Raw genomic sequence first — 51832 nt, forward strand, 5'->3', positions numbered from 1 at the left:
ACAACCAAGCCCTGCAGTATGCTGCTCAGCAGGCTAACCTGGGCCAGCGGACTTCGGCCGTTACGATAACCATTCCGGTGGTCGTACACGTGCTCTACAACACCACGGCCCAGAACGTTACCGATGCTCAGATTGCCTCCCAGATTGACGTTCTCAACGAAGACTTCCAGAAGCTGAACGCGGACGTTACGAAAACCCCCTCTGCTTTTGCCGGCTCGGTGGCCGATGTAGGTATTGCTTTTACTCTGGCCAAGCGCGACCCCAATGGCAATGCTACCACTGGCATTACCCGCAAGCAGGTAACCCAGACTTCCTGGGGCACCGACGACAAGATGAAGAGCAGCACCACGGGCGGCACCAACGCCTGGAACACCAGCCAGTACCTCAACATCTGGGTGTGTAACCTGAGCGGCGGCGTACTCGGCTACGCGCAGTTCCCCGGCGGCGCGGCCGCTACCGATGGCGTAGTAATTCTGACCACCGGCTTCGGCCGCTACGGCTCGGCTGCTGCCCCCTTCAACCTGGGCCGCACGGCCACGCACGAAGTAGGCCACTGGCTGAACCTGCGCCACATCTGGGGCGATGCTTCCTGCGGCAACGACTATGTGAGCGACACGCCCACCCAGCAGACCAGCAATACCGGCTGCCCCACCTTCCCCAAGCGCACCTGCGGCAACACCACCAACGGCGACATGTTCATGAACTACATGGACTACACCGACGACGCCTGCATGTACATGTTCTCAAACGGGCAGAGCAGCCGCATGAATGCCCTGTTTGCCACCGGTGGCGCCCGCGAGTCTTTGAAAACCTCCCTCGGCGGAACGCCTCCCTCCACCAGCACCTGCGCCACCCCCACCGGGTTGGCAGCCAGCAGCATCGGCAGCACTTCGGCTACGGTATCATGGGCCGCTGCTTCGGGCGCTGCGTCCTACAACCTGCAGTACCGCGTATCGGGTGCTTCTACCTGGACCACGGTCAACCAGACCGGCACCAGCCGGACCCTGTCGGGCCTGACGGCCAGCACCACCTACCAGTACCAGGTGCAGACGGTGTGCAGCGGCAGCAGCAGCGCCTACAGCGCGGCGGCTTCGTTTACTACTACCAGCGGCACGGTGGCTTATTGCGCCAGCAAGGGTAGCAGCGTAACCTATGAGTGGATTGACCTGGTGCAGCTGGGCTCCATCAACCGCAGCTCGGGTGCTGATGCCGGCTATTACAACGGCACGGCGCTGAGCACTGGTCTGACTGCCGGAACCACCAACACCATTTACTTCTCGGCCGGCTTCTCGGGCACAGCTTACACCGAGTACTTCAAAGTATACATCGATTACAACAAGGACGGCGACTTTATTGACGCTGGCGAGCTGGTGGTATCGGCAGCCGGCAGCACCTCGGCCAGCACCCGCTCGGCCAGCTTCACGGTGCCAACCACGGCCCGCAACGGCTCGACGCGCATGCGGGTGGTGATGAGCGACAACTCGGCCACCACCAGCTGCAACAGCTACAGCTACGGCGAAACGGAAGATTATACCGTCAGCATCAGCGGCGGCGCGGCTCGCACTTCGGTGGCTATTGCAGCCGGTGAGTCCAATACCTACTCGCTGTATCCCAACCCCGCCAGCGATGTGCTCAACATCGTGCGCCCGCTGAATGCTGCCAGCCAGGAAACGGCGCTGACCGTGCGCGTGTACGACCTGCGCGGCTCGGAAGTACGGGGCCTGTCGTTCGACGGCAGCAAGCTCAACGTCGCTTCGCTCAACAAAGGCATCTACATGCTCACGGTGAGCGATGGAACTACTACCTCGCACCAGCGTTTTGTGAAAGAGTAGTTTTAACTCATACTGTTACGGAAAAGGTCTGCCGGTTTCGGCAGGCCTTTTTTATTTTACCCCACGGGGCCGGGCTCCTCTGGCCAGCACTGCCGCCCCGGCTTTTCCTGAAAAACCTTTCCTTCGCTCAATAGTAAAACCAGCCAACGCTTTACCATCCGCATGAAAACCCTGTACCTACTCCGCCACGCCAAATCCAGCTGGAACTTCGATGAGCTCAGCGACCAGGAGCGCCCCCTGAACGACCGCGGCCGCGACGACGCCCCGCGCATGGGCCAGGCCCTGGCCAAGCGGGATATCAAGCCCGACTTGATGGTGAGCTCGCCGGCTGTGCGGGCCCTGAGCACTGCGGTGCTGGTAGCCCGCGAGCTCGATTACCCGCACAACAAGATTGTGGTGGAGCCTAGCATCTACCAGGCCGAAGTCGACGACATCATCGACATCATTCACAAGCTGCCCGACTCGGCCAGCTCGGCTATTCTGGTGGGCCACAACCCCACTTTTACCGATACGGTGAATGAGCTTTCGCCTTCTTCCATCAATGAGATGCCCACCGCCGCGGTGGTGTGCCTGCGCTTCGACTGCAAGCGCTGGGAAGACGTAAGCCGGGCCAATGCCGAGTTCTACTTTTACGACTACCCCCGGAATGTTAATTAAAAATTAAAAATTAAGAATTAAAAATTGTTTCTGTAGTAGAAGCCGACTTTGCTGGCTTGGCTGCGTAAATGCCCACGGGGCTGCTCCCGCGTGGGTTTAGCTGGCTCATGGCCGGTGCTATCCATTTTTAATTTTTAATTCATAAATTTTAATTGACTTGAAAACGCTTTCCCGTGACTTAAGCTGGCTGCGCTTTAATGCGCGGGTGCTGCAGGAGGCCCAGTGTGCGGAAGTGCCCCTGCTGGAGCGCCTTAAGTTTCTGGCCATCTTCTCCAGCAACCTCGATGAGTTTTTCAAGGTGCGGGTGGCCACCATCCGCCGGCTTACCAAGCTGAAAAAGAAAACCCGGGCCCAGCTCGATGAGCGACCCAAGCGCCTGTTGCGGGCCGTGCTGGCCGAAGTAGACCGGCAGCAGGAAGCCTTTGGCGCCACGTTTCGGGAAATGCTGCTGCCGGCCCTGAATCAGGAGCGCATTCACCTCCTCAACGAATCGGAGCTCAGCGACCCGCAGCGGCAGTGGGTGCTGGAGTATTTCCGCAGCCAGGTGCGCGACCTGCTCTCGCCCATTGTGCTCGATGAAACCCTGCACCACCTGTTCTTGAAGGACCAGGCGGTGTATATGGCCTTTTTCCTGGCGGGCGCCCGAGGCAAAAAGGGCAAGCCCAATGCCGAGCGCGTGCTGCTGATGGAGCTGCCCACCAAGCGCCACGGGGGCCGCTTCGTGCGCCTGCCCGATGAAGGAGCAGCGCGCAACGTCATTTTCCTCGACGATGTAATTCGCGTGGGTGCAGCCGAGCTGTTTCCGGAGTACGAGCAGGTGCAGGCCCACACGCTCAAGCTCTCCCGCGACGCCGAGCTCGACATCGAGGAAGAAGTGTCGGGCAACCTGATGGCCAAAATCCGCAGCAGCCTGGGCAAGCGCGAAACCGGCTACCCCGCCCGCCTGCTCTACGACCCCGAGCTGCCCCAGGAAGTGCTGCAGGCTATCAAAGACAAAACGGGCATCGGCGACGAAGAGCTGGTGCAGGGCGGGCGCTACCACAACTTCCGCGACTTTTTTGGCTTTCCCGACTTTGACGAAGCAACGTTTAGCTACCCCGAATGGCCGGCCTTGCCGCACCCCACGCTGCCCCGCACGGGCAGCCTGCTCGATGCCATTGCCCGGCGCGACCACCTGCTGCACCCGCCTTACCAGTCGTTCGACTACGTAACCCGCCTGCTGCGCGAAGCGGCCGACGACCCGGCCGTGACCGAAGTGCACATCACCCTGTACCGCGTAGCCAAGAAGAGTGCCGTTACCAAAGCCCTGCTGAAAGCCGCCAAGAAGGGCAAGCAGGTGACCGCCGTAGTGGAGCTAAAGGCCCGGTTCGACGAGGAGTCGAACCTGTACTGGGCCGAGAAGCTGCAGCGGGCCGGGGTGCGCGTAATGTTTTCGCCCCCCGAGCTGAAGGTGCACAGCAAGCTGCTGCTCATTACGCGCCGTGAAGAAAGCCAGGCCCCCCGCCACTACGCCTACCTCAGCACCGGCAACTTCAACGAAGCCACCGCCACGCTTTACACCGACCACGGCCTGTTCACGGCCCACGAAGGACTGACGCAGGAAGTGGCGGCCGTATTCGACTACCTGCTCGACCTGCGCCGGCAGCCCACGCTGGAGCACCTGCTGGTGGCGCCGTTTGGCTTGCGCAACGGGCTGTATAAGCTGATTGAGCGCGAAATGCGGCAGGCCCGCAAGGGCAAGGAGGCCTACATCCTGGCCAAGATGAACTCCCTGCAGGACCTGGACATGATTGCCAAGCTCTACGAAGCCAGCCAGGCCGGCGTGCGCATCGAGCTCATTGTGCGGGGCATAGCCTGCCTGCTGCCCGGCCAGCCCGGCCTGAGCGAGAACATCAGCCAGCGCGGCATTGTAGACCGCTACCTGGAGCATGCCCGGGTATATGTATTTGCCAACGGCGGCGAGGAAAAAGTTTACGTCTCGTCGGCCGACTGGATGACGCGCAACCTGGACCGGCGCATAGAAGTGGCCTTTCCGTTGCTCGACGAGCACATCCGCGCCGAAGTGCGCCACCTGCTCGACCTGCAGCGGCAGGACAACGTGAAGGCCCGCGACTTCGACAACAACTACCTGCTGCCCCAGGCCGGGCAGCCCCGCATCAGAGCCCAGGAGGCCACTTACAAGTGGCTGAAAGGTCTGAAAAGGCAGGCGGCCCCACGTAAGGCGGCCACCCGGCCCAAGAAGGCGGAGTAGCAAGCCGCCGCAGCTGGCGCCTTGTACTGCGCAGAAATACCTAGCGGCGAACGCCGGATTTCTCCAGCAGCTTGCGGGGCGGGGTAATAAACAGCTCCAGGCTGGCGTAGGGAATGCTGCCCAGATGGGAGTCGATGATTTTTTCGCGGTCGGCGTTGATGCGGTCAAAGGCATCGAAGGCGTAGTTGTAGCGGTAGCCCGCTTCGGCGCCCAGCCACAGAAAGCTCAGCAGCTCGCGCTCCCAGCGCAGGCGGAAGCGCACCTCGGTTTCGCGCAGCTCCAGCGAGTTCAGCGCTACCTTGTCGGGCTGCCCGGAGCGCACCAGCGGCGTGCGCAGGCGAATGATATAGCTCAGGCCCTCCACGGAGTAGCCGGTATAAAAGATGGAGTTGGGCGAGGCGTTGTAGCGCAGGGTGACGCGAGCCGGAAACAGGGCTTCCACCCCCCAACGGTCGTTGAAAGTGCGGTTGTAGAGCAGGGCCGGATACAAGCTGAGGCGGCCAAAGGTATAGCCGTACTGAAAGCCCAGGCCCCAGGAAAAGCGTGGGCTGCGCTTCCAGCCATAAATGCCTTCGGCCGAGTAGCGCAGGTAGTCGGAGCGGCTCAGCTCGTCGGAGGTGTAGTCGCCGCTGAGCTCGCCTTTCACCCGCAGCAGGTACCAGTGCACCTCGTCGACGGGGCGCAGCACCACCAGCTGCGTGGCCAGGCTTTTGAGCCCCTTGTTTTCGATGTTGTCGTAGAGCTCGTAGTTGGCCGGTCGGCTGGCAAACTGAAACTCTTCCCGCTCGTAGCTCACCCCAACCACCATCTTAAGGTGGGGGCGGTTCCAGGCCGGAATGTAGCCCTTAATGGAAAGGCGGGCATTTTTGGTGGCGTCGGTGGAGAAGTCATTCAGCCCATCGACCTTGGCCGTCGACGATACATTGAACCGAGGCATGCGCTCGTAGCGCACAATCAGGCCCTTGCTGGGGCCCATGCCCAGCACCGAGGGATTGGCAAACCGCTGGGCGTTGGGGTCTGAGACTGTATCGGCTGGGGCCGGGGCGGGGGGCGGAAACACGCGGGGCTGCTGGGCCCACGCAGCCGGGCTTAAACCCAGGATTAAGAGAAAGAAAAGCAGGTGGCGGAAAGGCATAAAGAAAGGGTCTGCTCGCTATTGAGCAGACCCCGTTCCATACGCGAAACGCAGCTGAATGGCTACGCGCACTTTCTTATTGCATGTTCAGGGCAAGCAGCCTCTAAGCCCCGCTGTTTTCCTGGGATGCGTAAGGAAAGCGCTGCTCGTTGAGCGCCGTTACCCGCTTTACTATCAATTCGCGCAGCTCGTCGATGTTGCTGCGCTGCTGGGCCGATACAAACACCACCGGGTCGTGCAGCTTGGCCATGTAGGTGGCCTGCAGCTGGGCCAGGGGCGGGCGCGGGGCGCTGTCGTCGTCCTCGGCCTCCCGCACTTCGCCAAACGGGTCTTCCTGTTGGTCGTCGGGGGTGTACTGGTCGATTTTGTTGAATACCAGCAGCGTGGGCTTGTCGGCTGCGCCGATGTCGGAGAGCGTATCGTTCACCACCTGAATCTGCTCCTCGAAGCCGGGGTGGGAGATGTCCACTACGTGCAGCAGCAGGTCGGCCTCGCGAATCTCGTCGAGCGTGCTTTTGAAGCTCTCAATGAGGCGGGTGGGCAGCTTGCGGATAAACCCGACGGTGTCGGACAGCAGGAAGGGCGTCTGGCCCAGCACAATCTTGCGGGTGGTGGCGTCGACCGTAGCAAAGAGCTTGTTTTCGGCAAACACGTCGGCCTTGCCCAGCAGGTTCATCAGCGTGCTTTTGCCCACGTTGGTGTAGCCCACCAGGGCCACGCGCACCAGCCCGCCCCGGGCTTTGCGCTGGGTCTGGCTTTGCTTGTCGAGGTCTTCGAGCTTGTCTTTGAGGAAGGCAATCCGGTCGCGCACCACGCGGCGGTCGGTTTCGATTTCGGTTTCCCCCGGGCCCTTCATGCCCACGCCCCCGCGCTGCTTGTCCAGGTGAGTCCAGAGACCGGTGAGGCGGGGCAGCAGGTACTGGTACTGGGCCAGCTCTACCTGGGTGCGGGCCGTGGCCGACTTGGCGCGCAGGGCAAAGATGTCGAGAATGAGCAGGGAGCGGTCTACAATCTTCACCAGCAGCTCGGCTTCGAGGTTGCGCAGCTGGGAGGGCGAGAGGTCGTCGTCGAACACCACCATGCTGATGCCCTCGTGCTGCACGTAGGCCTTGATTTCGGCCAGCTTGCCCTCGCCCACGTAGGTGCGGATATCGGGCTTTTCGAGTCGCTGGATGAAGCGCCTGGTAGCGGTGGCGCCGGCGGTTTCAATCAGAAAAGCCAGCTCGTCGAGGTACTCGTTGGTTTGGGCGTCGCTTTGCCGGCGGGGCGGTACGCTCACCAGCACGGCAGTTTCCTGCTCCTGGCCGGTTTGGTAGGTGCCGGTGTTGGGGTCGCGGGCCAGCGGCTTGCCGGCGCGGGGGTTGTCGTTGCCGTAGTGCCGGGTGCTGCCGCCGGGCTGGCGGCCGCCCGAGGATGGTTTTTTTGCCATGGGAAGAACAGAAGGGTGTAAGGGCCACCGCAGCCAGGGCAGCCCGGAAAGGTGCAAGGTATGAAAACTGTTAGTCGACGAAGCGCCTCGTCGGGCTGGTGTTGTCAATACGAATGCGGCGCAAAAGCGGCCAGACGCAAAAGCAGGGCGGCATTCTCCGGACAACAAAAAAAGCTGCTGAATCCATTCAGCAGCTTTTTAAAGGGCTACAGCAGCGAAAGCTAGGGCGTAGCGCCGCCGCTGCTGCTGCCGATGCTACCACCAAACTGCGGGCGGGCAGGGTCGGTAAAGCCACCACCTGAGGTGCCAACGCTGCCGCCAAACATGGGGCGGCTGGGGTCCTGGCTCGTCGCGGGCGGGTCGGTGCTGTTCGGGCAGCAGGTTGCTGCTGTGGCGGGGCTGGCGGCAAAAGCAGCAGTCAGCCAAGCCAGGGCGCCCAGGCATAACAACTGGCGGAAATGATTCATACAGAAAGGAAAAAGTGAGAAGCATGCCCAATGTTATTCAAAATTCTGAATCTGGCAATTCTTATTCTCTGCTTGTTCCTTAGCGTAGGGTAAGCGAATACGCTACTATCTGTTGAATCTGCACTTCCGAGAGGGTTTTCTTGAAGGAAGGCATCTTGCCAAATCCGTTGGTTACCAGGTAAGCGCGGCCGTAGGCATTGAGGTTGCTCTTGGTCAGGTCGTGGGCGCTGCTGAGGCCTTTGCGGCCGTTGGCACCATGGCAGGGGGCGCAGTTTTTCTGGTACAGCACCTGGCCGGCGGGTGGCCCGGCCCAGGCCGCGGCGCCCGGAGTCAGGGAGAAGAAGAGCAGCAGGGTAGGAAGGCAAAAACGCATAGTAGTCAATAAGGTTAACAGCTGTTATGCGGTAGCTGCTGCAGTACCGGTTTTAGTTTCTGGTTTCTAGTTGCTGGTTTCTGGTTGTCGTTCTAACATGAAGCCAGAAACCAGCAACCGCCCGCTACAGCGCGCATTGCATCAGCTCGTGCGTAACAGCAGGTATTAAATCGGCCGCAAAGTTCCGCGTTTGTGCAGGAATAGCGAAGCCGGGGCATAAGCGGCCAACTGCTATGCCCAACCGGCCGTAATGCCGACCTTTGTCGTTCTTCTCAACCTTCTTCCTTTTCCCTTGCGCGTCGCCATTGTAATTAATACCAGCTGGAACATCTGGAACTTTCGGGCCAGTTTGGTGCGGGCCCTGCAGGCCGCCGGCCACGAAGTGCTGGCCATTGCGCCACCCGATGACTATTCCAGCCGGCTGGAAACCGAGCTCGGCTGCCGCTACGTGCCCATTCTGATGGAAAACAAGGGCACCAACCCGGTGAAGGATGCCCTGCTTACCCGGCGCTTCTACCAGATTTACAAGCGCGAAAAGCCCGATGTGGTGCTGCACTACACCATCAAGCCCAATATCTACGGCAGCCTGGCGGCCCGGCTGGCCGGCATTCCCAGCATCAACAACGTGAGTGGCCTGGGCACGGTGTTTATCGTGAAAAACTTCGTGAGCAAGGTGGCGCTGGGTTTGTACCGCTTTGCCTTCCGTTTCCCCCACAAGGTGTTTTTTCAGAACAACGACGACCGGCAGCTCTTCCTCGAGCACGGCCTGCTGCAGCCCCGCATTGCCGACCTGCTGCCGGGCTCCGGCGTCGACACCCACAAGTTCAGCCCGGCTGCCGGTTTCACCCGCCAGCAGCCCTTTGTATTTCTGATGGTGGCGCGGGTGCTCTACGAAAAAGGCATCACCGAGTACTTTGAGGCGGCCCGCCTGGTGCGGGAGGCGGTGCCCGGCACCCGCGTGCAGCTGCTTGGCGGCCTCGACGAAGCCGGGGGCGTGGGCGTACCCCGCGCCACCTTCGAGGAGTGGCTCAAGGGCGGCGACATCGAATACCTGGGCCGCTCCGACGATGTGGCCAGCCACCTGCACCGGGCCGACTGCGTGGTGCTGCCCTCGTACCGCGAAGGCACGCCCAAAACCCTGCTCGAAGCCGCCGCCGTGGGCAAGCCCATTGTCACCACCGATGTGCCCGGCTGCCGCGACACCGTAGTGGATGGCCAGAACGGCTACCTCTGCCAGGTGCGCAGCGGCACCGACCTGGCCGCCAAGATGCTGCAGGTGCTGCGCCTGCCCGAGCCCGAGCTGCAGCGCATGGCCCAGGCCAGCCGCCAGCTGGCCGTAAGCCGCTTTGATGAGCAGATTGTGCTCAACAAGTACCTGCAGGCCATTGCCGAGATTAAGTAGCGAGTAAAAAGTACACAGCAGTGAGTGTTGCTTTACGTTCACTTGCGTATTGAACGACAGTCCGTGTTGCTCACTGCTCTCGGCTTACTACTCACTACTAAAAATTATTTTACGTAGCTGGCCAATTGGGCTAAGCCTACATTCTTTACCCCCTATGGAAGTTAAACACCACGCCCTGCCCGGGCTGATTGAGTTTGTGCCCCGCGTATTTGCCGACGAGCGCGGCGTGTTCTTCGAGTCGTTCAGCGCCCGCCTGATGGAGCAGGCCGGCGCGGTAGCCAACTGGGTGCAGGACAACCAGTCGCGCTCTAAAAAAGGCGTGCTGCGCGGCCTGCACTTTCAGCGCCCGCCTCATGCCCAGGCCAAGATGGTACGCGTAGCCCAGGGCCGGGCCCTGGATGTAGTAGTAGACCTGCGCCGCGACTCGCCCACCTACGGGCAGCACGCCAAAGTGGAGCTCAGCACTGAGAAAAGCAATGTGCTGTTTGTGCCCGCCGGCTTTGCCCACGGCTTCGTGGCCCTCGAAGACGACACCTTGTTTCTCTACAAGTGCAGCGACTACTACGCCCCAGCCGCCGAAGGCGGCCTGCACTGGAACGACCCGGACCTGGGCATAGACTGGGGCATTGAAAGCCCCCTGGTATCCGGCAAAGACGAGGAGCTGCCGGGCATCCGGGGCTTTGAAAGCCCTTTTTGAGACAATTTTCAATGAGCAATGAAAACGTGTCATTGCGAGGCGCAGCCGTAGCAATCCTTCCTCTCTGAGCGACCAACCAGGTAATATGAAAAGCTCCAACACCAGTACTGGCATTGGAGCTTTTTTACGTCTGGGTTTACCTGGTTTCTGAGTGCTAGAGGACGGATTGCCGCGCTCCACTGCGTTCCACTCGCAATGACACGTATCTTCTGCTCATTGCTCATTGCTCATTGAAAATAGCCTACAGCAGTGGCAGCAGCGTTTCCAGGGCCATGCCGCGGGAGCCTTTCACCAGTACCTGCTGGTTTTGTACCGGGTGCGTGCGCAGCCAGTCGGCGGCTTCCTCTTTGGTGGGGAAGTGGTGGAAAGGACCTTCGCTGGCCGCATCGCGCATAAAGGGGCCGATAAGCAGCGCCGTGGGCAGGGGCAAAGAGGCCAGCAGCTGGCCCAGCGCGCGGTGCTCGGCTACGGTTTCCTCGCCCAGCTCAAACATGTCGGCCAGCACCACCAGCTTGGCTTGGCCGGCGGCTACGGGGCGGGCGGCAAAGCTGCGCAGGGCGGCGGCCATGGAGCTGGGGTTGGCGTTGTAGGCGTCCAGTACCAGCTCGTTGCCTTTGTCGGTGCGCAGCAGCTGGGAGCGGTTGTTCTGCGGGTTGTAGGAAGCCAGGGCCGCGGCAATATCCGCGGTGGGCACGCCAAAGTGCTGGCCCACGGCGGCGGCGGCGGCCAGGTTGGGGAAGTTGTAGTCGCCGGTAAGCTGGGCGGCTACCTCGGTGCCATCGGCCAGGCGCAGGGCCAGGGCGGGGTCGGCGGCCAGCAGCGTGGCCGGGTAGGTGTCGGTGGGGCCGGGGAAGGTGATGCGCTGGGCCACGGGCTCGGCCAGCCCGGGCAGGCGTGGGTCCAGGGTGTTGACGAAGGCCGTGCCGCCGGTGCGGGCCAGAAAGCGGAACAGCTCGCCCTTGCCCTTGGTAATGCCTTCCTGCCCGCCAAAGCCCTCCAGGTGGGCCTTGCCGATGTTGGTGATGAAGCCGTGCGTAGGCTCGGCCCACTCGCAGTAGGCGGCAATTTCGCCCTGGTGGTTGGCGCCCATCTCAATCACGGCCAGCTCGTGCTCGGCAGGACGAAGGCGCAGCAGGGTGAGCGGCACGCCGATGTGGTTGTTGAGGTTGCCGATGGTAGCCAGCACCCGGAAGCGCTTGGCCAGCACGGCCGTGAGCAGCTCCTTGGTGGTGGTTTTGCCGTTGGAGCCGGTAATGGCCAGCACGGGAATGTGCAGCTGGCGGCGGTGGTGCCGGGCCAGCTCCTGCAGGGCCAGCAGGGTGTCGGCGGCGTAGGTGTAGCGGGCCGGGTCGCTGGCGGCCAGCTCGGCATCGTCGACCACGGCGTGGCGGGCGCCTTTGGCCAGGGCCTGGGGCGCAAAGGCAGCACCCCGGAAGCTGGGGCCGTTCAGGGCAAAGAACAGGGTGCCCGGCTGGGGCTGGCGCGAGTCGGTGCTGACCTGGCCTTCAGCAGCCAGGAAATGAGCGTAGAGCAACATGAGGGGCAGGCTGGGAAAGTAAGTGGAGGCGTAAATTGCTGCGAAGTAAGGCTTGATTTTTGCGTGCTGCGGCCGGCTTATGCTGTGTTCTCCGTGAAACCAGTTCCGAGAGCCTGAGGTTAATGCATCGGGCTGGCTATTGCACCAGCCTTCACCTTATCTATTGCACTTGTATATGCTTCGTCGCTACGCTGTTCTGTTGGGCCTGCTGGGCGCTGGGCTGGCCGCCCAGGCCCAGCCCGGAACCGAGTTTGGATTTGAGTTTCGACCGGCCGCAAAAGTAGTGCAGGGTGCCGACACCCTGCGCCACGCCTGGGCCGGCGGCATGAACACGCCCCAGTTCAGCAACATCGACCTGAACAACGACGGGCAGAGCGACCTGTTCGTGTTCGAGCGCGAAAGCTCCCGCATCTACACCTTCCTCAACCAGCCTGGGGCGGGGGGCAGTGGGCGCCGCTGGGTGTATGCCCCGCAGTACGCCAGCCTCTTCCCCAGGGACCTGAACAGCTGGGCGCTGCTGCGCGACTACGACTGCGACGGCCGCCCCGACCTGTTCACCGACAACCAGAGCGACGTGCGCGTATTCCGCAACGTGCCCGGCCCCAACGGGCTGCCGTCGTTCACGCTGGCGTCGAACCAGATTCGGTTTACCTACGGCACGGGCAGCGCCAACCTGGTGGTGGGGGGCTACAACATGCCGGCCCTGGCCGATGTGAACGGCGACGGCAAGCTCGACATCGTCACCTACGACTTCTTTGGCTCCACCGTGATGGAGCTTTACTTCAACACTTCTCCCGGCACCTGCGGCGGGGCCCTCACCTTTACCCAGGCTTCCAGCTACTGGGGAATGATTGAGGCCTGCGGCGGCTGCGCCTCCTACCGCGAGAATGGCCAGCCCTGCGTGACTGTGCCGCGCAGGCCCCTGCACACGCCGGGCCACAACATCCTGCTGCTGGACCTGGACGGCGACGGCGACCAGGACGTAATTGATGGGCTCGATGGCTGCCCCGAGCTGGTGCGCCTGCTCAACCAGGGCAACAGCCAGACGGCCAGCTTCCGCACGGCGGCTGCTACGGCCTCTTTTCCCGCCGCCAGCCCCGTGCGCATCAATACGTTCCCGGCGGCTTATTCCGTCGACGTGAACTTCGACGGCCGCGCCGACCTACTGGCCGCCCCCAACATGCTCGACAACCTGGCCGACCGGGCCAGCCTGCGCAGCAACGTGCTGCAGTATACCAACACGGCCAGCAGCGGCCCGCCCGTGTTCAGTGCCGCCGGCGTCTTTCTGCAGCCCGACATGCTTGACGTGAGCGAGGGCGCGGCCCCCGCATTTGGCGACCTCAGCGGCGACGGCCTGCCCGACATGCTGATTGGCAACCTCGGCGACAACGCCGGGGGCGTGTACCGCGCCAGCCTGGCGTACTACCGCAACGTGGGCACCCGCACCCAGCCCATCTTCAGCCTGGTTACCAACGACTACCTGTCGATTCACGGCCTGGGCTACGAGGGTCTGAAGCCGGCAATAGTCGACCTGAACCGCGACGGACGCCCGGACCTGGCTTTTTCGGGCTGGTACGCCGGCGGCAACGAGATTTTCTACCTGCTCAACACCGCGGCGGCCGGGCAGCCCGCTGCCTTCAACCTGGCTTCCATCAACACCTTTAAAGGGCGCGGGCCAGCGGGCTCGGGCATTCTGCCCTATGCCCGCAACGACAAGCCCTGCTTTACCGATGTCGACAACGACGGCTACGTCGACCTGCTCATCGGCACCAACGAGGTGCGGGAGCCAGGCATGTCGCTGCGCTACTTCCGCAACCGGGGGCGGGGGCCGCTCGACAGCGTTTTTGTGCTGGCCGACAACGACTTCGGCCGTATTCGGGCCAATGGCGCCCGGCCCTTCAACCTCAGCCCCACGGTGGCCGACTTTGATGGCGACGGCCACCCCGACCTGCTGACCACCGACAACACCGGTATCCTGCGCATGTTCGCTAACTTCCGCAGCCAGTCCAACGTGTTTCTGGAGCGCACCGACCTGCTCTACAGCAGCGTCACGGCCCAGTACGAGGCGACGGCCCTGGGCCGGGGCTTTTCCATTCATACCAACCTGGCCGCGGCCGACGTAAACGGCGACGGTGCCCCCGAGCTGTTTCTGGGCCTGCAAACCGGCGGGGTGCTCAGCTATGCCACCCGCAACCGCTCGGCCACCGGCACCCGCACCGAGGCTGCCCGTGCCCTGGCCCTGAGCGTATACCCCAACCCTGCGGCCGAAGCGGCCACTGTCGAAACCGCCGCGCCCACGCGCATCAGCCTGCTCGACCTTACGGGCCGGGTGCTGCGCGCTGCCGGGCCGGCCCAGCGCCGCCATACGCTGGCCCTGAGCGGGCTGGCGCCGGGCATCTACCTGGTGCGCGCCGAAGGCAGCGACGGTGCCGTGGCCGTCCAGCGCCTGATGGTGCGTTAAAGGCCGCAGGAAAACAGCAAGGCCGGTATTGTCTTTTCAGGAAGACAATGCCGGCCTTGTTGTGTAGCAGGCGCAGGCCTTAGGTCGTTTGTGGGTGCAGGGTGTCGACCCCCGTCAGCTCGTACTCGTCGGCATCGTTCAGGGCGGCAAACTTGCTGCGGAAGTCCTCCAGCTCGGCCCGGCGCAGGGTGCGGGTGATGCACGACTGCAGGTTGCCGGCTTGCAGCAGGTAGTCGCCGCGCATGTCAATCAGGGCCGAGTCGCCGGAATATTCCTGGCCGTGCCCGTCGCGGCCGATGCGGTTCACGCCCAGCGTGTAGCACACGTTTTCGATGGCCCGGGCGCGCAGCAGGCAAGTCCAGGCATTGCGGCGCACGGTGGGCCAGTTGGCCACGTACAGCAGCAGGTCGTAGGGTTGGGTGGCCTGGTTGCGGCTCCACACCGGGAAGCGCAGGTCGTAGCACACCAGCGGGAAGATGCGCCAGCCGCGCCACTCTTCCACCAGCCGCAGGCTGCCGGGCGTGTACACCCGCTGCTCGCCGGCCAGGGTGAACAGGTGGCGCTTGTCGTAGTAGCTCAGGCTGCCATCGGGCCGCACCCACAGCAGGCGGTTGTAGAAGGCCCCGCCTTCCTCAATGATAATGCTGCCGGTGAGCACAGCCTGCTGCCGGGCAGCATGGGCCTGCATCCACTGCACGGTGGGGCCATCCATGGTCTCGGCCAGGGCGGCGGCATCCATGGTGAAGCCGGTGGTAAACATCTCGGGCAGCACGATGATGTCGCTGGGAATAGATAGCTGCTCCAGGCGGCGGTCGATAGCCAGCCGGTTCGCGGCGGCGTCGTGCCAGTGGAGGTCGGTTTGTATCAATGAGACGGTTAAGTCATTCATTAGCAAGGATGAGTTATAAATAAATACGATGAGAGTATAACTATTTCCGGTAAAGGTCCAACATAATCCCGACTTTACCAAGCTCAGCTCCGCAGCCGGCTGGCCGCCGCCGCCAGGGTAGCCGGCTGCTTGGCAAAGCAGAAGCGAATAATTCCCTCGTCGTAGCCATCGTGGTAGAATGCCGAAACCGGTACCACGGCCACGCCTTTTTCCCGGGCCAGGTACTGGGCAAACTCCAGGTCGGCGGCCCGGGAAAATGCCTGGTAGCGGGCCAGCTGAAAGTAGCCGCCCGGTACGGCAAGCAGGTCCCAGCCCGCATCCGCCAGCAGCTCCCGGAACTGGTCGCGCTTGGCCTGGTAAAACGCGGCCAGGCCCAGGGCATGGGCATCGGTGGGGTCGGCTTCGAGGGCATCGGCCAGGGCGTGCTGCGTGGGCGTGCTCACGCTGAACGTCAGGAACTGATGCACGCGCCGCACCTCGGCCGACAGGGCCGGCGGGGCAAGGCAGTAGCCGGCTTTCCAGCCGGTGGCGTGGTAGGTTTTGCCAAAGGAGGAAATAACAAAGCTGCGCTCCCGCAGGCCCTCGTGCTGCCGGGCGCTGAGGTGCCGCAGGCCGTCGAACACCAGGTGCTCGTACACCTCGTCGCTGAGCAGAAAGGCATCGGTGCGGGCCAGCAGGCGGTAGAGCTCGGCCCAGTCCTCGGCTGAGAAAACCGCGCCGCTGGGGTTGTGGGGCGTGTTCACGATGACCAGGCGGGTGCGGGTGGAAAGCACCCGGCGCAGGGCATCCCAGTCGGGGCGGAAGTGCGGAGCCGGCAGGCGCACGTAGCGCGGCACTCCGCCCTGCAGGCGAATGGCCGGGCCGTACAGGTCGTAGGCCGGCTCCAGCACCACCACCTCGTCGCCGGGGCGCACCACGGCCGCCAGCACCGCGTACAGGCCTTCGGTGGCACCCGCCGTAATGGTTATTTCCGTGGCCGGGTCGGGCGCCGGAGCGTCGGCGTGGAGGCGGGCTACCTGGGCGGCAATGGCTTCGCGCAGCCGGGGCAGGCCGGGCATGGGCGCATACTGGTGCTGGCCGGGCATGCAGGCGCGGCGGGCCAGGGCCTGCAGCAGCTCCTGGGGCGGGTCGTAGTCGGGAAAGCCCTGGGCCAGGTTGATGGCCCCGGTTTCCTGGGCCAGCAGGGTCATCTGGGAAAAGATGCTGACGCCGACATCGGGCAGCTTGGACAGTAGCAGCGAGGCTGGGGCGGGCGAGACACTCATATGGGAGGGAATAGTAGAGGCGGCAAAGGAAATCGGTAGCCGGCAATCACCCACGAAGGAGCTTGTAAGCGCCACGGCTTCGCCAGTCTGAAGAGGGGAGACGCCTACAGAAACAGCCGGAAGGTGCTGCCTTCGCCCACCGTGCTCTCCACTTCGAGCCGGCCGCCGTGGTTCTGCACCATACGGTTTACCAGGTAGAGGCCCATGCCCGAGCCTTCTACGTGGGTATGAAAGCGGCGGAACAGCTGAAACAGCTGGGGGCCGAAGCGCTCCATGTCGATGCCCAGGCCGTTGTCCGTCACGGTTAGTACGGGCCGGCCGGTGGCCGCATCGGGCCGGCAGGCTATCTGAATATGGGGCGGCCGGCCGGGAACGGCGTACTTAAGCGAGTTGCTGATGAGGTTGTACAGCAGGCTTTGCAGGTTGGGCCGCACCATGCGCAGGTTAGGAAAGGTGTCGAAGTCGAGCTCGAAGGTGGCGCCGAGCTGCTTCACCTGGTCGTGCACCGAGTTGATAACCTCGGCGGTAAGCGCTGCCAGCGGTACTTCTACGGCTTCCACTTCGCCCTGCTGGCGCTGGGCCTGCACAATGGCGCTCAGGTCTGCAATGGTGCCGTAAATCTGCTTCAGGGCCCGCTCGAAGTAGGTGATGAGCTTGATGGCGTCGGGGTCGCGGAAGTACGCCGTGCGGGTCAGCTCCTCGAAAATGCCGGCCATGTTGTTGATGGGCTGCTTGAGGTCGTGCGAGGCTGTGTACACGAAGTTGTCCAGGTCCTGGTTGGTGCGCAGCAGGGCAGCATTTTGCTGCTCCAGGCGCAGCTGCAGCTCGCGCATGGCGTGCACGTTGGTGTTGGTGCCAAACCAGCGAATAATCCGGCCGCTGTCGTCGCGGATGGGAATGGCCCGGGTCAGAAACCACTCGTACTCGCCGGTGTGCTTACGCAAGGGGGACGTCATTTCCCAGGGAATGCCACTTTCCAGGCATTGCTTCCAGCTGGCTACCACATGGCCCACATGGTCGATGTGGTGGACTTTTTCCCAGCCCCAGCCGTGCACTTCCTCCGGCGTGGTGCCCGTGTAGTCGTACCACCCCTGGTTGAACCAGGTGATAAAGCCGGTTTGGTCGGTCATCCAGGCCAGCTGCGGAATGGCGTTGGCCAACACCCGGAACTGGGCTTCGCTTTCGCGCAGGCGCTCCTGCAGCCCGTGCTGCTCGTGTACATCGGTGCTGGTGCCAAACCAGCGCAGCAGCTCGCCCTGCTCGTTGAAAAGGGGCACGCCCCGGTGCAAAAACCAGCGGTACTGTCCGTCGGCGCGGTTACGCATGCGGTTTTCAATGCCGAAAGGCTGGCCCGACGCCAGGCTCTCGGTGAAGCGCGCCACGGTGTAATCCCGGTCTTCGGGGAAGAGCACATCGCCCCAGCCCAGGTCCTGGGTTTGGGCCAGGTCCTGCCCTGTGTAGTCGACCCAGCGCTGGTTGACGAAGGCGACCTTGCCATCAGCTTCCACCGTCCACACCAGCTGGGGAATGCTTTCGGCCAGGAAGCGGAATTCTTCTTCGCGCCGCGCTAGCTGGCTGGTCAGCTCGTACTGCTCGTGAATTTCTACCGTGGCACCGCTGTAGCCGTCTACCTGCCCGTCGGTGCCCAGGGATGGCTGCACCTTGGTCTGGCACCAGCGGTACTCGCCATCGGCCCGGCGGATGCGGTAGAGCGCTTCCCAGGCGCTGCCCTCTGCCAGCGACTGCTGGAAGCGGACACCGGCCGGCAGGGCATCCTCGGGGTGCACGCTGGCCCACACTTGTTCCAGCGGCCCCTTCGGGTCGAGGCCGGTGTATTCGTAGAAGTAGGGGTTGAGGTAGGTAAGCTGCCCGGCGGTGGAATAGCTGAAAATAAACACCGGCACGGTGCGCGTCAGGGTGCGCAGCTGCTCATCGCGCCAGCGGAAGCCAGCCTGCAGCTCGGCGGCATGCTGCCGGGCCAGTACCTGCTCGGTTACGTCAACCATAAAGGCCAGCACCCCCGTTGTCTCGCCGTCGTTGCTGCGCAGGGGCTGATAGGTAAAGTCCAGGTAGGAGACCTGCCGCTGCTGGGTAGCCGGGTCAAGCAGCGCGATGGATATTTCTCGGCCTACAAACGGCTCGCCGCTGCGGTACACCTGGTCTAACAGCTTCAGAAATCCCTGCTCGGCTACTTCGGGCAGGCACTCGGCTACCGGGCTGCCCAGGCGGGCGCGCTGCCCCACCAGGGCATCGTAGCGGGAGTTGGTAAAGGCGTAGCGGTGTTCGGGCCCCTCCAAAGTCGCAATAAGGGCCGGGCTTTGGTTGAGAATCTGGCTGAGCTGCCGGTCTTTCTCTTCGAGCTGGTAGCGGGCTTCGCGCAGCTCATGAATGTCGGTGGTAGAGCCGTACCAGCGCAGCAGCTCCCCGGTGGCGGCATCTACTTCGGGCACGGAGCGCGTCAGGTGCCAGCGGTACTGGCCGTCGTGGCGGCGCAGGCGCAGCTCGCCCATCCAGGGGCGCTGGGCTTGTATGGCCGGGCCAAACGATTCCACCAGCCCGGGCAGGTCGTCGGGATGGATGGCGCGGGCCCACTCCGACAAATAGTCCACCCTGGCCGGGTCGGTTCCGGTGTAGTCGAACCACTGCGGCGACAGGTATTCGGTACGGGTCCCATCGGCCGCGCTGATGTAGCTGATAAGGGGTAGGCTTTCGGTCATGAGGCGGATGCGGCTGTCGCGGCGCTGCACCTGCTCCTGCAGCTCGGCTGTTCGCTGCCGGGCCTGCACTTGCGCGGTCATGTCCACGGCCACGCTCATCACCCCGTAGATAGTGCCGGCCCCATCGCGCAGGGCCTGGAAGGTAAAAGAAACAAACAGCTCGTGTACGCCAGCCGGGTCGTCGGCGCTGGTCAGCAGCACGGGCGCTTCCTGGGCGCTGTAGGTCTGGCCCGTGCGGTACACGTTGTCGAGCAGGGCCACAAAGCCCTGGCTTACTAATTCGGGCAGGCAGGCCGCCAGGGGCTGGCCCAGGCAGGCACGCTGGCCGGCCAGCTCATTGTAGCGGGCATTGAAGTAGGAAAAGCGGTGGTCTGGCCCAACCAGGGTAGCCACGCTCACCGGCATAAGGCCCAGAATCTGGCTGAGCTGCTGGTCTTTCTGCTCCAGCTGCAGCTGGGTTTCCTTGAAAGCCTGCACATCCAGGTTGGAGGCAAACCACTGCCGCAGGCGGCCGCTGGCCTGCGCATCAGCCTCCGGCTCGGGTATGCCTACGCTTACAAACCAGCAGTACTGCCCATCGTGGCGGCGCATGCGCAGCTCGTAGCGCCAGGGCAGCCCGGCGGCCAGGGCTGCGTTGTACTGGGCCTGCACGTGGGGCCGGTCGTCGGGGTGCACCAGCTCCGGCCAGCGGCCAACAACGTCGTCGGCGGGCGTAAGGCCGGTAAAGGCGTACCACTGCGGGCTCAGGTAAAGCAGGCTGCCGGTTTGGTCGATGATGAAGGTGTGGTTGGGCAGGCTTTCCGTCATGTGGCGCAGGCGCAGGTCGGCCGTGCGGGCCTCGGCCTGCAGGGCTTCGGCCTGGCGGTGCGCCTGTACCTGGCTGGTCACGTCGTGCGCAAAGGCCAGAATACCGGTGGGCTGGCCTTCGTCGCCATACAGCGGGTAATAGCCGAAGTTGAGAAAGCGCCGCTGCCGCTGCCCGGTGCCGGGCATGGCAAACTCCAGCTCCTGCTCGAAAGCCAGATGGGGCTGGCCGGTTTCATATACCCGGCGCAGCAGCGCTTCCAGGCCCTGCTCGGCCAGCTCGGGAGCGGCTTCGCGCAGGGTCTGGCCCACCTCGGCCCGGGGGCCGCCCAGCAGCTCGGCATGGTTGGGCGAGAGGTAGGAGAGGCGCAGCTCGGGCCCTTCGTAGGTGGCAATGTAGGTAGGCAGCTGGTCGAGAATGCGCCGCTGCTGGGCTTCTTTGGTTTGCAGCTGGCGCTGGCTTTCGGCGGTTACCTCGGCCATCTGCTTTTCAAACGACAGCCGGTCGGTTACATCAATGCCGGCCATGAGTACGCCCTCCACGCTGCCATCGGGTGCCCGCAGGGGTAGGGCCGTTGCATCGATGTACTGCGGCAGCGCATTGGCGGGCGCGGCCAGGGGCGTGGCCGGCACCCGGCCCAGGGGGCGGGTTTCGCCCGTGCGGTACACTTCATCGAACGCGGCCAGTGAATCAGGCGGGGGCGGGGGATTCAGCGAGGCGGCTTCGTGGCCAACGGCATTGGGGCCCAGGAAGTCGCGGGCGCTGGCCGACACGTAGCTGACCTCGTGGCGGGGGCCCCGCATCAGCACCAAGTGCAGGGGCAGCTGGTCGAGCTGGGCCAGCAGGCGGCTGTCGTGGTGGCGGCGCTGCTGCGTGCGGCGGGCTTCCTCGTGCTGGGCGTGGATGTCGGTGAAGGAGCCCAGCCACTGCGGCTCGCCGCTGCTGGCCTGGCGCTGGGGCAGGGCCCGGGCCAGGTGCCAGCGGTATTGCCCGCTCTGGCCCTGGCAGAGACGGAAGGTGCTTTCCCAATGGGTGCCGGTGCTCAGGCAGTGCTGCCACTGGGACGTCACGCTCTCCCGGTCGTGGGGGTGTATGGCGGAAAGCCAGCCGTGGCCATAGGTGGCAATAGGAGAAAGCCCCGTGTACTCGTACCACGACTGGTTGGCGTAGTTGACCAGCCCCTTGGCATTGGCCGTCCATAGCAGCTGGGGCAGGTCCTCGGTTAGCGTCACGAGCTGCTGTTGCTGGGCACTGGCCGCTACTGCCTGCACCCGCTCACTCACATCGAGCAGGTGCAGCAGCACGTAGCGCGGCTTAGACACAGAGTCAGGGTCGGCCGAGGCGCCGTGCACGGGCTGCAGCGTCACCTGCCAGAACCGGCGGGCGGGGCTGGCCACGCGTCCTGCCGGGGGCCGGGGCTGCAGCACCTGTAGCTTGCCGGCAAGGGCCTCGGCCAGCCCGGCAACGCAGCTCCGGGTGCCAGGCAGCACTGCGCCGGTAGCCAATGCCGTCTTGCGCAGTGCTTCTACTGGCTGCCCGGTCAGGTTGGCGGCATTGGGCAGCAGCACTGCCATTGCCTGGTTGAGCGCCAGCACCGTGCCTTGGGCATCTAGTACCGCACACGGAGCCGGCAGCACGCTGAAAAGCAGCTCATAGTCGGAAGCAGCAAGGGCGGGGGCAGGCATACGCGAGGTTAGCCAGACGGTGCGGGCTCGTGCTTTCAAAGATAGGCGCAGCAGCTTCACTATACTGGCCCCTCGCACAAAGCCCCGGCTGGGTGGGCCGGGGCTCTGGGCAGGAAGTAGCAGCACAATGCTTAAATAAGCGGCAGGGCAAGCCTTACAGCGGGTTTTTGAGCTCCTTGGCGAACAGCTTGCGTACGTGGTCGACCTTGCGCTGCGACACGTGGGCGATGTACGGCTCGTTGGGGTGCAGGCGCATGTAGCCCTGGTGGTAGTCTTCGGCGGGCCAGAATTCCTTGAATGGCGCCACCTGCGTCACCACCTTGCCGTTCCACTCGTTCGAGGCATTTACGCGGGCAATGGTGGCTTCCAGAATCTGCTTTTCCTCGGGGGTGCGGTAAAAAGCCGCCGAGCGGTACTCCGGCCCCACGTCGTTGCCCTGGCGGTTCAGCTGGGTAGGGTCGTGCGAAGCGCGGAAAAAGATGTCGGCCAGGGTCTGGTAGCTTACCACTTTGGGGTCGTAGTAGATGTTGACCGTCTCGGTGTGGCCCGTTTTCTGGCCGCACACCTGCTCGTAGGTGGGCCGGGGCACGGTGCCGCCGGCGTAGCCGCTCACCACCTGCTTCACGCCCCGTATTTCCTCGAAGGCTTCTTCCTGGGCCCAGAAGCAGCCCCCGGCAAAGGTGGCCTGGGCCAGGCCCGTAAGGTCGGCAGGGGCATAGCCGGCCGTGGAGCGTGGGTTAGTTTGCGCTTCTACGGGCTGGGGCGAGCCGCAGCCTACCAGCAAGGAGGCGAGCAGAAGCAGCCCGGCAGTGGAGTGCATGATGTTTTTCATGAGAGGTAAACAACTTAAGAACAACATTGATTCGGTCAGACAGACGCTGCCGGCTTATTTCCTTACATTGTCCATAACGCATTGGTTCGTAAGCGGCAGGCGCGTAAAGCGTACGAAAAAGGCAGGGGTGCGGACTTCGTCCAGTCACTGGGCGGGTAAATAATGAGCGACCAAAGCCAAAAATTATGAGCTCTTGTGCAACATTCTCTACGGGCTTCCCGTAGGCCCGGCATCTTCCCCCACGCTGCCCGGCATGTCGCTGCAAACCTTACTCGAAGAGCCTCACATTACCATCTCCTACGACCACCTCGACGAATGGATTTTTGCGGACTGGCACGGCGAACAGAACCTGGCCAGTGTGCAGCACGGCGCCCTGGAGATGCTGCGCCACCTGCGCCTGCAGCATTGCCGCAAAATCCTGAACGACAATACCAAGGTGACCAGCCTGTGGAGTGAGGCCGCGGAGTGGGGCGGCAAGGTGTGGTTTCCGATGGTGGCCGCCGCGGGGCTGGAATACTTTGCCTGGGTGTACTCGCCCAATCACTACAGCCGCCTCTCTACCGACCTGACCATACAGTACACGGCAGGAACCCCGGTGATAGCCACCTTCGATGACCTTTCTACCGCCATGGCCTGGCTGCGGCAGATGTAACTATTTCAGCCTGCTCCAGCCCTTATGCGCTTGGCAGCAGTCGTTTTTTAATTCCCCATGGCTCAACGCATTCTTCACGAGGACCCTACCATTCAGATTGCCTACGACTATACTCACGACTGGCTGTACGTAGACTGGATAGGCGACCAGAACTTCGACTCCGTGAAGACCGGCTGCCTGCGCATGCTGGATTTTCTGCAGCAGGAGCGCTGCACCAAGGTGTTGAACGACAACCGCCGGGTTACCAGCTTGTGGAGCGACGCCTCGGAGTGGGGCGGCAAGGTGTGGTTTCCGATGATGGCCACTGCGGGGCTGGAATACTTTGCCTGGGTGTACTCGCCCAATCATTACAGCCGCCTCTCTACCGACCTGATGGTAGAGCACACCATGCGCCCCCTGGTCATCACCTTCGACAATATTGATACGGCCAAGGCCTGGCTTGGGCAGATGTAGCCCCGAAACCGGCCGAAGCCCGGCTGCGCAGCGTGCAGTAAGCCGCCGCGCAGCCGGGCTTCTTATTTACTCTTGGGAGCCTGCCCGCAGCCGGTGGTGGAAACGTTGCTCAGCAGCAGGTGCGGAATATTGGTTTTCACGCCGTCGTTGGCAAAGCAGCACAGGCCGTTCCACTGGCGGTCGGGGTCGTTTACGTAGGTGAAGTACAGGCGCTGGCCCACGGCGGGGTAAGGCAGGCTAGCCAGGGCGTCGCCGTTGACGACGGCAATTACGTTGCGGCCGAGTAGGGTGTCGGGGCGCCCGTGGCGGGGCAGCACGGCATTGCCACCAATGCGGTAGCGCGGGTCTACGTCAATCAGCAGGCCATCCATGCAGGTGCTGCCTACCACGGTGCCGGACAGGCATTCCGGCGTGGGGTCGCAGCCAGACTCGCAGCCCGGCAGGGTGCAGGCCGCCAGCAGCAGAGCGGCGGGAAGAAGCTTGCGCATCATCTTGGAAAGGAGAAAAAAGGTGTAACCATCGGTGTATTCAGCGCCTTGACCGGCAGCCGAGACCTGTGGTTGCACCATGTTCGCCCTGGCGCGGCCGGGCTGGCTTTTTCCTTCGGGCAGGAGGAAAGCTGGCGGCCTGGCGCCCAACAATCAGTCTACACAATGGCCTTGTCCTCTTTGTCGGCCACTTCCAGGGGCTTGCGAATCCGGCCGATGATGTAGCGCAGGCCCTTTTCGTGGCTGAGGTAAGTCCAGGCCCAGTTCAGCAGCACCATGATGCGGTTGCGGAAGCCCACCAGCGACAGCACGTGCACCACGCCCCAGGCAAACCAGGCCGGGAAGCCCTGCAGGCGCAGTTCGCGGCCCAGCAGCTTCACGTCGGCCACGGCGTGGTTGCGGCCGATGGTGGCCATGGCGCCTTTGTCGTGGTACACAAACGGCTGGGGAGGCTGCCCGGCCAGCAGGCGCTGCAGGTTGCGGCCCAGCAGCTGGCCCTGCTGCAGGGCCGGCTGCGCCACCATGGGGTGGCCGTCGGGGTGCTCGGGGCTGCGCATGGCGGCAATGTCGCCGATGGCAAAGATGTTGGCGTAGCCCTGCACGCGGTTTATCTCGTCGACGGCGTAGCGCCTGCCGGGCAGCAGGCACTCGGGAGCCAGCCCGGCAATGGGGGCCCCCGTCACGCCTGCGGCCCAGATTAAGGTACGGGTGATAAGCTGCTGCCCGGTGCTGAGCGTCACGGTGTAGCCGTCGTACGACTTCACCCGGGCATCGAGCCACACCTGCACGCCAAACTTGCGCAAGGACTCCAGGGCCTGCTGCGAGGCATTGGCCGACATGCCCTTGAGCAGCACCGGGCCGCTTTGAATCAGGTGAATGTCCATCTCCTTGAAGTCCAGCTCGCGGTAGTCGCGGGGGAAGACGTGCTGGCGCAGCTCCGACAGGGCGCCGGCAATTTCCACGCCCGTGGGCCCGCCGCCCACGATGACAAAATCGAGCAGGCTGTTGATTTGCTCGGAGTCGCCGAGCTGCAGGGCCTGCTCGAAGTTCGACAGCACCGTGTTGCGCAGCTCGATGGCGTCGTCGATGCTTTTCAGGGCAATGGCGTGGCGCTGCATGCGGGCGTCGCCAAAGAAGTTGGTTTCGGCGCCGGTGGCCAGCACCAGGTAGTCGTAGCGCAGCAGGCCGATGGACGTTTCCACTACCTGGGCCGCGGTATCTACCGCCTGCGCCTCCGCCAGGCGAAAGTAGAAGTTGTCCTGCTCCCCCAGAATTTTGCGAAACGGCGACACGATGGAGTCCGCCTCCAGGCTGGCCGTGGCCACCTGGTAGAGCAAAGGCTGAAAGGTGTGGTAGTTGTGCTTGTCGAGCAGCACCACCTGCACCGGCGCGTCGCGCAGGGCCTTGGCCAGCTCCAGGCCCGCAAAGCCCCCGCCCACAATCACCACGCGGGGCTTGCCGAGGTCGTCAATTTTGGTAAGCCCTTCCATAGGGAAACAACGAAGAAAATGAAGCCTGACCGGCAGGCTGGTTACTTTTGAGCGGCTGCCGCTGCAGCCCACTGCCCTTTTTATTTCTTTGCCCGCGCTCAAAGAGCCCGCCTGTATGGTTGACCGTTCGCAAGCTACCTGGATTTGCTTTTCCCGCTTACTGCTGGCGGGGGCTTTAAGTTGGGGCCTGGGGCCGATGGCCGCTGCGCAGTCCTTGCCCGTGCTCGACCAGAACCCGCCGGGCCTGCGCTGGCAGCAGGTGCGCACGCCCCACTTCCGGGTGCTGTACCCGGCCGGGCTCGACTCGGCGGCACAGCGCACGGTGGGGCGGCTGGAGCAGCTGCACGGGCCGGGCACGGCCACGCTGGGCGTGCAGGCTCCCCCCATTGCCGTGGTGCTGCAGGCCCACACCACCGTCAGCAATGGCTTTGTAACGTTTCTGCCGCGGCACTCCGAGTTTTTCATCAACCCCCAGCAGGGCATGGGCCTGGGCACGGTGGACTGGCTCGACGGACTGGCCGTGCACGAGTTTCGCCACGTGGGGCAGTTCGACAAAGCCCGGCAGGGCGTGGGGCGGGTGCTGCGCCCCCTGTTCGGCGACGGCGCCCTGGGCATCGCGGCGGTGGGCGTGCCCCAGTGGTTTTTTGAGGGCGACGCCGTGGGCACCGAGACGGCCCTCACGCGCAGCGGCCGCGGCCGCATTCCCAGCTTCAGCGTGGAGCTGCGGGCCAACCTGCTGGCCGGCCGCCTCTACCGCTACCCGAAAGCCGTGAATGGCTCCCTGCGCGACAACGTGCCCGACTGGTACGAGCTGGGCTATTTCCTGACCTCGTACCTGAAAGTGCACCGCGGGCCAGATGCCTGGGCCAAAGTGCTGGACCGGTACTACCGGTTTCCTTTTTATCCGTTTTCCTTTTCCAACAGCATCCGGCGCACCACGGGCCTGCGGGTAGAGCAGCTCTACGCCCGCAGCATGCAGGAGCTGGACTCGGCCTGGCGCGCCCAGCAGCGGGCGCTGCCGCCCATTACGGCGGTAAGCGAGCTGCCGGTGCGGGAATCGGAAAAGGTATTTACCCAGTACCAATACCCGCAATATGTGAACGACAGCACCGTGCTGGCCCTGAAAAGCGGGCGCGGCCACATCCCCCAGCTGGTGCTGCTCCACCGCCGGGGCCCCGAAAAAAAGGTGTTCGTGGTCGGGCTGCTCAACCTGCCCGAGATGCTGTCGGTGGCCGCGGGCAAGGTGGTATGGCCCGAATTTCGGGAGCACCCCCGCTGGGGACAGCGCGTGTACTCGGAGCTGAAGGTGCTGGACCTGGCCAATGGCCAGGTGCGCCGTATTGCGCAGGGCACACGCTACGCGGCAGCTGCGCTGTCGCCCGACGGGCAGCGGCTGGTGGCGGTGCAAACCGACGTAAGCTACCGGCACTCGCTGGTGCTGCTGAATGCCAGTACCGGCCAGGTAGAGCAGGTGCTGCCCAACCCGGCCAACGACCTGTACCAGCAGCCCCGCTGGACGGCCGACGGCCGCATCGTGGCCGTGACCCTGGGTGCCGCCGGCAAAACCATTGTCGTCGTCGACCCCACTGCCGGCAGCCGCCAGGCCCTGCTGCCGGTCGCCAACGTAAACCTGACCAACCCCCAGCCCTGGGGCGATTATGTGCTCTACAACTCGCCGCAGAACGGCGTCGACAACATTTACGCCGTGAGCAGGAGCACCGGGCAGACGTACCGGGTAACCAGCCGGCCGCTGGGGGCCTACCAGGCCGCCGTGTCGCCGGATGGCAAGCGGCTGGCCTTTCACGACTACCGCGCCACCGGCGCCCGGGTAGTGGAGATGCCCCTGGACCCGGCCACCTGGGAAGCCATTCCCGCGGCTACGGCCGAGGCCCCGGCCATCTATGCCGGGCAGCTTACAGCCCAGGAGCCCGGCGGGCAGGCCGTGGCGCGGCTGCTGGCTGCGCCCGACTCGGCCCGCCCGCAGTACCCGGTGGGCCGCTACTCGCCCCTGGCCCACGCCTTCAACGTGTTTAGCTGGGGCCTGGTGCAAAGCCCGGGCGGTGATGCCGTTACCCTGGGCGTGCGCTCCCAGGACCTGCTGAGCACCACCCAGGCCCTTGTCGGGCTGAGCTACGACCAAACCGAGCGCACCCTGAGCGGCGTGGGGGCCCTGAGCTACCAGGGCCTGCCGCTGGTGCTGGATGTGGAAGGCAGCTACGGCGGGCGCGACGCGGCCCTGCCCGTGGCCGGGCAGCTTGTGCGCGACCAGTGGCGCTACGCCCGGCTCCGGGCCGGTGCCCGGCTGCCGCTCACGCTTACCCGCTCGAAGTTTCTGCAGGGTCTCACCCTGGGCAGCTACTACCTCAACGAGCAGGTATTCGACTACGACCTGCCGGTGCGGCGGCGCAGCGAGGTAGGGCCCACCACGCCCCTGCACGCCGTTCAGACTTCGCTGGGCTACGTGGCCCAGCTCCGGCAGAGCGCGCGCGACGTGGCCCCGCGTGGGGGCGGTAGCCTGCTGGCTACCTGGCGCACCACCCCGTTCAATACCCGGCTGCAGGCCACGCAGCTGGGGGCACAGGGCAGCGTGTTCTTGCCGGGCCTGGGGCGGCACCATGCCCTGCGGCTGCGGGCCGGCTACCAGTGGCAGGACCAGGCCATGTACCAGTTTTCATCGGCCATCTCCTTCCCCCGGGGCGAGGGCTATATCAGCTTCGACCAGCTGCAGACGTCCAGCATCGACTACTACCTGCCCCTGGCTTACACGCACTGGACGCTGGGCCGCTGGCTGTACGTGCAGCGCCTGCGGGCTACTGCCTTCGCCGACATAGCCCAGGGCCAGGTGCGGGTGCAGCAAGGCGTGGCCACTATCAACTACCGCAACGTGGGGCTTGATGTATCGGCGCTGTTTAATGTGCTGCGGCTGCGCACGCCCCTGGAAGGCGGGGTTCGGGTAGTGTATAGCAATAACTTACAGCGCTGGGTAGTTGAGCCGCTGGCCTTCAGCATCCGGCTGTAGACTGTGGACGGCAAGTGCCCACTACCTGCTTGCTTGAAAAAGAACTACGTGTCGCCTGTGATTAACTGTGGCCAATCTGCTACCTTTACCCCTGCCAACTCCAGGCGTACAGGGCAATGAAAAGGGAAATCAACAACGCTTTTGGCAAGACCTTTCTAACCATTGAGTACGATACGCAGCACCATTTTGTGTATAACAACTGGCTGGGCTATCAGACTCGGGAAAGTATTGTAACGGGGGCCAACATCTGCATCGACGTGCTGACACAGCACCGCTGCCCCTACCTGCTGAACGACAACCGCATGGTGACCGGCCCCTGGGACCACGCCGTGGATTGGATTGCCAACGACTGGACGCCCCGGGCCATTGCCATAGGGCTCACGCACTTTGCCCACGTCGTCAGCCCCGAATCCTTCGCCGCACTATCGGCCGAAATGATGCATTCGAGCGTAGGCGACTCGTTTCAGATGCGCATTTTTGGTAGCATGCCGGAAGCCAAAGCCTGGCTGTACCAGGCCCAGCAGGTGATGGCATAAAAGGCCGCCTGCCCACGAAGAAAGAAAAAACCGCACCTCAAAGAAGTGCGGTTTTTTAGTTGGAGGGTGGAAAAGGGGAAAGTGCTTTCGCTAATGAGGCCCCGGCTCGGGCAGCGCGGTAGAGTGGGCAAAGGCGCTTGCAGTTAGCCGGCTGCTTCCAGCAGCTTATAAGTTGAGCTGTGCTTTGTAAAATTCTGAAAGGGAGGTGTTAAATGTTGAGCCGGCAGGGCTGCACTTCAACTTTTAACTCTTCACTTTTTACTCAGTGCAGGAATCTGAAACCCGCTATAGGTTAGCGGGGAGCACTTCCAGGGCAGGCGGTGCTGGCGATGTTACCCAGCAGCAGGTGCGGCACCGGCAGCGGCACCGTGTTGGTGGGGCAGGCGCGGTTGGGGTACTGCTGGTTGGGGTCGTTGCGGTAGCTAAACCACACTCGTTGACCAACCCGATTTAGGTTGCCCAGGTCAGCAAAATTGACGGCAGCAATGACGTTATTACCATAGCCGCTGGCGGGCCGGCCGATGGCATGCCGGGCATCGACTTCAATCAGGATGCCGTCCATGCAGGCGTCGCCGACTACCACGCCGGAGTAGCATTCGGGCTGCTGGGGTTTGGGGTCGTTGCACTTGCGGTGGCAGCTGCTGGCCGACAGCAGCAATGCCGCTGTGCCAAGGGTAAGGAGGTTTCGCATGGGGATAATGGAAATGGAGCTGAGGGGGTTTCCGGGGACTGACCGGCAGGAGCCGCCGCGGGTTGCAGCCGGCATAAAAAAGCCTGCCGGGCCACAGGGGCCAGACAGGCTCTTATCAACAGTAAAATAGGATACTACTTTTCTACGTGCTGAAACACCAGGCGCGGTATGGGCTACTCGCCATCGTAGAGGCTGCCAAGCGAAACCAGTCAATACACTTGACCTTATGCGAAGATAACTTACATGTGTTTATAATTTAATAAAGTGAATATTCGATATTAAAATTTATAAAACAGTTTAGAAGGTTAAAGCAGTAATAGTTTTGTTCATTCACGTTTTTTCACTTTCTTTCAGGAAAATCAATTTATTTCTTAACCGTATGGCACATTCACAGCCCAATAGGAAAAAAATCAAAGAAATCGTGCAAGGGCTAGATGAAAAAAGCCTTAGGGGTCTTCTTGTGCATTTATTTGAAAAAATAGGATTCAGTGATGTCTTTGAAAGCCATGGGCAGCAGGAGCTTGGAAAAGACATAGTTTTTACTGAGACAAATAAACTTGGGAAATTATCTTGGTATGCTTGCGTTGTGAAGGCAAAGAATATCAATCAAGGAGATTACGAAACCGTAGTGAGACAAATTAGTGAGTGCTACAGAAGCAAGTATCCATCCTCTAAATATGGACGAGTGAATATTGATAATGTTATTGTTATTACCAATGGCGTCTATAAAGAGAATGCGAAGGTCCAAATAGCCGATATGATAAGTGAAAAAGCCAGTACAACAACGTATTGGCAGCTGGGTGATATTGTTGAAGAGCTCATAAAGAACGATTTAATATATCTTGTTACAGGCGAAGGTGATGTAAACTTAGCCAAATACAACCACCACTTAATGGCTCGATTAAGCTCAGACTCCAGTATTAAAATGTTGGAATCCGATTTTGATGTTAAAATTGATTCTATAGACAGCTTCCAAATAACAGTTAGAGCAAGAACCAAAGATTTTTTGAAAGAACGAGAAGAGTATTTTTCTACTAAAAACTTAAAAGCAGTAAAAATACCAATTAATTTTCTACCTGATATTGACAAGATAATTGAATCAAAAAAATTCATCCTTTTACATGGTATTGCAACTTCTGGCAAAAGCACCATTCTTAAAAAGGTTGGAAAAGATATGCTAAAAAAAGACGAGAATTCTTATGTTTTCTTCGTTGAATTAAATAGCATATATTCTCAGTATTATGCAAGTATTATCGACGTTATTTCAAAGCAGTACCTAGACGCAACGGGCTCTGCACTAAACATGAGTGCAGATGGTAAAAGGATATTAATACTTCTTGATGGCCTTGATGAAGTGCCAGGTATTAGTATTAGGGAGCAGTTGCTAGCCGAACTCGAAGGTATAAGGTCGAATTCTAATATACAGGTAGTAATGACTTCTCGTAGCAATGACTTTATTGCCGATAATAGAGTTATTGCTACGTTGTTCGATAAGTATGAGCTGGCACCACTAAACATTAATGAGATGGTGGCCTTGGGTTCAAAAATTATTAACAATGAGACAAAGACAAGTGACTTTATTAAGCTAGTAAAGAAATCAGAGCTTATAAAGTCTTTTCCAAAAACTCCGTTAACCACTATACTTCTGGCTATTCTTTTTAAAGAAGATAAAATTGATGTAAAGGAACTGCCTAAAAATATTACTGAGCTTTACAATAAATTTATCGATGTTTTTCTTAATAAATGGGATAGAAATAAGGGGGTTTCAGAGCAGTATAAAATTAAGCAGAAGGAATTTATTCTGCAGAAGATTGCTGAGCATATGCATCTCGCCAATATGATTAAAATTGATGAGGCGGAGCTTGTGATGTTGCTAAATTCACTTGTGCAAAAACACCCTGTGGATGGTCTGGTTGATGCTAAAAGCTTTCTCGAAACGATTTGTCAGAGGTCGAATATTTTTTTGAGGGACTCTGAAGACGAGTCATTCCGTTTTTTTCACATTACAATACAGGAATACTTGTCTTCATCGATAATTGGGCGAGATAATGAAAAATTTCTTGTTGACCATTTCTTAGACGATTGGTGGCTTAATCCTAATATTTTTTATGCTGGTTCTACTCCATACCAGTCTAATGTACTAAAGCAGGTCGCTCAATTCAAGATTTTACCAGTAGACGCTGATGGACAATTCGCTTTTATAATACATGCATCCAAAGTACTTCAGGCTGCACATCTATTGCCTAAAGATGAAAGGACGAATGTTCTTAAGTCTATGATATATATATTTGACAAGTTACAGAGGGCTACCCTACAGGAGGTAATTAACGCAACTGATATACGTTTTCAAAATAAGACTATGCTAGATATGGTCTTATGGGCTAGGAAATTATTTATGGAGTTCTTCAGCTCTAAGCAATTTGAGGAATCTCTTACAGAGATTCATGAGCAAATTCTTTCGGAAAGCGCAGGTAAGCATGAACTGACCGATATTACTGTATATTGTATTTCTCTGGTTTTGTCAATAAATCAAAAATCAGACGGCCCCCTAATGAATTTTTACTTTAAGTTTCCACATATCAATTCGCGTTGGTCAAGAATAATTGATGTTGATATTAACATAAAGAAACTTAAAGTCAATAACGAGAAAAAAAGGCTCTTATTAAAGGCAAAGCGGGCAAAAAACAAAGAGTATATTAATAGCCAATTTAAGGACCGCCTGAAGCATCACCTTAATAGTATTACAGGATTTGATTGAGTTTTACCCTATAACCATCTTGTTTACTATGCGTGAGAAGCATTTTAATATATAAATTATTAAAATTTTTTACTTATCCACGCGCTGAAACAGCAGCCGCGGCGTGGGCTGCTCGCCGTCGTACAGGCGCAGCTCCTCGCCGCTGATTTCGTAGCGCGCGGTGCGGGCCAGGTTTTCCAGAAAGCGGGCTTCAATCTCCAGGGCCGGGCAGGCCATGCGGGTAGCAATCTGAGGGCTGAGCTGCAGCTCCTGCGGAGTGGCACTGAGTGTATAGCGCCCGCTGAACTTGTTGCAGGGCCCCTGGCCCACGGTACAGTGGCCCAAGTCCACGAATTCGAGGTAGGACTTGGTGGTTTCGGAGTAGCTGCTCAGCGCCAGCGGGAAGTCATCGACCTGCCGCAGCTGCCAGCGGTAAGCCAGCAGGGTGGAGTCGGTGGGGGAGGCGTCCTCCTTTTCGCAGCCGCTCAGGGTGAGGGCTGTCAGCAGCGCCAGGGGCAGCAGGGATGGGAAACGCATGGAGAAATGGCGAAGGACTGTGCAATAGTAACGAAAAATCAGCCGTGCGCTATATCCCCAAGGCCGCTGGCCTGGAAAGCTCGCCTGCCGAATTATTTCTCGGTCTTGGCTGTTGCAGGCACACTTCCACCCTTGCCTGCCCTCCTATGAAAGTATTCGCGCTGAGTTTCCTTCTTGTTGGCAGCAGCCTGTTGGGCGCGGCCGTACCCGCCGCCAACACGCCCACCGCCACGGCTTCGGTCACGGTCGTCGTCTCCTCGCTGGCCTCGCCCCATTCCACCGTAAAGCTGTATTTCTACAACAAGCCCAGCGGCTTTCTCAAGGCCAAGCAGTACACTTTTATGAAGGCCGTAAACCCCGGGGGGCAGCACGAGATTGCGCTGCCCGTGGAGCTCACGCCCGGCGACTGGGCCGTGGCCATTACCCAGGACCTCAACAACAACGACAAGCTCGACAAGAACTTCATCGGCATTCCCACCGAGCCTTTTGCCTTTTCGAACAACGTGCGGCCCACCGTGGCGCCGCCTAATTTCGACGAGTGCAAATTCCGGGTGGAGGGGCACGGCAAGGTGGTGTCCATTAAGCTGAAGTAGATTTCTGGCCTCTTTGGCCTCGTCTGCTTTGGCAAGGTGGCGGCAGCGGTAGTATGTTGCGAAGGAAATGTTTCACCGCAACCAAGCCGCAGCATGGGCCTCTTCGATTTTATTCGCAACGAGCTGATTGAGGTTATCGACTGGGTCGATAATACCTCGGATACGGTTATCTGGAAGTTTCCCGACCAGGAGAACAACATCAAGCAGGGCGCCCAGCTTACCGTGCGCGACTCGCAGGTGGCCGTGCTTTTCGACCAGGGGCGCATTGCCGACGTGTTTGGGCCCGGCCGCCACGTGCTTACTACCGCCAACCTGCCCATTCTCACCACCCTGCGCGGCTGGAAGTACGGCTTTGAGTCGCCCTTCAAGGTCGACGTCTACTTTGTGTCGACCAAGCAGTTTACCAACCTGAAGTGGGGCACGCCCAACCCGGTTATCCTGCGCGACCCCGAGTTCAAGCAGGTGCGCGTGCGGGCCTTCGGCACTTTTGCCCTGCGCGTGACGGAAGCCGCGAAGTTCCTGAAGGAGTTTGCCGGCACGCAGGCCCAGGTGCGCATCGCCGATGTGGAGGGGCAGCTGCGCTCGGCCATCGTCAATAAGTTTTCGGATACCCTGGCCGAAGCCAATGTGTCGGTGCTCGACCTGGCCCGCAACTACCAGGAGCTGGGCGAGCGGCTGCGCCCCCTGCTGCAGGACGACTTCGGCGCCTACGGCCTGGAGCTGACGCGCTTCTACCTGGAAAATGCCAGCCTGCCGCCCGAGGTGGAGGCTTTCCTCGACAAGACCACGCAGATAAACATGACCGGCGACATGGCCCGCTTCCAGCAGTTTCAGGCCGGCATGGCCCTGGAGAAAGCGGCCGGCCAGGAAGGCGGCATTGGCGGCGCCGCCGTGCTGCTGGGTGGCCTGGGCAACATGATGGGCAGCGCGGCCGCTCCGGCACCCGCGCCAGCTCCCGCGGCCGGCCCCAGCCGGGAAGAAACCATGAAGCTGCTGCGCGAGCTGGGCCAGCTCAAGGCCGAGGGCATTTTGACGGAAGCCGAGTTCGACGCGAAAAAAGCCGAGCTGCTGGCTCGCCTCTAAGCCCGGGCCATGACTACCGACGTTGCGCTCCGCGAGCTCCGGGAAGCCGAGCTGCTGCGGGCTCCCTGCCCCGGCTGCGGGGCCCAGCTCACGTTTCGGGCCGAAACCCAGGGCCTGGGCTGCACGCACTGCGCGGCCACCCAGGCCCTGGCCTTCAGCCGCGACAAGCTGCAGGAGAACTCCCTGGCCGGGCGGCACATCAACGGCGAGCTGAGCCCGGGCACGGTGGCCGAGCAGCAGCTGTTCTGCTGCGCCGGCTGCGGCGCCCGCACCCGCGTGAGCGCCGACCGGCCCACGCTGAGCTGCGGCTTCTGCGGCGGCCGGGTAATTAACCCCGAAGCCCAGCGCACCCGCCTGATTGAGCCCGCAGGCGTGCTGCCCTTTCAGCTCAGCCGCGAGCAGGCCACAACCCTTTTTCAGCGCTGGGTGGGCAGCAGCCTGCTGGCGCCGGGCGACCTGAAAAGCGGCGCCGTGCTCGACAACCTGCACGGCATCTACCTGCCCTTCTGGACCTTCGACGCCCAGGCCCACTCGGAGTGGTCGGGGGAGCGGGGCACCTACTACTACGTTACGGTGAGCGGCACCGACAGCCAGGGCCGGCGCGTGACGCAGCAGGAGCAGCGCACCCGCTGGAGCTTCCACCGCGGCAGCCACCAACAGTTTTACGACGACGTGCTGACGCTGGCCTCGCGCAGCCTGAGCAAGCAGCAGAAGCATGCCGATGCAGTGCTGCACTACGACCTGAAGGCGGTGGTCGACTACGACCCGCGCGTGCTGCTGGGCTGGGAAGCCGAAGTGTACGCCATCGACCTGGCCGAGGGCCTGGAGCGGGGCCGGGCCACCATCCGGCAGCGCGAAGAGGAGGCCTGCGCCCGCTTGCTCGGCGGCGACACCCAGCGCGACCTGCAGGTCGACACCACCCTGACGGCGGAGTCGTTTAAGCACCTGCTGCTGCCGCTGTGGCTGTGCGCCTACGTGTACCGCGGCAAGGTGTACCACTTCCTGGTGAACGGCCAGACCGGCCGGGTAAGTGGCTCGCAGCCCGTTTCGGTGTGGAAAGTGCTGCTGCTGGGGCTGCTGGTGTTTGTACTGGCTGGGCTACTCCTGTATTTTCAGGACCAGAAGCGGTGAGAGGTGGTGCCGGCTTCTTCTTGTTGAGTTAAATGCTAAAAGTGGAGAGTTAGAGCGGTTCCCAATTCCGTGAACATGGCTCCCGCTGTTCAACCCCACCCCCGGCCCCTCCCCGAAGGGGGAGGGGAGACAGGTGACACGTACAAGGACTTAGGAACCGCTCTAACTCTACTCTGGCAGGTTTAAGCAGTTAATAAAGGCCAAAGAAGAGGCTGCCCTGCCGGGCTATCGGGCCGGCGTTTGCCGCCGCTTCCACAGCGCCCCGTTTTTGGTCGTGCGCTTATCCAGGACACCATTGGCCACGAGTTGGTCCAGTACCTGCTCGCTGTCGGCGCGCGGGGTGCCGGATAGGTCGGAAAACTCCTTGGCAGTTAAGGAAGCATAGGTGGCGAACAGGGCTTCCCAGGTTTTGGCGTAGGCTCGTTTGGTGGCCAGCGGGTGGACTTTCATTACGGCGGCTTCCAGCGCGGCGTAGGGCTTGGAGCCGTACACCACTTCGCGCACCCCCGAGGCATCGACAAAATACAAGGTCGGAAAGCCGCGTACGCCCAGCTGCCGGCCCAGGGCCAGGTCTTGCTCAAACAGCATCTTGCCCTGGCCAGCCACATCCGATTGCAGCTGCGCTACGTCGAGCCCGGCCGTAGTGGCCGCCTTGGCAATTTGCTCCCACTTGGCAATGTTCTTCTTGTGCAAGAAGACTAGCTCCCGCAGCTCGCGTAGAAACAGGATGGCTTTGGTCCGGTCCTGCAGCTGGGCCGCCTTGAAGGCAATCGAGGGCGGGTACGACGAGGCCAGCGGGTCTTCCAGCCACACGTCCCCGTCAATAGGCATGTCGTAAAAGGCACTCACTTCGTCCCAGTGGTGGGCCACGTCCGACGGTTTGCTGATGCCGCCGCTGTTGTAGCTCCAGTCGGGCAACAAGCCCCCCATGCGGTAATCAAGGTCGATGGCGTGACCATATTCCAGCTTCAGCTTGCGCAGCTGCGGCTCGATACCCCAGCACGACGAGCAGATGGGGTCGGTGTAGTAGATGATTTTAATGTGCTGCGCGGCCGGCGCTGTAGCGGGTGCCGCGGCAGTAGCCCCCGGCATCTCGCACACGCCCGATTCGGGGTCGCAGAGCAGCGGATTTTGCGTGGTGGTTTCCATCTTTTTAGTGGAGTGCTGCCCCTGGCATGCACTGGCCGACCAGGTCAGCAATGGCAAGAGCAGCACTATTTTAACGAATAAGAGTTGGGTGAATGAACAATTCATGAGCTGGTGAAGTAAGGCGTCGTCACAGGTCCCGCGGCCCACCGTGTGCCGGGCAGCGTGGCTACGCCAGCAGCTGCAAGAGCTCTTGCAGTTGGTATCGGGCACTGCGGGTTTTGTCCCGGCCGTATCAGGTGTGGATGCGCTCGGCGTACTGCTCGTGGCTGGCCCCCTGGGCTTGCTGCTTCAGCACGTTGCCATTGGCCTTAACCTGCTGCTTCTCGCTACCCGGCACGACCATAGTAGTGTTGTTGGCGGCGAGGGTGGCTACTGGAAAATCCAGAATGTCTACGTGGCTGAAAGGGTGGCGACAATGCGCAGCGCACCTGCTTTTTCTTCATAGGTGCCCCTGTACGCAAAGCCTTCTACACCGTGGTAAAACCCACACGGTATAGCCGGGGACGGGCTGATGCAGGGCGTCCCTACCGCCTTTGCCAAATGCGGCCAGCATTTGCTGCACTACCTGGAGTGCTTGGTTGGTGTCGTGTGCCATAACTGAAACGGTTAATTTTGTTTCAAAGGTCCACGGCCCATGCACGCCTGTCAATTAGTCAGAATTTTATGACTATCAAAAAAATAGTAGAGGAGGTGGAAACCTGCCCGGCCCAGGGGCTGCTAAAGCTGCTGTCGGGCAAATGGAAGCCCGAAATCTTCCGCCTGGCCGTCGATGCCCCGCTGCGGTTTAACCACTTGTTGCGCCAGATTCCGGGCGCCAGCAAGCAGTCCTTGTCGGTGGCGCTGCGGGAACTGGAAGAGGTGGGACTGCTGGAAAAGGTAGTGGTGAAGCAGAAGCCTCTGCACATCGAACATTGCCTGACCGAGCGAGGGCAGTCGTTGATTCCCGTGTTTAAACAATTGGAAGGATTGGGATAGTGAGCGAAAACCGAGGGCACGGCTCGGCTTCGTTAGCAGAAACTTTGGTTTCTACTATATAGTATCGTCCCGTAGTAGGGCTTTCGTAACAAGTTGAGGTCTCTACTGCCAGCAGAGCGCTTTTGCAATGCACCCTGTGAGGAGTTTAGCTGACTTCGGAAAGGCCTACACGGCCCGGAAGGGGTGGCCGCCCCGGGCCAGGCGCTCCACCATCTGCACGGTGCGGCGGGCGCGGGTTTCGGCAGTTTTGGCTTCTTCCAGGTAGCGCACCATGGCCCGCTTGCCGGCATTGTTGATGCGCTGGAAGGCCGCTTCGGCTTCGGGCCAGGCGGTCAGGGCTTCCTGCAGCTCGGCAGGCAGGTCGATGTGGTCGGGGTTAGGGTCGGGGCTGAGCGTGATGCTGAGCTCCTGCCCGAAGGTGATGCCCAAGGCGCGGCACAGGTCTTTGCGCAGCATGAGGTAGCGTCCGCCGCCGTTAAGCGGCAGCAGGCCCAGCCGCTCGGGGTGGCCGTTGAGCCGGGCGATGACGCGCTTGGCCGCTTTGCCGCCCAGGCCTTCTACTACCTCCGGCGGCACTACAATTATTTGGGTGGGCATAAAGCTGGGGCCACCCGGCTCAAGGATAGCGCGGAACGAAAAAGAAGGTAGGGCTTGCATGAATGTAAAGGTGGGAAAGCCGCCCGAGAAGCTAGCTGAACACTAGAAACACCGGCAAAATGAGATGCGTAGGCAAGCGGTAAACCATCATTCCCTCAAACGCTTATCTTATGAACAAGCTGCAAACCATGAACGAGCTGCTCGCGCACGACATTCAGATGCTCTACAGCGCCGAGACCCTGGGTCTGGAAGCCCAAAAGCTGCTGGCCGAGAGTGCCACCGACTCCCACCTGAAGTCGCTGTTTACGCTGCATGAGCGCGAAAGCCAGAAGCAGGTGGCCCGCCTGGAGAAAATTATGGTCATGATGGACCTCAAGCCCAGCCGTGAGGTGTGCTCTGCCGTGAAAGGCCTGATGGCCGATACGGAAAAGCTGCTCAACAAAGAATCAGCCCCCGAAGTGCTGGACGCCATGCTCATCGGCGCGGCCCAGAAGATGGAGCACTACGAGATAGCCTGCTACGGCACCGCCGTGTGGATGACCGAAGACCTGGGCATGACCCAGGTGGCCGACCTGCTGCGCCAGACCCTGGCCGAAGAAAAGCAGGCCAATGAGCTGCTGAACGAAGTGGCCAAGCAGCGCGTGAACCCCAAAGCGGAGATGCAGGCGTAGGTTTTTTTAGTTGTCAGTTGTCAGTTGTTGGTTGTCAGTTATCAGGGTGTTCTGCCATCAGCTTTATCAGAACAGACTGACAACTGACAACCAACAACTGACAACTACCATCCGACAAATAACCCGGAGTAAACTTTTCGGGGGGTGTCGAATGTTGTACCTACATCAATTCACCTGAAGCATTCTATCATGAAAGTTGAAATCTGGTCCGACATCGTTTGTCCTTTCTGCTACATCGGCAAGCGCCACTTCGAGGCGGCCCTGGCTAAGTTTCCCCATGCCGACAGCGTGGAAGTGGTATGGCGCAGCTTCGAGCTAACGCCCGACTACCAGCCCATACCCGGCCGCAGCGTACACGAGTCGCTGGCCGAGAAAAAAGGCATCCCCGTGGCTCAGGCCAAGCAAATGGGCGACTACATGAGCAACATGGCCAAGGAGGCCGGCCTGCAGTACGACTTCGACCGGGCCGTGCCCACCAATACCTTCCTGGGCCATCAGCTGATTCACTTTGCCGCTAAGCAAGGCAAGCAGGACGCTGCCAAGGAGCGCCTTATGGCTGCTTACTACACCGAAGGCCAGAACCTGAACGAAATTGACACGCTGGTAGCCCTGGCGGCTGAGCTTGGCCTTGATGCCAGCGCAGCCCGGACCGCCCTGGAAAACGGCACCTACGCCAACGAGGTGCGCTACGACGAGTACCAGGCCCAGCAAATCAACGTGCGCGGTGTGCCTTTCTTCGTGTTCGAAGACAAGTACGCCGTATCCGGCGCCCAGCCTGCCGAGCTGTTTGTGGAAGTGCTGGAAAAAGTGTGGGACGAAACCAAGCCCCAGCCTACCATCATCGCCGGCGGCGAAGCCTGCGACGTGGACGGCAAGAATTGCTAAAGTCAGTTAAAAGCTAAAAGAGAAGAGGTAAAAGGCGGTCTGCTTTTTACCTCTTCTCTTTTAGCTTTTAACTAAATCAAGCCCGCAGCATGTAGATGTGGGGAATGCCGTCTTCCACGTACGGCTCGCCCACCTGCTGAAAGCCAAAGCTGCCGTAAAACGCTTCGAGGTAGCTTTGGGCGCCGATTTTGATGGGCTGCGGGCCAAACAGGTGGTCGACGTGGGCAATGGCCTGCTGCATCAGGGCGCGGCCCAGGCCGTACTTGCGGTACTGCTGGGCCACGATGACGCGGCCGATGCTGGCCTGCTCGTAATACTGCCCGGCCTTGAACAGGCGGGCGTAGGCCATAAGCTCGCCGGCTTCGTTGTGGGCCAGCAGGTGCAGGGCATCCACGTCGCGCCGGTCGATGTCCTGGTAGGGGCAGTTCTGCTCTACCACAAACACCTCCGAGCGCAGGCGCAGCACGTCGTACAGAATCAGGGGCGGAAAAGCTTCGAAGGGAATGCAGTGCCAGCGGATAGTCATGGGCTTATGAGTTGTCAGTTGTTGGTTGTCAGTTGTCAGGTCGTTCTAAAGTAAGCTTTGTCAGAACAGCCTGACAACTGACAACCAACAACTGACAACTGTTTATTTCGGCATTTTCGCTACTTCTTCCAGGGTTACCACGCGGTAGGGAATGCCCAGGCGGGTGGCGCTTTGCTCTACTGTGGTATCGAAGCCGGCCTTGCGGCGTCGCTCATTCACCTTTGCCGGGTCCTTAATAGGCCAGATGAAGGGCGGCTGGGCTTCACGCAGCCCGGTGCTGGGATTGACGGGGCTATAGCCAAAGCCCTGGGTTCCGTAAAGCTGCTCCTTGCCCTTGCGCATCAGCTGGCGGTCCAGCATCTGGGCGTAGAGGTAATAGGGCAGCTCGCCGCGCTCAGCGGCTTTCTTCACCAGCGGCAGGTAGGTATCAATTTCGTCGGAATGCTGAACCACCAGCCAGGCCGTTTCATTGGTGGGCGAGCCCACCAGGGACTTGCCTGGGTAGCCGTACTGCCGGATAATGGCCCGCACCCGCAGCAGGTTGCTGGAGTCGGTTTGCACCATGCGCCGGTATAGCTGGTCTTGCAGCGACTCCCGCGTGACGCCCAGCACCCGGGCCAGGGAGTCGGGCCGGCGGCGGTGGTGCGGGTCAAACAGCATAAGGCGGTAGCGCTGGTCAGTAGTGTAAATGCTGTCGAGCTCCCGCTTCAGGGCGGGCCGTAGCGGGCCCTGGGCCTGGCTGCTGAGAGCCGTAAGCAGTAATAAAACCAGACGCAGCGCTTTCATGCCGGCAAATAAATGGGAGCAGCCTAAAATAATCCGGCCCGGTGCGGAGGCGCCGGGCCGGGTACTAACTAAAAAGCGACTTATCTATTGCTGCCCTTTGCGCTTGCCGGGCGTCATTTTGCCGTTCTTGTTCATCGTTTCGGCATTGGTGGTGCCCGTGCCGCGGGCCTGCTTGCTCTGGCGCACCGACTTCACGGTGGAGCTGGAGCGGGAGGCACGGGTGGGGCCGGTGGCCGGGTGGGTGTCGTAAGCCCCGTTGGCCTGCCGCTTCACCTTGGGCGGCGTCTGGTAGTTGGGCGTGGTGGTTATCGGGCTGTTGGCCGTGCTGGGCTTTTGCGACTGAGCGTTGGACGTGGGCGACTGCGCGGCGGCGGTGCCCAGGCTGGCGGCCGTGAGGGCAGCCAGCAGGAGGAAGGTTTTCATAATGGAAAGGCTAAGTGGAAACTGCCTGCGCTTACGGTATTCCCGGCTTGTCTGTTCGCTCAAATACCGGACTGTCGGGCTTAAACAACCACGGTTCCAGCGTTGGGCTGCTTATTCGGCGCCTGCTGCTTTTGCTCAATTTGGGCCTGCAGGTTGTTCACGCATTCAGCTGCGGCCTTGCTACAATAGCAGGTTACAGCAAGCCGACACCCAGCTACTCCTTCTGCATCCTGGCCACTTCTTCCAGCGTCACTACCCGGTAAGAAATACCCATTTCTTTGGCGTTTTCCTCCACTGTAGTGCGGAAGCCGGCCTTTTTTCGGCGCTTGTTTATATTGCTGGCATCCTTGATGGGCCAGATAAAGGCCGGCTGGGGCTCGCGCTTGCCGGTGGCGCGGTTGAGTGGGCTGTAAGATTGGGCCTGGCTGCCGTAGAGCTGTTCCAGGCCCTGGCTCAGCAGCTGGCGGTCCAGCATCTCAGCGTAGCGAAAGAAAGGCAGCTCGCCCTGCTCGGCTGCGGTTTTTATGAGTGACAGGTAGCGGTTGATGTGCGCTGACTGCTGGATGACATACCAGGCAACCTCGTTGGTGGAAGCACCTACCAGCGACGTGCCAGGGTAGCCATATTGCTTGATTATGGCCTGCACCCGCACCAGGTTGCTGGAGTCTGTTTGCTGGAGGCGGTGGTAAAACTCCCTCTCGCTTACGCCACCCGCGGTAATATTCCTGCGAGAGTAGTTGAAAACATTCATGATACTGTCGAGCTCCTGCTGCAGCCGCAGGTTGAAGGTAGCCTGGGCCCGAACAGGCGAAGCCAGTAAGCTGGTCAGTAAGGCTATAAGCAAGAATTTCATGCCGGCAAGTTAGGCTTCCCTGGCTTCCTCGCTGCCCAGCTCGCTCATCACGCGCTTGGCCTGCTGCAGGGAGCGCACTTCCTCAAACGTGACGATGAGCTGCTCCTTGCGCTCCTTCAGGCTGGCCGTGCGCGGGTGGGTCTGCACGTAGTTGAGGATGGTGTCGAACTCCTCGCCCTGGAAGTAGGGCTTGTGCTCTTCGCTGGCGGGCAAAAAGCCTTTCAGCGTGTCGCGCTTGAGGGTGATTTTCTCGAATCCCAGCTTGCAGGCCTGCCAGCGCAGGCGCACGATGTCGGCCAGCTGCTCTACCTCGGGCGGCAGGGGGCCGAAGCGGTCCACCATGCCGGCCAGCAGCTTGCGCAGCTCCTCAGGCTTCTGGGCGCGGTCGAGCTTGGCGTAGAGCTGCAGGCGCTCCGACACGTTGGCCACGTAGCGGTCGGGAATCAGGATTTGCAGGTCGGTTTCGATGTTGCACTCCTTCACGCGGCCCACGCCGGCGGCCTGCTGCAGGCGCTGGCTGGAGTCGCCCATGAACAAGTCGCGGAACTCGGTTTCCTTGAGCTCCTGCACGGCCTCGTCCAGAATCTGGTGGTAGGTTTCGTAGCCCAGCTCGTTGATGAAGCCGCTTTGCTCGCCGCCCAGCAGGTTGCCGGCCCCGCGGATGTCGAGGTCGCGCATGGCCACGTTGAAGCCCGCGCCCAGGTCCGAAAACTCCTCCAGGGTGCTCAGGCGCTTGCGGGCGTCGGCGGGCAGGCCGGCCACCGGCGGCGTGAGCAGGTAGCAATACGCTTTGCGGTTGGAGCGGCCCACGCGGCCCCGCATCTGGTGCAGGTCGGAGAGGCCGTGCAGGTGGGCGCGGTTGATGATGATGGTGTTGGCGTTGGGAATGTCCAGGCCGCTTTCGATGAGGTTGGTGCTCACCAGCACGTCGTACTCGCCCTCCACGAACTTCATCATGCGCTTTTCGAGCTGGTCGCCCTCCATCTGCCCGTGGATGTAGGTGATGCGGGCGTCGGGCACCAGGCGCAGAATCATGGCGGCCTGCTCCTCAATGTCTTTCACGCGGTTGTGCACGTAGAACACCTGCCCGCCGCGCTTCAGCTCCCGGGCAATGGCGTCGCGAATCAGCAGCTCGTCGAACACGTGCAATTCCGTCTGCACCGGCTGCCGGTTGGGCGGCGGCGTGGCAATCACGCTCAGGTCGCGGGCGCCCATCAGCGAGAAGTGCAGGGTGCGCGGAATGGGCGTGGCCGACAGCGTCAGCGTGTCCACGTTCACCTTCAGCTCCTTGAGCTTGTCCTTGGTTTTCACCCCGAACTTCTGCTCCTCATCGATAACAAGCAGGCCCAGGTCTTTAAACTTCACTTCCTTGTTGGTAAGTCGGTGGGTGCCGATGAGGATGTCGGTCTTGCCCTCGGCCACGCGCTGCAGCGTCTCCTTTACCTGCTTGGTCGATTTAAAGCGGTTGATGTACTCCACCGTCACGGGCAGCGTGGCCAGCCGGTCGCGGAAGGTTTTGTAGTGCTGCATGGCCAGGATGGTGGTGGGCACCAGCACGGCGGCCTGCTTGCCATCCACCACGGCCTTGAAGGCGGCCCGGATGGCCACCTCGGTTTTGCCGAAGCCCACGTCGCCGCACACCAGGCGGTCCATGGGGTGGGGCTGCTGCATGTCGTTTTTCACGTCCTCGGTGGCCTTGGCCTGGTCGGGCGTGTCCTCGTAGATAAAGCTCGACTCCAGCTCGGCCTGCAAAAATCCGTCAGGTGAGAAGGCGAAGCCCGGGGCCGTCTTGCGCTTGGCGTAGAGGCGAATCAGGTCGGCGGCAATGTCCTTGACCTTTTTCTTTACCGACTTCTTCTTGTTTTCCCACTCCGGCGAGCCCAGCTTGCTCATGGTGGGTGGGCGGCCCTCGGCCCCGCTGTACTTGGCAATCTTGTGCAGGGCGTGAATGCTGACGGTCAGCACGTCGTCGTCGCGGTACACCAGCCGGATGGCCTCCTGCACCTGCCCGTTGATTTCCACCTGCGTCAGGCCCGCGAAGCGGGCAATGCCGTAGTCCTGGTGGGTCACGAAGTCGCCGGGCTGCAGGGTTTTCAGCTCGCGCAAGGTCAGCGCCTTTTTCTTGGAGAACTTCCGGGTTTCCTGGGCCCGGTAGTAGCGCTCAAACAGCTGGTGGTCGGTGTACACGGCCAGCTGCAGCTGCTCGTCCACGTAGCCCTCGCGCAAAGCCAGCAGCAGGTGCTGAAACTGCACGTTGTGGTCCAGCTCGTCGAAGATGGTGCGCAGGCGGTCGGCCTGCCGCACGGTGTCGGCCGTGATGATGGTGGTGAGGCTGCGCTGCTGGTTTTCCTGCAGGTTTTTCACCATGCGGTTGAAGTCCTTGTTGAAGCTGGGCTGGGGCTTGGCGCTGAACTGAAACTCGTCGGCCTGCTTGTAGTGAAAGCGCTTGCCGAACTCTACCACGCCGAACTCGTCGAGCAGCTTTTTCAAGTGCTTGCCCGACTCAAACAAGTCGGCCGGCTTGCTCACAATCTGCATGCCCGCTGCCTCCTCCAGCAGGCGCTGAAAGTTGCTTTCGGCCTTGTCGAACAGGTCGCCCACTACGTCCAGGGTCTGGCGCAGGTCCTTGGCCCAGATGCAGGCCGTGCGGGGCAGAAAGTCCAGAAACGACTCCCGGGTTTCCTGCAGCAGCTTGGTTTGCACGTTGGGGATAATGCTGATTTGCGGCCGCGGCTCCACCGACAGCTGGGTTTCGGGGTTGAAAGTGCGGATGCTCTCAATCTCGTCGCCAAACAGCTCGATGCGGAAGGGCAGCTCGTTGGCGTAGCTGAATACGTCCACGATGCCGCCGCGCACGGCGTACTGCCCGGCCTCGTACACGAAGTCGGTCTTCTCGAAGTCGTACTCCGCTAGCAGCTCGCCCAGGAAGTTCACGTCCAGCTTGTCGCCCACCTTAGCATTGAAGGTGTTTTTCACCAGGCTCTGCCGGTTAATCACCTTCTCCGATAAGGCCTCCGGATACGTCACGATAAACACGCTCTGCGCACCGACGGCCCGGCTGCTATTGAGCCGGTTCAGGGCCTCGGCCCGCATCAGCACGTTGGCGTTCTCGGTCTCATCAAACTGGTAGGGCCGCTTATAGGAGCTGGGAAACAGCAGCACTTCGGGCCCTTCCGGCAGCAGGTGCTGCAGGTCGGAGAGGAAGTAGGCTGCCTCCTCCTTGTCGTGCAGGATGAAGAGGTGCGGGTGCTGGGCATGGGCCGCGGCGGCCACCACCACGGCATCCTGGCTGCCTACCAGGCCGCGCAGGTGCAGGCGCAGGGTGCCGGGCTCGGCTTTGGCTACGCCGCGCAGGCGGGCGGCCAGGGTTTGCAGCTCGGGAGAAAGACGGTAAAGGCGAAGAAAATCGGCGACTTGCACGCGGGAAAGGCTAGGGGAGGGGGAAATAAGCTAGCCCGGCCGGAGGGGTTTTCCGGTCGGGCAGCGGGGAAAGATACAACGCGGGGGCGGGGAAGGTTTCCGTACCATAAAGGTCAAAAGGTAAGAAAGCCGCCAAAAGCGCGTAGAAGCCCGGCGCTAGCTGCTGTCATCTGCACTAGCTTCGTAGCCTCAATTCCGATTCTGATGCGCGGCTCCTCTCACTTGGCCATTGGCCTCATCACCGGCGTGGCCATTGCGGGCCTGGTGCCGGGCATTCCCTTCTCCCCGGCCGGCATTGCCCTGGCCGGCTTCTCCTCCCTGGCGCCCGACCTCGACCACCCCGAAAGCCGGCTCAGCAAGCGGCTGGGGTTTACGCAGCAGTACGTGCGCTGGGCGTTTGTGGCGGGCGCGTTGGCCATTGCCGCCTACACCTACCTGCAGCTGGCGCCGGGCCGGGAGCAGCGCCTGTTCTACACCGTAGCCCTGGCTTTCGGGCTCATTGGCGTGGGCCTGCAGGGCGGCTCCACCCGCAAGCTGGCCCTGCTCTTCACGGGCATGGCCACCGTGGTGGCCGGCCTCTACACCGAGCAGCTCTGGCTCAGCCTGCTGGGCACGTTTGTGGCGCTGGCGCCCTTCACCACGCACCGGTCCTGGACGCACACCATCTGGGCCACGGCGCTGTGGGCCTACATCGGCCACCTGGCCAACCGCAGCCTGGGCTGGCAGGGCATCGAGCTGTATGCCGGGGCTGGCTACGCCTCCCACCTCGTGGCCGATACCCTCACCAAAGCCGGCGTGCGCTGGTTTCTGCCGATTTCGCCCTATTCCTTTAAAATCCCGCTTATCAGCACAGGCTCGGCATCGGGCAATATGATGGAGGTTGCCATCTGCGCAGGATATGGATTATTAGTGCTAGGCTTGGTGGTGGGACGTATCAACTTCTGATGCGCTCCTCTTAATTGAAAGGGCACAGTTCTGCTTGGTCAGCACTGCAAACGTTCCCGGGAATGCAGAGCTATGTTATCTGATTTTTACTATTTGACCTGGTATTCGTCTTGCATAATTCAAAACAGTGCCTTAGATTCGCATCGGATAAGCTACTGAATTAGGCAGGTGAAGGTATTGATTCGTGTTATTGATTTACGTTTTTGCCCCGCCCGGCTATTTGGCAGCAACTAATAATTAACCGCTCCGACGAGCACCAAGGGCCAGTACCGGCCTTGCTTTAAAATAACTTGTTCAAGGCCACCAGTCGACTTATCGACGGATGCATCCGTGTGCATTCGGCGCATGGCCTGCTCATTTCCCTTACTTAACACCGAAGCAACCTTTTAAATCTTTACCTAACTCAATTTATGATGAACCAGATGAACAGCCCCCTGATTCGGATTGGTGTCTTTTATGACGGCAACTATTTTCTGAAAATCAGTGACTATTATTATTTTCAGCACGAGCGTAAGGCTCGTATCAGCCTGGAAGGATTACATGAGTTTATCCGCCATCAGGTAGCCGAGGAAGAGGATGTTGATGTTCGTCTGTCGCAAATCACCGATGCCCACTTTTTCCGGGGCCGCCTTTCCGCTACCGAAGCCCGCGACAAAGACCGGCTGTTTCATGACCGCCTGCTCGACGACATTCTGATGAACCTGGGCGTGCAGACCCACTACATGCCCCTGAAAACCCGCGATGGCCGCCTGCAGGAAAAAGGCATCGACGTGTGGCTGAGCCTGGAGGCCCTGGAGCTGGCCCTGCACAAAACCCTCGACGTGGTAGTGCTCATCGCCGGCGACTCCGACTACGTGCCCCTTATCCGCAAGCTCAACACCGTGGGCACCCGCGTAATGCTGCTGAACTGGGACTTCAAGTACGAAGACTTCAAAGGCGAAACCCGCGTAACGCGCGCTTCGCAGCAGCTGCTGGAGCAGGTAACCTACCCCGTGGCCATGCACGACGTAATCGACCGCGGCCTGCAGCAGCAGGACGAAGTAGTGGAGGCCATGTTTGTATCGCAGAGCGAGCCGGCCGCCTTCGCACCCAGCACCGTTCCGGCCCCCGCCAAAGTAGCCCGCCCCAGCGGCCCCACCGCCGCCGGCCCGGTAGGTACCGTGGGCATGAGCACCATCAAAAACCTGAAAAACGGCTTTGGCTTCGTGGTAATGCCCCCAAACAACCTGTTCTTCAGCTACGCCGACCTCACCGAGGGCGACTTCAACGACCTGCGCGAAGGCGACTGGGTGGAATTCACCGTCGGCCGCAACCACCGCGACGAAGACTGCGCCCGCAACGTGCGTAAGGTGCAGCCCCCGCAGCTGAGCGACGACGACGAGTACGAGACGGTAGGCGCGCACGCCGTAGCCGCCGAGCTGTAGAGTCAATTAGCAATGAACAGTTAGCAGTGAGCGGTTAGCAAAGGATACGTGTCATTGCGAGCGCAGCGAAGCAATCCGTCCTGTTCTCAGCGCCCAGCTTGCTAATGTGAAAAGCCCCACCGCCAGCACAGGCAGTGGGGCTTTTTTATGTCTGGGCTTATCTGGTTTCTGAGTGCTAGAGGACGGATTGCTTCGCTTCGCTCGCAATGACTCACTCTCTTAGCGCACTGCTCACTGTTCATTGCTCACTGCTCATCACCAGCTGGGCAAACTCGCGCTTGGTGGCCGGGTAGCGGTTGAAAGTGCCCAGGCCGCGGGCTACGGCTACTTCTTCCTGTCCCTCGGCCACCCGGTACACCACGCAGCTGCTCACGATGAGCTTGTTGCCCACATGGTCGACGCGCCCGCGAGCCACTAGCGTATCGTGCAGGTGTACGGCGTGCAGAAAGTTCATCTTGAACTCAACCGTCGACACAAACTCCTGGGTGGTAAACGCCAGGGTGAGAGCCGCGGCGCCCAGTGCCGAGTCCATGAGGCCGGCCAGCACGCCGCCGTGACAGGTGTTGGGCGACGACAGGTGCGCTTCGCGCACCACCATGCGGTAGTCGGCCTCGCCGGGGTGAGGCACGGTCAGCACCATGCCGTTGAGGCGGCCGTAGTGGTTTATCTGGTTGTACACGGCCACCATGCTTTCAATATTGGGCAGGCCGGCAGATGAGCTCGAAGATGAAGAAGACACGGAAGCTGGGAAGTAGGGGTTTGCGACGGCAAGTTTGGTGAAAAATCCGTTTGATACGCTTTAGGTACTGGGGCAGGCTACGGGCCGCGGCCACTTTCCTTGCTAACTTCCCTCCTATGTCTGCTCAGCCCCTCACTTTTGCCGAGTTTTACCCCCGCTACCTGCGCGAGCACAGCCGGCGCGGTACCCGCGTGCTGCACTTTGTAGGTACTACGCTGTTTTTACTCAGCATGGTACTCCTGTTTCTTACCGGCAGCTGGCAGTGGCTGCCCCTGGGCATTGTAGCAGCTTATGGCTTTGCCTGGGTCGGCCATTTCTTCGTCGAGAAAAACCGCCCGGCTACTTTTCAGCACCCCTGGTATTCCCTGCTCGGCGACTTTCGCCTGTACGCCGACCTGTGGCGGGGCCGGGAGAAGTTTTAGACGGAAGGCAGCTGCTTGCGCATCAGATAGTGTTGAATCTGGACGAAAAGCAGGTGAGAAGGGGCTATCATCTCGTAGCCGTGTTGCTGGTAGAAGGGCACCGCCGCCTCCCGGGCGTGCAGGCTGATGCTTCCCAGGCCCAGCTCCCGGGCCCTGCCTTCCAGGTAGCTCAGAACCTGGCCGCCCAGGCCCTGCCCCTGGCTTTCGGCCGCAACGGCCATGTAGCGGACCTGCCCTTCACTGGCACTGCTGGGGTGAAGACGGCCCACGGCCACAGCCCGGCCGTCGGGGCCCAGCGCCAGGGCATGCACGGTCTGGGGCGCAGCATCGTCGTCAGACCGCTCACTGCCGCGGGGCTGCTGCCAGGGCTGGCGTAGCACCCGGTAGCGCAAGTCGTAATACGCGGCCCACTCGGCCGGTGAAGTCGGGGATTTAATCAGCATACCACAAAGATGCGCCAGCACATGGGCCGGCCGGCTACCTTTGCGGCCCGTATACAGCCCAGCCAAAGCCAAAACGGCCGGGATTTGTACACGTTCAGGCTTCTATCTCTTTAAACACCAACACCTGTTTCCATGGCTTCTTTCGACATTGTAAGCAAAGTAGACCCGCAAACCCTCGAAAATGCGGTGAATACGGCCAAGAAAGAACTGCAGACCCGCTACGACCTGCGCGACACCAAAGGCGGCATTGAGCTTAATAAGAAGGAAAATACCATCCTGCTTTCCTCCGAAAACTCCATGCGCGTTAAGGCCCTGGAAGATATTCTGCTGGCCCGCGTGGTAAAGCAGGGAATCGATGGCACCAGCCTCGACTTCACGGCCGAGGAGCAGCCCAGCGGCAACCTGGTGAAGAAGACCATCAAGGTGCGCGCCGGCGTCGACAAAGAGTATGGCCGCAAAATTATCAAAGCCATTAAGGACGCCAAGCTGAAGGTAGAGGCCCAGATGCAGGACGACCAGGTGCGGGTGTCGGCCAAGAAAATCGACGACCTGCAAGCCGCCATCGCCCTGCTGCGCCGCGCCGAAATAGGCCTGCCCCTGCAGTTCGTTAATATGAAAAGTTAATGTGCTGATTAATTGATTTGCTAATATGCTGGCTTTTAGCCACACGTTTAGCCTGTCAATTTTCAAATTACTACATCAGCACATCAACCCATCAGCACATCACCAGATGTACGACTTTTCCGCCCTTGCCCACGGCGCTACCTGGATTAGCCTGCTCACCCTCACGTTCATGGAAATCGTGCTGGGTATCGACAATATTATCTTCATTTCCATTGTGGTGAACCGGCTGCCGGAAGAGCAGCAGGCCCGGGGCCGCACCATTGGCCTGATGCTGGCGCTGCTGTTTCGCATCGGCCTGCTGCTAAGCATCTCCTGGATTGTGAGCCTGCGCGCCCCTCTCTTTTCACTGCCATTGCCCTGGCTGGACGAACCCTTCGGCGTAAGTGGCCGCGACCTGATTCTGCTGGGCGGGGGCTTGTTCCTGATGTACAAGAGCACCACCGAAATCCACACCAAGCTGCAGGGAGAAGAGGAAGACGAACACGGCAGCGCCCCGGTGCGCGCCACCATGGGCAGCATCATCCTGCAAATCATCATCATCGACATTGTCTTCAGCTTCGACTCTATTCTCACCGCCGTGGGCCTGGTCGACAACGTGCTGGTAATGATTCTGGCCGTTATCCTGGCCATGGGCGTGATGCTGGTATTCAGCGGCACGGTAGCCGGCTTCGTCAACCGCAACCCAACCATCAAGATGCTGGCCCTGTCTTTCCTCATCATGATTGGCTTCATGCTGGTGATGGAAGCCGCCCACAAGGAGATTGAGAAAGGCTACCTCTACTTCGCCATGGCCTTCTCGCTGGCCGTGGAGCTGATAAACATGCGCGTGCGCAAGCAAACCACGCCGGTAAAGCTGCGCGACTCGAAGTACGACTAGGCAGGCCGCTGTATTAAGGGAGCAGCTGCAGGAAGGTGAGTATCAGGCACACGATGGCTGCCACACCTGCTATGAGCCGGAGTTTGCTATTAAAGCCAGGGATTAGAGCAAAAGTCGAGGTAAGCAGCAGGCACCACCAGAACAGGTAGCTAACCTAAGTTGCGGGGTATAGATGAGGCAGAAAAAAAGTCTGTTCGGCGTGAACAGGCTAGGTTTGAAGTATTCGACC

General features: G+C 60.9%; 44 protein-coding genes (1 of these 44 running past the window's edge). 22 read left to right on the plus strand and 22 right to left on the minus strand.

Annotated elements, in window-relative coordinates:
* From ABD919_RS19765 to ppk1, 3 genes are all read left to right on the plus strand, one after another.
* On the plus strand, positions 1 to 1832 hold the 3' portion of the coding sequence (locus tag ABD919_RS19765; RefSeq protein WP_345237793.1) for a GEVED domain-containing protein. It extends 172 nt beyond the left edge of the window; the window shows 1832 of its 2004 coding nt (coding positions 173-2004); its start codon lies off the left edge, out of view; the stop codon is at positions 1830 to 1832.
* Positions 1833 to 1994: 162 nt separating this feature from the next.
* Positions 1995 to 2489, plus strand: coding sequence for a SixA phosphatase family protein (locus ABD919_RS19770; RefSeq protein WP_345237794.1), 495 nt, complete (start codon positions 1995 to 1997; stop codon positions 2487 to 2489).
* Between the two features lie 157 nt (positions 2490 to 2646).
* Positions 2647 to 4740, plus strand: coding sequence for a polyphosphate kinase 1 (gene ppk1, locus ABD919_RS19775; RefSeq protein WP_345237795.1), 2094 nt, complete (start codon positions 2647 to 2649; stop codon positions 4738 to 4740).
* A gap of 40 nt (positions 4741 to 4780) precedes the next feature.
* Here the strand turns inward: ppk1 and ABD919_RS19780 are convergent, their stop codons facing one another.
* The 4 genes from ABD919_RS19780 to ABD919_RS19795 form a co-directional block, all read right to left on the minus strand.
* Positions 4781 to 5875 carry a DUF6268 family outer membrane beta-barrel protein gene (locus tag ABD919_RS19780; RefSeq protein ID WP_345237796.1) on the minus strand — a complete coding sequence of 365 codons (1095 nt, stop codon included), beginning with the start codon at positions 5873 to 5875 and terminating at the stop codon, positions 4781 to 4783.
* A 103-nt stretch (positions 5876 to 5978) separates the two neighbouring features.
* Positions 5979 to 7304, minus strand: a complete 1326-nt coding sequence (hflX, locus tag ABD919_RS19785; RefSeq protein ID WP_345237797.1) for a GTPase HflX — start codon at positions 7302 to 7304, stop codon at positions 5979 to 5981.
* Between the two features lie 221 nt (positions 7305 to 7525).
* Complete coding sequence (locus tag ABD919_RS19790; protein WP_345237798.1) at positions 7526 to 7771, minus strand: hypothetical protein; 246 nt, start codon at positions 7769 to 7771, stop codon at positions 7526 to 7528.
* 79 nt (positions 7772 to 7850) lie between these two features.
* Positions 7851 to 8144 carry a c-type cytochrome gene (locus ABD919_RS19795; protein ID WP_345237799.1) on the minus strand — a complete coding sequence of 98 codons (294 nt, stop codon included), beginning with the start codon at positions 8142 to 8144 and terminating at the stop codon, positions 7851 to 7853.
* Between the two features lie 292 nt (positions 8145 to 8436).
* Between ABD919_RS19795 and ABD919_RS19800 the strand changes: the two genes are divergently transcribed.
* Both ABD919_RS19800 and rfbC read left to right on the plus strand, forming a co-directional pair.
* Positions 8437 to 9546, plus strand: coding sequence for a glycosyltransferase family 4 protein (locus tag ABD919_RS19800; RefSeq protein ID WP_345237800.1), 1110 nt, complete (start codon positions 8437 to 8439; stop codon positions 9544 to 9546).
* Positions 9547 to 9700: 154 nt separating this feature from the next.
* Complete coding sequence (gene rfbC / locus ABD919_RS19805; RefSeq protein ID WP_345237801.1) at positions 9701 to 10243, plus strand: dTDP-4-dehydrorhamnose 3,5-epimerase; 543 nt, start codon at positions 9701 to 9703, stop codon at positions 10241 to 10243.
* Between the two features lie 241 nt (positions 10244 to 10484).
* Here the strand turns inward: rfbC and ABD919_RS19810 are convergent, their stop codons facing one another.
* Positions 10485 to 11780, minus strand: coding sequence for a UDP-N-acetylmuramoyl-tripeptide--D-alanyl-D-alanine ligase (locus ABD919_RS19810; protein ID WP_345237802.1), 1296 nt, complete (start codon positions 11778 to 11780; stop codon positions 10485 to 10487).
* Positions 11781 to 11955: 175 nt separating this feature from the next.
* Between ABD919_RS19810 and ABD919_RS19815 the strand changes: the two genes are divergently transcribed.
* Positions 11956 to 14241 (plus strand): T9SS type A sorting domain-containing protein, encoded by a 2286-nt coding sequence (locus tag ABD919_RS19815; RefSeq protein ID WP_345237803.1) that lies wholly within the window; start codon positions 11956 to 11958, stop codon positions 14239 to 14241.
* Between the two features lie 79 nt (positions 14242 to 14320).
* On the opposite strand, the gene ABD919_RS19820 is transcribed toward ABD919_RS19815, so the two are convergent.
* The 4 genes from ABD919_RS19820 to msrA form a co-directional block, all read right to left on the minus strand.
* Positions 14321 to 15130, minus strand: coding sequence for an amidohydrolase (locus tag ABD919_RS19820; RefSeq protein WP_345237804.1), 810 nt, complete (start codon positions 15128 to 15130; stop codon positions 14321 to 14323).
* 83 nt (positions 15131 to 15213) lie between these two features.
* Entirely contained in the window at positions 15214 to 16395 is a 1182-nt protein-coding gene (locus ABD919_RS19825; protein ID WP_345237805.1) for a methionine aminotransferase, read from the minus strand.
* Between the two features lie 104 nt (positions 16396 to 16499).
* On the minus strand, positions 16500 to 21602 hold the full coding sequence (locus tag ABD919_RS19830) for a PAS domain-containing protein (RefSeq protein WP_345237806.1): 5103 nt from the start codon (positions 21600 to 21602) through the stop codon (positions 16500 to 16502).
* Between the two features lie 154 nt (positions 21603 to 21756).
* Positions 21757 to 22434, minus strand: coding sequence for a peptide-methionine (S)-S-oxide reductase MsrA (gene msrA, locus ABD919_RS19835; RefSeq protein WP_345237807.1), 678 nt, complete (start codon positions 22432 to 22434; stop codon positions 21757 to 21759).
* Positions 22435 to 22627: 193 nt separating this feature from the next.
* Here msrA and ABD919_RS19840 point away from each other — a divergent pair, with 193 nt between their 5' ends.
* On the plus strand, positions 22628 to 23086 hold the full coding sequence (locus ABD919_RS19840) for a hypothetical protein (protein WP_345237808.1): 459 nt from the start codon (positions 22628 to 22630) through the stop codon (positions 23084 to 23086).
* A gap of 57 nt (positions 23087 to 23143) precedes the next feature.
* Positions 23144 to 23539 carry a hypothetical protein gene (locus tag ABD919_RS19845; RefSeq protein WP_345237809.1) on the plus strand — a complete coding sequence of 132 codons (396 nt, stop codon included), beginning with the start codon at positions 23144 to 23146 and terminating at the stop codon, positions 23537 to 23539.
* A 62-nt stretch (positions 23540 to 23601) separates the two neighbouring features.
* Here the strand turns inward: ABD919_RS19845 and ABD919_RS19850 are convergent, their stop codons facing one another.
* Positions 23602 to 24027 carry a hypothetical protein gene (locus ABD919_RS19850; protein ID WP_345237810.1) on the minus strand — a complete coding sequence of 142 codons (426 nt, stop codon included), beginning with the start codon at positions 24025 to 24027 and terminating at the stop codon, positions 23602 to 23604.
* Positions 24028 to 24185: 158 nt separating this feature from the next.
* A complete protein-coding gene (locus ABD919_RS19855) occupies positions 24186 to 25517 on the minus strand; it encodes an NAD(P)/FAD-dependent oxidoreductase (RefSeq protein WP_345237811.1) in 1332 nt (443 codons plus the stop codon).
* Between the two features lie 115 nt (positions 25518 to 25632).
* Here ABD919_RS19855 and ABD919_RS19860 point away from each other — a divergent pair, with 115 nt between their 5' ends.
* On the plus strand, positions 25633 to 28536 hold the full coding sequence (locus tag ABD919_RS19860; RefSeq protein WP_345237812.1) for a TolB family protein: 2904 nt from the start codon (positions 25633 to 25635) through the stop codon (positions 28534 to 28536).
* A gap of 116 nt (positions 28537 to 28652) precedes the next feature.
* Positions 28653 to 29072 (plus strand): hypothetical protein, encoded by a 420-nt coding sequence (locus ABD919_RS19865; protein ID WP_345237813.1) that lies wholly within the window; start codon positions 28653 to 28655, stop codon positions 29070 to 29072.
* Positions 29073 to 29364: 292 nt separating this feature from the next.
* Here ABD919_RS19865 and ABD919_RS19870 read toward each other — a convergent pair whose 3' ends face one another.
* Positions 29365 to 29763, minus strand: a complete 399-nt coding sequence (locus ABD919_RS19870) for a hypothetical protein (RefSeq protein WP_345237814.1) — start codon at positions 29761 to 29763, stop codon at positions 29365 to 29367.
* A 379-nt stretch (positions 29764 to 30142) separates the two neighbouring features.
* Between ABD919_RS19870 and ABD919_RS19875 the strand changes: the two genes are divergently transcribed.
* Positions 30143 to 32521 carry an NACHT domain-containing protein gene (locus ABD919_RS19875; protein WP_345237815.1) on the plus strand — a complete coding sequence of 793 codons (2379 nt, stop codon included), beginning with the start codon at positions 30143 to 30145 and terminating at the stop codon, positions 32519 to 32521.
* A 69-nt stretch (positions 32522 to 32590) separates the two neighbouring features.
* Here the strand turns inward: ABD919_RS19875 and ABD919_RS19880 are convergent, their stop codons facing one another.
* Positions 32591 to 33037, minus strand: a complete 447-nt coding sequence (locus ABD919_RS19880) for an META domain-containing protein (protein ID WP_345237816.1) — start codon at positions 33035 to 33037, stop codon at positions 32591 to 32593.
* 146 nt (positions 33038 to 33183) lie between these two features.
* Here ABD919_RS19880 and ABD919_RS19885 point away from each other — a divergent pair, with 146 nt between their 5' ends.
* The 3 genes from ABD919_RS19885 to ABD919_RS19895 all read left to right on the plus strand — a co-directional run bounded on the left by ABD919_RS19885 (position 33184) and on the right by ABD919_RS19895 (position 35844).
* Positions 33184 to 33630, plus strand: a complete 447-nt coding sequence (locus tag ABD919_RS19885) for a DUF2141 domain-containing protein (protein ID WP_345237817.1) — start codon at positions 33184 to 33186, stop codon at positions 33628 to 33630.
* Positions 33631 to 33723: 93 nt separating this feature from the next.
* Positions 33724 to 34713: an SPFH domain-containing protein gene (locus ABD919_RS19890; protein WP_345237818.1), complete on the plus strand. Its 990-nt coding sequence runs from the start codon at positions 33724 to 33726 to the stop codon at positions 34711 to 34713.
* 9 nt (positions 34714 to 34722) lie between these two features.
* Positions 34723 to 35844: a TFIIB-type zinc ribbon-containing protein gene (locus tag ABD919_RS19895; protein WP_345237819.1), complete on the plus strand. Its 1122-nt coding sequence runs from the start codon at positions 34723 to 34725 to the stop codon at positions 35842 to 35844.
* 225 nt (positions 35845 to 36069) lie between these two features.
* On the opposite strand, the gene ABD919_RS19900 is transcribed toward ABD919_RS19895, so the two are convergent.
* Positions 36070 to 37098, minus strand: coding sequence for a DsbA family protein (locus ABD919_RS19900; RefSeq protein WP_345237820.1), 1029 nt, complete (start codon positions 37096 to 37098; stop codon positions 36070 to 36072).
* Positions 37099 to 37656: 558 nt separating this feature from the next.
* Here ABD919_RS19900 and ABD919_RS19905 point away from each other — a divergent pair.
* On the plus strand, positions 37657 to 37968 hold the full coding sequence (locus tag ABD919_RS19905; protein WP_345237821.1) for a winged helix-turn-helix transcriptional regulator: 312 nt from the start codon (positions 37657 to 37659) through the stop codon (positions 37966 to 37968).
* A 165-nt stretch (positions 37969 to 38133) separates the two neighbouring features.
* Here the strand turns inward: ABD919_RS19905 and ABD919_RS19910 are convergent, their stop codons facing one another.
* Positions 38134 to 38625, minus strand: coding sequence for a YdeI/OmpD-associated family protein (locus tag ABD919_RS19910; protein WP_345237823.1), 492 nt, complete (start codon positions 38623 to 38625; stop codon positions 38134 to 38136).
* A gap of 110 nt (positions 38626 to 38735) precedes the next feature.
* Between ABD919_RS19910 and ABD919_RS19915 the strand changes: the two genes are divergently transcribed.
* Positions 38736 to 39236, plus strand: coding sequence for a YciE/YciF ferroxidase family protein (locus tag ABD919_RS19915; protein WP_345237824.1), 501 nt, complete (start codon positions 38736 to 38738; stop codon positions 39234 to 39236).
* Between the two features lie 189 nt (positions 39237 to 39425).
* Positions 39426 to 40121: a DsbA family oxidoreductase gene (locus tag ABD919_RS19920; RefSeq protein WP_345237825.1), complete on the plus strand. Its 696-nt coding sequence runs from the start codon at positions 39426 to 39428 to the stop codon at positions 40119 to 40121.
* Positions 40122 to 40197: 76 nt separating this feature from the next.
* Here ABD919_RS19920 and ABD919_RS19925 read toward each other — a convergent pair whose 3' ends face one another.
* The 5 genes from ABD919_RS19925 to mfd form a co-directional block, all read right to left on the minus strand.
* Complete coding sequence (locus tag ABD919_RS19925; protein WP_345237826.1) at positions 40198 to 40647, minus strand: GNAT family N-acetyltransferase; 450 nt, start codon at positions 40645 to 40647, stop codon at positions 40198 to 40200.
* Positions 40648 to 40749: 102 nt separating this feature from the next.
* Complete coding sequence (locus ABD919_RS19930; protein WP_345237827.1) at positions 40750 to 41433, minus strand: DUF6624 domain-containing protein; 684 nt, start codon at positions 41431 to 41433, stop codon at positions 40750 to 40752.
* 84 nt (positions 41434 to 41517) lie between these two features.
* Positions 41518 to 41856 carry a hypothetical protein gene (locus tag ABD919_RS19935; protein WP_345237828.1) on the minus strand — a complete coding sequence of 113 codons (339 nt, stop codon included), beginning with the start codon at positions 41854 to 41856 and terminating at the stop codon, positions 41518 to 41520.
* 214 nt (positions 41857 to 42070) lie between these two features.
* Positions 42071 to 42709, minus strand: coding sequence for a DUF6624 domain-containing protein (locus tag ABD919_RS19940; RefSeq protein ID WP_345237829.1), 639 nt, complete (start codon positions 42707 to 42709; stop codon positions 42071 to 42073).
* A 9-nt stretch (positions 42710 to 42718) separates the two neighbouring features.
* A complete protein-coding gene (gene mfd, locus ABD919_RS19945) occupies positions 42719 to 46129 on the minus strand; it encodes a transcription-repair coupling factor (protein WP_345237830.1) in 3411 nt (1136 codons plus the stop codon).
* Positions 46130 to 46333: 204 nt separating this feature from the next.
* On the opposite strand from mfd, the gene ABD919_RS19950 reads away from it, so the two are divergent.
* Together ABD919_RS19950 and ABD919_RS19955 are read left to right on the plus strand one after the other, a co-directional pair.
* Positions 46334 to 47074, plus strand: a complete 741-nt coding sequence (locus tag ABD919_RS19950) for a metal-dependent hydrolase (protein ID WP_345237831.1) — start codon at positions 46334 to 46336, stop codon at positions 47072 to 47074.
* 410 nt (positions 47075 to 47484) lie between these two features.
* Positions 47485 to 48498 (plus strand): NYN domain-containing protein, encoded by a 1014-nt coding sequence (locus ABD919_RS19955; RefSeq protein WP_345237832.1) that lies wholly within the window; start codon positions 47485 to 47487, stop codon positions 48496 to 48498.
* 238 nt (positions 48499 to 48736) lie between these two features.
* Here the strand turns inward: ABD919_RS19955 and ABD919_RS19960 are convergent, their stop codons facing one another.
* Entirely contained in the window at positions 48737 to 49237 is a 501-nt protein-coding gene (locus ABD919_RS19960) for a PaaI family thioesterase (RefSeq protein WP_345237833.1), read from the minus strand.
* A gap of 116 nt (positions 49238 to 49353) precedes the next feature.
* On the opposite strand from ABD919_RS19960, the gene ABD919_RS19965 reads away from it, so the two are divergent.
* Positions 49354 to 49659, plus strand: coding sequence for an Mpo1-like protein (locus ABD919_RS19965; RefSeq protein WP_345237834.1), 306 nt, complete (start codon positions 49354 to 49356; stop codon positions 49657 to 49659).
* Here ABD919_RS19965 and ABD919_RS19970 read toward each other — a convergent pair.
* Positions 49656 to 50102, minus strand: coding sequence for a GNAT family N-acetyltransferase (locus ABD919_RS19970; RefSeq protein ID WP_345237835.1), 447 nt, complete (start codon positions 50100 to 50102; stop codon positions 49656 to 49658). The two genes, ABD919_RS19965 and ABD919_RS19970, sit on opposite strands and share 4 nt — an antisense overlap.
* 132 nt (positions 50103 to 50234) lie before the next feature.
* Here ABD919_RS19970 and ABD919_RS19975 point away from each other — a divergent pair, with 132 nt between their 5' ends.
* Positions 50235 to 50726 carry a YajQ family cyclic di-GMP-binding protein gene (locus ABD919_RS19975; RefSeq protein WP_345237836.1) on the plus strand — a complete coding sequence of 164 codons (492 nt, stop codon included), beginning with the start codon at positions 50235 to 50237 and terminating at the stop codon, positions 50724 to 50726.
* Positions 50727 to 50832: 106 nt separating this feature from the next.
* Entirely contained in the window at positions 50833 to 51603 is a 771-nt protein-coding gene (locus ABD919_RS19980) for a TerC family protein (RefSeq protein ID WP_345237837.1), read from the plus strand.
* The last annotated feature ends 229 nt before the right edge of the window (positions 51604 to 51832 follow it).

The organism is Hymenobacter saemangeumensis (genome assembly GCF_039541835.1).
Lineage (GTDB): Bacteria > Bacteroidota > Bacteroidia > Cytophagales > Hymenobacteraceae > Hymenobacter > Hymenobacter saemangeumensis.

What these genes read in the sequence shown, in the direction of transcription:
- ABD919_RS19770 (WP_345237794.1), top strand. Translation starts at nt 1,995, where the DNA reads ATGAAAACCCTGTACCTACTCCGCCACGCCAAATCCAGCTGGAACTTC.
- ABD919_RS19780 (WP_345237796.1), bottom strand. Translation starts at nt 5,875, where the DNA reads ATGCCTTTCCGCCACCTGCTTTTCTTTCTCTTAATCCTGGGTTTAAGC.
- hflX (WP_345237797.1), bottom strand. Translation starts at nt 7,304, where the DNA reads ATGGCAAAAAAACCATCCTCGGGCGGCCGCCAGCCCGGCGGCAGCACC.
- ABD919_RS19790 (WP_345237798.1), bottom strand. Translation starts at nt 7,771, where the DNA reads ATGAATCATTTCCGCCAGTTGTTATGCCTGGGCGCCCTGGCTTGGCTG.
- ABD919_RS19795 (WP_345237799.1), bottom strand. Translation starts at nt 8,144, where the DNA reads ATGCGTTTTTGCCTTCCTACCCTGCTGCTCTTCTTCTCCCTGACTCCG.
- rfbC (WP_345237801.1), top strand. Translation starts at nt 9,701, where the DNA reads ATGGAAGTTAAACACCACGCCCTGCCCGGGCTGATTGAGTTTGTGCCC.
- ABD919_RS19810 (WP_345237802.1), bottom strand. Translation starts at nt 11,780, where the DNA reads ATGTTGCTCTACGCTCATTTCCTGGCTGCTGAAGGCCAGGTCAGCACC.
- ABD919_RS19815 (WP_345237803.1), top strand. Translation starts at nt 11,956, where the DNA reads ATGCTTCGTCGCTACGCTGTTCTGTTGGGCCTGCTGGGCGCTGGGCTG.
- ABD919_RS19820 (WP_345237804.1), bottom strand. Translation starts at nt 15,130, where the DNA reads ATGAATGACTTAACCGTCTCATTGATACAAACCGACCTCCACTGGCAC.
- ABD919_RS19825 (WP_345237805.1), bottom strand. Translation starts at nt 16,395, where the DNA reads ATGAGTGTCTCGCCCGCCCCAGCCTCGCTGCTACTGTCCAAGCTGCCC.
- ABD919_RS19830 (WP_345237806.1), bottom strand. Translation starts at nt 21,602, where the DNA reads ATGCCTGCCCCCGCCCTTGCTGCTTCCGACTATGAGCTGCTTTTCAGC.
- msrA (WP_345237807.1), bottom strand. Translation starts at nt 22,434, where the DNA reads ATGAAAAACATCATGCACTCCACTGCCGGGCTGCTTCTGCTCGCCTCC.
- ABD919_RS19845 (WP_345237809.1), top strand. Translation starts at nt 23,144, where the DNA reads ATGGCTCAACGCATTCTTCACGAGGACCCTACCATTCAGATTGCCTAC.
- ABD919_RS19850 (WP_345237810.1), bottom strand. Translation starts at nt 24,027, where the DNA reads ATGCGCAAGCTTCTTCCCGCCGCTCTGCTGCTGGCGGCCTGCACCCTG.
- ABD919_RS19855 (WP_345237811.1), bottom strand. Translation starts at nt 25,517, where the DNA reads ATGGAAGGGCTTACCAAAATTGACGACCTCGGCAAGCCCCGCGTGGTG.
- ABD919_RS19860 (WP_345237812.1), top strand. Translation starts at nt 25,633, where the DNA reads ATGGTTGACCGTTCGCAAGCTACCTGGATTTGCTTTTCCCGCTTACTG.
- ABD919_RS19865 (WP_345237813.1), top strand. Translation starts at nt 28,653, where the DNA reads ATGAAAAGGGAAATCAACAACGCTTTTGGCAAGACCTTTCTAACCATT.
- ABD919_RS19870 (WP_345237814.1), bottom strand. Translation starts at nt 29,763, where the DNA reads ATGCGAAACCTCCTTACCCTTGGCACAGCGGCATTGCTGCTGTCGGCC.
- ABD919_RS19875 (WP_345237815.1), top strand. Translation starts at nt 30,143, where the DNA reads ATGGCACATTCACAGCCCAATAGGAAAAAAATCAAAGAAATCGTGCAA.
- ABD919_RS19880 (WP_345237816.1), bottom strand. Translation starts at nt 33,037, where the DNA reads ATGCGTTTCCCATCCCTGCTGCCCCTGGCGCTGCTGACAGCCCTCACC.
- ABD919_RS19885 (WP_345237817.1), top strand. Translation starts at nt 33,184, where the DNA reads ATGAAAGTATTCGCGCTGAGTTTCCTTCTTGTTGGCAGCAGCCTGTTG.
- ABD919_RS19890 (WP_345237818.1), top strand. Translation starts at nt 33,724, where the DNA reads ATGGGCCTCTTCGATTTTATTCGCAACGAGCTGATTGAGGTTATCGAC.
- ABD919_RS19895 (WP_345237819.1), top strand. Translation starts at nt 34,723, where the DNA reads ATGACTACCGACGTTGCGCTCCGCGAGCTCCGGGAAGCCGAGCTGCTG.
- ABD919_RS19900 (WP_345237820.1), bottom strand. Translation starts at nt 37,098, where the DNA reads ATGAATTGTTCATTCACCCAACTCTTATTCGTTAAAATAGTGCTGCTC.
- ABD919_RS19905 (WP_345237821.1), top strand. Translation starts at nt 37,657, where the DNA reads ATGACTATCAAAAAAATAGTAGAGGAGGTGGAAACCTGCCCGGCCCAG.
- ABD919_RS19910 (WP_345237823.1), bottom strand. Translation starts at nt 38,625, where the DNA reads ATGCAAGCCCTACCTTCTTTTTCGTTCCGCGCTATCCTTGAGCCGGGT.
- ABD919_RS19915 (WP_345237824.1), top strand. Translation starts at nt 38,736, where the DNA reads ATGAACAAGCTGCAAACCATGAACGAGCTGCTCGCGCACGACATTCAG.
- ABD919_RS19920 (WP_345237825.1), top strand. Translation starts at nt 39,426, where the DNA reads ATGAAAGTTGAAATCTGGTCCGACATCGTTTGTCCTTTCTGCTACATC.
- ABD919_RS19925 (WP_345237826.1), bottom strand. Translation starts at nt 40,647, where the DNA reads ATGACTATCCGCTGGCACTGCATTCCCTTCGAAGCTTTTCCGCCCCTG.
- ABD919_RS19930 (WP_345237827.1), bottom strand. Translation starts at nt 41,433, where the DNA reads ATGAAAGCGCTGCGTCTGGTTTTATTACTGCTTACGGCTCTCAGCAGC.
- ABD919_RS19935 (WP_345237828.1), bottom strand. Translation starts at nt 41,856, where the DNA reads ATGAAAACCTTCCTCCTGCTGGCTGCCCTCACGGCCGCCAGCCTGGGC.
- ABD919_RS19940 (WP_345237829.1), bottom strand. Translation starts at nt 42,709, where the DNA reads ATGAAATTCTTGCTTATAGCCTTACTGACCAGCTTACTGGCTTCGCCT.
- ABD919_RS19950 (WP_345237831.1), top strand. Translation starts at nt 46,334, where the DNA reads ATGCGCGGCTCCTCTCACTTGGCCATTGGCCTCATCACCGGCGTGGCC.
- ABD919_RS19955 (WP_345237832.1), top strand. Translation starts at nt 47,485, where the DNA reads ATGATGAACCAGATGAACAGCCCCCTGATTCGGATTGGTGTCTTTTAT.
- ABD919_RS19965 (WP_345237834.1), top strand. Translation starts at nt 49,354, where the DNA reads ATGTCTGCTCAGCCCCTCACTTTTGCCGAGTTTTACCCCCGCTACCTG.
- ABD919_RS19970 (WP_345237835.1), bottom strand. Translation starts at nt 50,102, where the DNA reads ATGCTGATTAAATCCCCGACTTCACCGGCCGAGTGGGCCGCGTATTAC.
- ABD919_RS19975 (WP_345237836.1), top strand. Translation starts at nt 50,235, where the DNA reads ATGGCTTCTTTCGACATTGTAAGCAAAGTAGACCCGCAAACCCTCGAA.
- ABD919_RS19980 (WP_345237837.1), top strand. Translation starts at nt 50,833, where the DNA reads ATGTACGACTTTTCCGCCCTTGCCCACGGCGCTACCTGGATTAGCCTG.